Source organism: Streptomyces sp. CBMA29 (assembly GCF_014596445.1).
Classification (GTDB): Bacteria; Actinomycetota; Actinomycetes; order Streptomycetales; family Streptomycetaceae; genus Actinacidiphila.
In genome coordinates, this window is the sequence record NZ_MECL01000115.1 from 1 (window position 1) to 57,671 (window position 57,671).

47 protein-coding genes, 1 tRNA gene and 2 pseudogenes (1 of these 50 running past the window's edge) are annotated in these 57,671 nt (G+C 71.5%); 23 read left to right on the forward strand and 27 right to left on the reverse strand.

Annotated elements, in window-relative coordinates; translation table 11 throughout:
* From BGM09_RS16520 to BGM09_RS16535, 4 genes and pseudogenes are all read left to right on the forward strand, one after another.
* Positions 1-720, forward strand: a pseudogene (locus tag BGM09_RS16520) (glycosyltransferase); the annotation flags it as partial.
* A 43-nt stretch (positions 721-763) separates the two neighbouring features.
* The gene (locus BGM09_RS16525; protein ID WP_188282361.1) at positions 764-1,630 is read left to right on the forward strand and encodes a DsbA family protein; all 867 of its coding nucleotides are present in this window, start codon (positions 764-766) and stop codon (positions 1,628-1,630) included.
* Positions 1,631-1,810: 180 nt separating this feature from the next.
* Positions 1,811-3,097, forward strand: a complete 1,287-nt coding sequence (locus BGM09_RS16530) for a peptidoglycan-binding protein (protein WP_188282362.1) — start codon at positions 1,811-1,813, stop codon at positions 3,095-3,097.
* On the forward strand, positions 3,094-4,398 hold the full coding sequence (locus BGM09_RS16535) for an SUKH-4 family immunity protein (protein WP_411158318.1): 1,305 nt from the start codon (positions 3,094-3,096) through the stop codon (positions 4,396-4,398). The genes BGM09_RS16530 and BGM09_RS16535 overlap by 4 nt, the downstream gene beginning before the upstream one ends.
* Before the next feature lie 111 nt (positions 4,399-4,509).
* Here BGM09_RS16535 and BGM09_RS16540 read toward each other — a convergent pair whose 3' ends face one another.
* Positions 4,510-5,421 (reverse strand): LysR family transcriptional regulator, encoded by a 912-nt coding sequence (locus BGM09_RS16540; protein WP_188282363.1) that lies wholly within the window; start codon positions 5,419-5,421, stop codon positions 4,510-4,512.
* A gap of 116 nt (positions 5,422-5,537) precedes the next feature.
* On the opposite strand from BGM09_RS16540, the gene BGM09_RS16545 reads away from it, so the two are divergent.
* From BGM09_RS16545 to BGM09_RS16555, 3 genes are all read left to right on the forward strand, one after another.
* Positions 5,538-6,350 (forward strand): inositol monophosphatase family protein, encoded by an 813-nt coding sequence (locus tag BGM09_RS16545; RefSeq protein ID WP_188282364.1) that lies wholly within the window; start codon positions 5,538-5,540, stop codon positions 6,348-6,350.
* Between the two features lie 47 nt (positions 6,351-6,397).
* Complete coding sequence (locus BGM09_RS16550; RefSeq protein WP_188282365.1) at positions 6,398-7,033, forward strand: NADPH-dependent F420 reductase; 636 nt, start codon at positions 6,398-6,400, stop codon at positions 7,031-7,033.
* A gap of 190 nt (positions 7,034-7,223) precedes the next feature.
* Entirely contained in the window at positions 7,224-8,177 is a 954-nt protein-coding gene (locus BGM09_RS16555; RefSeq protein ID WP_188282366.1) for a DivIVA domain-containing protein, read from the forward strand.
* Between the two features lie 117 nt (positions 8,178-8,294).
* On the opposite strand, the gene BGM09_RS16560 is transcribed toward BGM09_RS16555, so the two are convergent.
* Entirely contained in the window at positions 8,295-9,638 is a 1,344-nt protein-coding gene (locus tag BGM09_RS16560; RefSeq protein ID WP_188282367.1) for a sensor histidine kinase, read from the reverse strand.
* Positions 9,639-9,894: 256 nt separating this feature from the next.
* Here BGM09_RS16560 and ppc point away from each other — a divergent pair, with 256 nt between their 5' ends.
* Positions 9,895-12,630, forward strand: a complete 2,736-nt coding sequence (gene ppc, locus BGM09_RS16565; protein ID WP_188282368.1) for a phosphoenolpyruvate carboxylase — start codon at positions 9,895-9,897, stop codon at positions 12,628-12,630.
* 106 nt (positions 12,631-12,736) lie between these two features.
* On the opposite strand, the gene BGM09_RS16570 is transcribed toward ppc, so the two are convergent.
* Together BGM09_RS16570 and BGM09_RS16575 are read right to left on the reverse strand one after the other, a co-directional pair.
* Positions 12,737-13,339 carry a TetR/AcrR family transcriptional regulator gene (locus tag BGM09_RS16570; protein ID WP_188282429.1) on the reverse strand — a complete coding sequence of 201 codons (603 nt, stop codon included), beginning with the start codon at positions 13,337-13,339 and terminating at the stop codon, positions 12,737-12,739.
* Positions 13,340-13,487: 148 nt separating this feature from the next.
* Complete coding sequence (locus BGM09_RS16575) at positions 13,488-14,480, reverse strand: acyl-CoA desaturase (RefSeq protein WP_188282369.1); 993 nt, start codon at positions 14,478-14,480, stop codon at positions 13,488-13,490.
* 222 nt (positions 14,481-14,702) lie between these two features.
* Between BGM09_RS16575 and BGM09_RS16580 the strand changes: the two genes are divergently transcribed.
* The 6 genes from BGM09_RS16580 to BGM09_RS16605 all read left to right on the forward strand — a co-directional run bounded on the left by BGM09_RS16580 (position 14,703) and on the right by BGM09_RS16605 (position 19,663).
* Positions 14,703-14,774: transfer RNA gene (locus BGM09_RS16580), tRNA-Gln, on the forward strand.
* 108 nt (positions 14,775-14,882) lie between these two features.
* Entirely contained in the window at positions 14,883-16,340 is a 1,458-nt protein-coding gene (gene glmU, locus BGM09_RS16585; protein ID WP_188282370.1) for a bifunctional UDP-N-acetylglucosamine diphosphorylase/glucosamine-1-phosphate N-acetyltransferase GlmU, read from the forward strand.
* A 143-nt stretch (positions 16,341-16,483) separates the two neighbouring features.
* Positions 16,484-17,464 carry a ribose-phosphate diphosphokinase gene (locus tag BGM09_RS16590; RefSeq protein ID WP_188282371.1) on the forward strand — a complete coding sequence of 327 codons (981 nt, stop codon included), beginning with the start codon at positions 16,484-16,486 and terminating at the stop codon, positions 17,462-17,464.
* Between the two features lie 220 nt (positions 17,465-17,684).
* Positions 17,685-18,290: a 50S ribosomal protein L25/general stress protein Ctc gene (locus tag BGM09_RS16595; RefSeq protein ID WP_188282372.1), complete on the forward strand. Its 606-nt coding sequence runs from the start codon at positions 17,685-17,687 to the stop codon at positions 18,288-18,290.
* A 179-nt stretch (positions 18,291-18,469) separates the two neighbouring features.
* Entirely contained in the window at positions 18,470-19,063 is a 594-nt protein-coding gene (gene pth, locus BGM09_RS16600; protein WP_188282373.1) for an aminoacyl-tRNA hydrolase, read from the forward strand.
* Between the two features lie 105 nt (positions 19,064-19,168).
* On the forward strand, positions 19,169-19,663 hold the full coding sequence (locus BGM09_RS16605) for a hypothetical protein (RefSeq protein ID WP_411158319.1): 495 nt from the start codon (positions 19,169-19,171) through the stop codon (positions 19,661-19,663).
* 66 nt (positions 19,664-19,729) lie between these two features.
* Here the strand turns inward: BGM09_RS16605 and BGM09_RS16610 are convergent, their stop codons facing one another.
* Both BGM09_RS16610 and BGM09_RS16615 read right to left on the reverse strand, forming a co-directional pair.
* The gene (locus tag BGM09_RS16610) at positions 19,730-20,158 is read right to left on the reverse strand and encodes a glyoxalase (RefSeq protein ID WP_188282374.1); all 429 of its coding nucleotides are present in this window, start codon (positions 20,156-20,158) and stop codon (positions 19,730-19,732) included.
* A complete protein-coding gene (locus BGM09_RS16615; RefSeq protein WP_188282375.1) occupies positions 20,155-20,985 on the reverse strand; it encodes a trans-aconitate 2-methyltransferase in 831 nt (276 codons plus the stop codon). Before BGM09_RS16615 ends, BGM09_RS16610 begins: the two co-directional genes overlap by 4 nt.
* A 166-nt stretch (positions 20,986-21,151) precedes the next feature.
* Here BGM09_RS16615 and BGM09_RS16620 point away from each other — a divergent pair, with 166 nt between their 5' ends.
* Positions 21,152-21,649 carry a MarR family winged helix-turn-helix transcriptional regulator gene (locus BGM09_RS16620; RefSeq protein WP_188282376.1) on the forward strand — a complete coding sequence of 166 codons (498 nt, stop codon included), beginning with the start codon at positions 21,152-21,154 and terminating at the stop codon, positions 21,647-21,649.
* Here the strand turns inward: BGM09_RS16620 and BGM09_RS16625 are convergent.
* The 13 genes from BGM09_RS16625 to rsmI all read right to left on the reverse strand — a co-directional run bounded on the left by BGM09_RS16625 (position 21,608) and on the right by rsmI (position 36,871).
* A complete protein-coding gene (locus tag BGM09_RS16625) occupies positions 21,608-22,390 on the reverse strand; it encodes a LuxR C-terminal-related transcriptional regulator (RefSeq protein WP_188282377.1) in 783 nt (260 codons plus the stop codon). The genes BGM09_RS16620 and BGM09_RS16625 overlap by 42 nt on opposite strands.
* A gap of 306 nt (positions 22,391-22,696) precedes the next feature.
* Complete coding sequence (galK, locus tag BGM09_RS16630; protein WP_188282378.1) at positions 22,697-23,857, reverse strand: galactokinase; 1,161 nt, start codon at positions 23,855-23,857, stop codon at positions 22,697-22,699.
* Complete coding sequence (gene galE, locus BGM09_RS16635; RefSeq protein WP_223187132.1) at positions 23,854-24,834, reverse strand: UDP-glucose 4-epimerase GalE; 981 nt, start codon at positions 24,832-24,834, stop codon at positions 23,854-23,856. Before galE ends, galK begins: the two co-directional genes overlap by 4 nt.
* 86 nt (positions 24,835-24,920) lie before the next feature.
* A complete protein-coding gene (galT, locus tag BGM09_RS16640; protein WP_188282380.1) occupies positions 24,921-25,967 on the reverse strand; it encodes a galactose-1-phosphate uridylyltransferase in 1,047 nt (348 codons plus the stop codon).
* A 225-nt stretch (positions 25,968-26,192) separates the two neighbouring features.
* On the reverse strand, positions 26,193-26,948 hold the full coding sequence (locus tag BGM09_RS16645) for a helix-turn-helix transcriptional regulator (RefSeq protein ID WP_188282381.1): 756 nt from the start codon (positions 26,946-26,948) through the stop codon (positions 26,193-26,195).
* Positions 26,949-27,222: 274 nt separating this feature from the next.
* Complete coding sequence (locus BGM09_RS16650; RefSeq protein ID WP_188282382.1) at positions 27,223-28,947, reverse strand: PQQ-binding-like beta-propeller repeat protein; 1,725 nt, start codon at positions 28,945-28,947, stop codon at positions 27,223-27,225.
* A gap of 180 nt (positions 28,948-29,127) precedes the next feature.
* Positions 29,128-30,918, reverse strand: a complete 1,791-nt coding sequence (locus BGM09_RS16655; RefSeq protein ID WP_188282383.1) for an ABC-F family ATP-binding cassette domain-containing protein — start codon at positions 30,916-30,918, stop codon at positions 29,128-29,130.
* 86 nt (positions 30,919-31,004) lie between these two features.
* On the reverse strand, positions 31,005-31,937 hold the full coding sequence (locus BGM09_RS16660; RefSeq protein WP_188282384.1) for a 4-(cytidine 5'-diphospho)-2-C-methyl-D-erythritol kinase: 933 nt from the start codon (positions 31,935-31,937) through the stop codon (positions 31,005-31,007).
* Positions 31,938-32,065: 128 nt separating this feature from the next.
* Positions 32,066-32,929 (reverse strand): 16S rRNA (adenine(1518)-N(6)/adenine(1519)-N(6))-dimethyltransferase RsmA, encoded by an 864-nt coding sequence (rsmA, locus tag BGM09_RS16665; protein ID WP_188282385.1) that lies wholly within the window; start codon positions 32,927-32,929, stop codon positions 32,066-32,068.
* A 58-nt stretch (positions 32,930-32,987) separates the two neighbouring features.
* A complete protein-coding gene (locus BGM09_RS16670) occupies positions 32,988-34,133 on the reverse strand; it encodes a ubiquitin-like domain-containing protein (protein WP_317452729.1) in 1,146 nt (381 codons plus the stop codon).
* A 146-nt stretch (positions 34,134-34,279) separates the two neighbouring features.
* Positions 34,280-35,167 (reverse strand): TatD family hydrolase, encoded by an 888-nt coding sequence (locus BGM09_RS16675; protein ID WP_188282386.1) that lies wholly within the window; start codon positions 35,165-35,167, stop codon positions 34,280-34,282.
* A 35-nt stretch (positions 35,168-35,202) separates the two neighbouring features.
* Entirely contained in the window at positions 35,203-35,772 is a 570-nt protein-coding gene (locus BGM09_RS37750) for a hypothetical protein (protein WP_223187126.1), read from the reverse strand.
* Between the two features lie 223 nt (positions 35,773-35,995).
* Positions 35,996-36,871 (reverse strand): 16S rRNA (cytidine(1402)-2'-O)-methyltransferase, encoded by an 876-nt coding sequence (gene rsmI / locus BGM09_RS16685; protein ID WP_188282387.1) that lies wholly within the window; start codon positions 36,869-36,871, stop codon positions 35,996-35,998.
* 349 nt (positions 36,872-37,220) lie between these two features.
* Between rsmI and BGM09_RS16690 the strand changes: the two genes are divergently transcribed.
* The 3 genes from BGM09_RS16690 to BGM09_RS16700 all read left to right on the forward strand — a co-directional run bounded on the left by BGM09_RS16690 (position 37,221) and on the right by BGM09_RS16700 (position 41,685).
* On the forward strand, positions 37,221-38,945 hold the full coding sequence (locus BGM09_RS16690) for a phospholipid carrier-dependent glycosyltransferase (protein ID WP_188282388.1): 1,725 nt from the start codon (positions 37,221-37,223) through the stop codon (positions 38,943-38,945).
* A gap of 157 nt (positions 38,946-39,102) precedes the next feature.
* Positions 39,103-40,737: a penicillin-binding transpeptidase domain-containing protein gene (locus BGM09_RS16695; protein WP_188282389.1), complete on the forward strand. Its 1,635-nt coding sequence runs from the start codon at positions 39,103-39,105 to the stop codon at positions 40,735-40,737.
* 102 nt (positions 40,738-40,839) lie between these two features.
* Positions 40,840-41,685: a DMT family transporter gene (locus tag BGM09_RS16700; protein WP_188282390.1), complete on the forward strand. Its 846-nt coding sequence runs from the start codon at positions 40,840-40,842 to the stop codon at positions 41,683-41,685.
* A gap of 3 nt (positions 41,686-41,688) precedes the next feature.
* On the opposite strand, the gene BGM09_RS16705 is transcribed toward BGM09_RS16700, so the two are convergent.
* From BGM09_RS16705 to BGM09_RS16725, 5 genes and pseudogenes are all read right to left on the reverse strand, one after another.
* Entirely contained in the window at positions 41,689-42,000 is a 312-nt protein-coding gene (locus BGM09_RS16705; RefSeq protein WP_188282391.1) for a hypothetical protein, read from the reverse strand.
* Positions 42,001-42,109: 109 nt separating this feature from the next.
* Positions 42,110-42,964: pseudogene (locus BGM09_RS16710) on the reverse strand (SDR family NAD(P)-dependent oxidoreductase); the annotation flags it as partial.
* 4 nt (positions 42,965-42,968) lie between these two features.
* Entirely contained in the window at positions 42,969-44,174 is a 1,206-nt protein-coding gene (locus BGM09_RS16715) for a serine hydrolase domain-containing protein (RefSeq protein ID WP_188282393.1), read from the reverse strand.
* A gap of 264 nt (positions 44,175-44,438) precedes the next feature.
* Positions 44,439-46,235: a glycoside hydrolase family 6 protein gene (locus BGM09_RS16720; RefSeq protein ID WP_188282394.1), complete on the reverse strand. Its 1,797-nt coding sequence runs from the start codon at positions 46,233-46,235 to the stop codon at positions 44,439-44,441.
* 297 nt (positions 46,236-46,532) lie between these two features.
* Entirely contained in the window at positions 46,533-48,224 is a 1,692-nt protein-coding gene (locus tag BGM09_RS16725) for an FAD-binding dehydrogenase (protein ID WP_188282395.1), read from the reverse strand.
* A gap of 135 nt (positions 48,225-48,359) precedes the next feature.
* Between BGM09_RS16725 and gltX the strand changes: the two genes are divergently transcribed.
* Positions 48,360-49,793 (forward strand): glutamate--tRNA ligase, encoded by a 1,434-nt coding sequence (gltX, locus tag BGM09_RS16730; RefSeq protein WP_188282396.1) that lies wholly within the window; start codon positions 48,360-48,362, stop codon positions 49,791-49,793.
* Positions 49,794-49,907: 114 nt separating this feature from the next.
* Positions 49,908-50,576 (forward strand): hypothetical protein, encoded by a 669-nt coding sequence (locus BGM09_RS16735; RefSeq protein ID WP_188282397.1) that lies wholly within the window; start codon positions 49,908-49,910, stop codon positions 50,574-50,576.
* Positions 50,577-50,600: 24 nt separating this feature from the next.
* Here the strand turns inward: BGM09_RS16735 and BGM09_RS16740 are convergent, their stop codons facing one another.
* Both BGM09_RS16740 and BGM09_RS16745 read right to left on the reverse strand, forming a co-directional pair.
* The gene (locus tag BGM09_RS16740) at positions 50,601-51,062 is read right to left on the reverse strand and encodes an ATP-binding protein (RefSeq protein ID WP_188282398.1); all 462 of its coding nucleotides are present in this window, start codon (positions 51,060-51,062) and stop codon (positions 50,601-50,603) included.
* 166 nt (positions 51,063-51,228) lie between these two features.
* Entirely contained in the window at positions 51,229-51,954 is a 726-nt protein-coding gene (locus BGM09_RS16745; protein WP_188282399.1) for a GntR family transcriptional regulator, read from the reverse strand.
* 57 nt (positions 51,955-52,011) lie between these two features.
* Here BGM09_RS16745 and BGM09_RS16750 point away from each other — a divergent pair, with 57 nt between their 5' ends.
* Together BGM09_RS16750 and BGM09_RS16755 are read left to right on the forward strand one after the other, a co-directional pair.
* Positions 52,012-52,827 (forward strand): class I SAM-dependent methyltransferase, encoded by an 816-nt coding sequence (locus tag BGM09_RS16750; protein WP_188282400.1) that lies wholly within the window; start codon positions 52,012-52,014, stop codon positions 52,825-52,827.
* A gap of 180 nt (positions 52,828-53,007) precedes the next feature.
* Positions 53,008-56,721, forward strand: a complete 3,714-nt coding sequence (locus BGM09_RS16755; RefSeq protein WP_317452730.1) for a S41 family peptidase — start codon at positions 53,008-53,010, stop codon at positions 56,719-56,721.
* A 46-nt stretch (positions 56,722-56,767) separates the two neighbouring features.
* Here BGM09_RS16755 and BGM09_RS16760 read toward each other — a convergent pair whose 3' ends face one another.
* The gene (locus BGM09_RS16760) at positions 56,768-57,313 is read right to left on the reverse strand and encodes a hypothetical protein (protein ID WP_188282402.1); all 546 of its coding nucleotides are present in this window, start codon (positions 57,311-57,313) and stop codon (positions 56,768-56,770) included.
* 35 nt (positions 57,314-57,348) lie between these two features.
* Here BGM09_RS16760 and BGM09_RS16765 point away from each other — a divergent pair, with 35 nt between their 5' ends.
* On the forward strand, positions 57,349-57,671 hold the 5' end (the start) of the coding sequence (locus tag BGM09_RS16765) for an FG-GAP repeat domain-containing protein (RefSeq protein ID WP_188282403.1). It continues 526 nt past the right edge of the window; the window shows 323 of its 849 coding nt (coding positions 1-323); its start codon is at positions 57,349-57,351; its stop codon lies off the right edge, out of view.

Here is a 57,671-nt window from a genome sequence, read left to right on the forward strand (position 1 = left end):
GCCGGGGCGCTGCTGGCCGCGGGCGCCGCCTGGGCGCTGCGCCGCCGCCCGGTCCCCGCCGACCTGTGGGTGTGGCTGGCCGCCTCAGGGGCCGCCGTGGTCTCCGGCTTCCAGTTCTACGGCCACTACTTCCTCCAGGCGGTGCCCCCGCTGGTGCTGATCGGTGTGGCCGCCGTCCGCGCGCTGCCCCGGCTGCGCGCCGCCGTCGCCTGCTGGACCGTACTGGCCTGCGCCGGATTCCTGGTCTGGGACCTGGCCGCGCCGAGCCGCGAGCTGGACCACGCGGTCACCGTCGCGGCCGCGGTCCGCGCGCACACCGCGCCCGACGACCGCGTCCTGGTGTGGGGCATACACCCCGAGACGTACTGGTTCGCCGACCGGCGGCCCGCCAGCCGCTATCTGACCGCGGGCTTCCTCACCAACTTCAGCGGCGGGCGCGGCGGGGTCCGGGTGGGGGAGCGGTACGCGGTCCCGGGCGCCTGGCGTGCCTTCGGCGCGGAATTCTCCGCGCACCCGCCCGCGCTGGTGGTCGACGACTCCCGCGGCGCCCCGTACGCGGTCGCCCGCACGCCGACCCTGCGTGACCTGCTGGATTCCGGCTACCGGCGGGTGGCGACGGTCGATGGGGCGGTCGTCTGGGCGCGCGAGGCCGCAGGACCGGCCGGGCGCGGCGGCGCTCATGGGGGACCGGCTGGACGTGGCGCATGGGGACGATGGTAAAAAGGCGCGAGAGCTGGTGCGGCAATATCGAGGTGGCGTTGTCATGACGGAGTCCAAGGGACCCGGGAACCAGGACCGTGCGAAGGACGGGGGGAGCAAGCCCAAGCGCAGGTCCCTCCTGGACCGGGTACGGCCCTACGCGGTCGGCACGACCGCGATCGTGGTGATCTTCGGCGGGTCCGCGCTGATCGGCGAGCACGTACGCAGCACCAAGGACGACAAGGTGCGCGAGCCCTCGGGCGTCATCGCCGCGCCCATCGTGCCCACGGGCCCGGTGGACACCGCGTCGCCCAGCCCCAGCGCCACCCCCACGGGCCCCAAGCTCGGCCTGCCGGTGCGGCCGTCCGTGCCGGTCACGGTCACGATCTTCGTGGACCTGCGCAGCCCCGACTCCAAGGCGTTCGCCGATGAGTACCAGGCCACGCTGACGCAGTTGCTGACGACCGGCCAGGCGGAGCTCCAGTACCGCCTGGTGACCGCCTCCGACCAGCAGTACGGCGGCGAGGGCTCCAAGATCGTCGCCAACGCGGCGGCGTGCGCGCAGGACCAGAGCCGCTTCACGCAGTTCATGAAGGAAGTCTGGAAGCACCAGCCGGACCCGAAGAGCGACACGCTGACCCACCTGAACTTCCTGAAGGAACTGGCCGTCAAGGCCGGGAAGATCAAGCTCAGCAACTTCGAGCCGTGCCTGGAGCAGGGCGACCACAACGGCTGGGTGCAGCAGTCGCAGAACGACTTCGCGAAGTCCGGCCTCGGCTCGATCCCGGTGGTGGAGATCAACGGCACACCGGTCAAGGACGTGCACTCCACGCTGACCCCGCAGAAGCTGCGCAAGATGGTGCTCGCCGAGGCCAAGCGCGTGATCGCGGTGCAGGCCACACCGTCGGACACGCCCACGCTGCTGGGCTGACGGACTGTCGGATTTCTCCGGCCGCTCCGTCTTCCCCACCGCTGTATCGCCGCTGTATCGCCGCTCCCCGCGGTCGGGTGTTTCGTGCCCTTGAATCATCGGTATGTCAGATTTCGTCAACTTTTAGGCGAAATCGGGTACTGAAGGCATGTGACACCCGATCACGGAGGAGTGGTGCGCATGTCCATACCGGTGTTCGATGACGTCGAACCGCTGCCCGCCTGCGGTTGTGAGGAGTGCGCCCGACGGCGCCTCGCCGACTCGATGGCGCGCGACACCGGTGGACCGGCCACCGGCGCGACGACCCGTGTGGTGGTCGTGGCCGCCGCCGCGGGCACCGCGCTGGGCGGCGCCGCGGGAGCGGTCGCCGCCGTGCCGCTGCCGTCGCAGGCCACCGCCTTCACCACGGGCCGCGCCGCGCTCGCCGCGGCCCCTGCCACAGCCACTGCCGCGGTCCCGGCCACAGCCCCGGCCGCCGCACCCCTGCGGCTCACCCGCGACCAGATCATCCAGCGCGCCCGCACCTGGGCGGACGCCAAGGTGCCGTACAGCATGACCGCGTACTGGAAGGACGGGTACCGGCAGGACTGCTCCGGCTTCGTCTCCATGGCCTGGGGTCTGGGCAGCAGCGCCTGGACCGGCAATCTGGCCAGTTACGGCGTCCGGATCACCAAGGACGAGCTGATGCCCGGTGACATCCTGCTCTTCCACAACGCCGCCGACCCCGAACACGGCTCGCACACGATCATCTTCGACGGCTGGGTGGACGACGCGCACACCGCGTACACCGGCTACGAGCAGACGGTCCCGGCCACCCGGGTCCAGACCACGCCGTACGCATACTGGTCCAATTCCGGGAAATACATTCCCTACCGGTACAAGTATCTGGCGGGTGGCAGCAGTTCGGGATCGGGGTCCGGTGGGTCGTCGGGTTCCACGGCCTTCCCCGGCACGTCCGCCTTCGGCCCTGGCGCCGACAACGCCAGCGTCACCCGGCTCGGCACCATGCTGGTCGGCCGCGGCGCCAGCTCGTACTACAAGGTCGGTCCCGGACCGAAGTGGAGCGAGTCCGACCGCGGTGCGACCAGTGCCTTCCAGCGCGCCCAGGGCTGGTCGGGCGGTGACGCGGACGGGCTGCCAGGACCCACGACCTGGTCGTATCTCGTCCAGGACAAGGGCCGCGACATCTCCGGCGCCCCGCGGGCCTCCGGCGGCACCCCCGCCAAGGTCCCGGCCTACCCCGGCGCGGGCGCCTTCCGGCCCGGCCAGACCAACGACTCGGTACTCGCCCTCGGCAAACGGCTCGTCGCCAAGGGCTTCGGCAAGAACTACACGGTGGGCCCCAGCCGTACATGGGGCGAGGCAGACCGGCGCAATGTCGAGGCGTTCCAGCGGTCCCTTGGCTGGACCGGGCGCGACGCGGACGGCTACCCCGGCCCCGAGACCTGGAGACGACTGTTCACGTGACGACATCTTCCACCGCCGCAGGGACGGGTCTGCCGGAGCAGACCCGCCCGGCCGCCCACAGCGGCAGCACCGAAGGCCACTCCGCTCCCGCCCCCGCCGCCCCGCCGGAGCTCGTCGAACGGCCGGGGCCCTGCCTGCCCGGCTGGACCGCGACCGTCGTCGTGCTCGCCGCGACCGCCGGCCTCTGCTGGCTGCTGTGGCGGGCCGGCGTCCTGCCCGCCGACATCGCCGGCCGCCCCCTGCTGCCGCCCCCGCCCGGCGGCGGCATGGCCCCGCCCCCGCCTCCCGGCTACGGCTACCCGCAGCCGGCGGCGGTGCCGACGGTCGGCCCCGGCTACATGGCGGTGCTCCGCTACCGCGGCCAGGACGGCAGTGAACAGCAGCTCATCCGGCGTTCGGCGCCCGGCACTCCGCACCCGGAGTGGCAGATCCTGCACGAGCTGCGCTCGATGGGCGTGCGGCCCGAGCAGGTGCTCGAACTGCACACCGAACTGGAGTCGTGCGACCTGCCCGGCGGTTACTGCACGCGGATGATCCGCGAGACCTGGCCGCAGGTGCGGATCAGCCACACCGCGCCGTACGGCAGGGACCACGCCAGCCGCCAGCAGGGCGTCCAGCATCTGCTGACGCACCAGGGCGAGCTGCACCAGGTGGCGGGCGCGCCCGCGCGCCCGCAGCCGCAGCGGGTGCCGATGCCCGACCCGCACAGTGTGCTGCGGGTGCCGCCGGTGCCGCTCGACGTGATCGGGCAGGAGCTGGCGGCGGCCTTCGGGCCGCAGGGCCTGTTCCGCTTCGACCAGCGGGCGGTGTCCCGGCAGGGCGTGCCCGACATCGTGGCGCAGACCCTGGTGTGGTCCGGGCTGCCGGTGGACTTCGGCCCGTTCTTCTGGGCGCAGGCCCAGCCGGGCCAGCCGGTGCCGACGCTGGCGGAGCTGGCCCAGCAGCGCGGCGTGCGGGCGGCGTCGGACGCGGGCTCGTATCTGGTGATGGGCAATGACTTCGGCCGTCAGCTCTGTGTGCAGTACGGCACCGCGCACATCGTGGCGGTGCCGTTGGAGGCCGGTCCCGGCGGACAGCCCGCGCCGCCGCAGTTCGTCAATTCGAGCCTGCCGGAATTCGCCCGCTGCCTGGCGCTGCTGGGCCGGATGTGGCGGCTGCGGATCGGGCTGACGCCCGATCAGGCGGGCCGCTGGACGGTGGACTTCCAGGCGCAGCTCGCCGCGCAGGACCCGGCGGCCATCGCCTCGCCCGACCACTGGTGGTCGGTCCTCATCGAGCAGATGTGGGACGGACTGCTGTAACTGCCCCGGGAGGGCCCGGCCGACGGATGTACCGCCGCGCCGGGTCGCGGGAAAGGCGTCACCGGCCCCGCTGCGGCGGGGCCGGTCGCTGTGCCGGGTCGGACGGGCCGGTCAGGCGCTCGGCGGTGAGAACAGCGCCCGGACGGTCTCGGTGGCCAGGTCGCGCAGCCAGATGTGGGCGCGGTCCTCGTCGTACCGCTGGTGCCACAGCAGGTACAAGGGGACGTCGGGCAACGGGAGCGGCGTCGGCAGGGTGAGCAGGCCGAGGTGGTCCCGGGCCTCGCGGGTGACCGCGTCGGGCACGGTGACCACGAGGTCGGTGTCGAGGACCAGCCGCAGCGCGAAGGCGGCGGTGGGCCCGGCGGCGACGACGCGCCGTTCGAGGCCGCGCGCGGCCAGGGCGTCGTCGACCGAGTCGCGCAGACTTCCGCGCCGGGAAACGGTGAGGTGTTCCGCCGCCGCGTAACGCTCGGGGCTCACCGGGCCCTCGGCGAGCGGGTGGCCGGGCCGGACGGCGACGACCAGCCGGTCCCGGCCGACGAGGCGGTGGCGGACGTCGGGAAGCGCCGACCGGCCGGAGCTGGATTCGAGGTCGGCCTCGCCCCGGTGCGACTCGGGCGTGTCCGTGCCGGGTTCGGCGGACAGCCGCAGCCGGGCGCCGGGCGCCTGCTCGCGGACGGCCCTGGTCAGGGCGGTGCCGCAGGCCGCGGTCAGCGCGTCGTGCCAGCGCACGGTGAAGACCCGGTCCAGAGCCGCCAGGTCGAGGCTCTGCCGCGCGGACAGCAGGCGGTGGGCCTGCTGCACGAGAGCGTGGACCTCGGCGCGCATCGCGAGCGCACGCGGGGTGGGGAGCATGCCGCGCCCGGCGCGGACCAGGATCTGGTCACCGGTGACCTTGCGGATACGGCCCAGGGATCGGCTCATCGCGGGCGCGGTCACATGGAGGCGGGCCGCGGCGCCGGTGACGCTCCCCTCCTCCAGCAGGGCGTCAAGGGCCGTGAGCAGGTTCAGATCCAGTTGCATGACAGTAAATCTACAAGTGAAAAGCATGCACTTGTCGTTAATCCACGGGCGGCCTACCGTCGAAGTGCGGGCGCGAGAGGAACCGCCCCGCATCCATCGGCACCAGGGAGCCCCCCATGAGCACAGCCATGCCTTTCGCCGTCGGCACGACCCTCCTGGCCGACGTGACGGCCGCGGTCCGGACCGCCGGTCGTACGTTGCGCGACCGCTACACCACGCACGCCCGGGGCGTGAGCCTGGACGAGGTCGTCGCGGAGATCCACGCCAACGACGACGCGGTGCTGAGCGTGCTGCGCGAACCGCTGCTGCGGGCCCGGCCGGGATCGCGGTGGACCGAGGACGAGTTGGCGGGCGGCGCGCTCCCGCCCGGGGAGTGGTGGGTGGTCGACCCCGCCGAGGGCAACATCAACCACGTGCACGGCATGGAGGACTGGGCCGTCACCGCCACCCTGGTCCGCGACAACCAGCCGGTGCTCACCGTCGTCCACCTGCCGCTGACCGGCGACACGTACACCGCGGTCGCCGGCGGCGGCGCCCGCCTCAACGACCGGCCCCTGACGGTGTCCGCCAAGACCGACCTGGCCGCCGCGCTCATCGGCACCGGTCAGGCCAGGCCCGGCGAGGACGAGCGCACTTTCCGGCGGATCGGTGACTCCGTCACCGCCATGCTCGTCAACGGCCTGGTCGTACGCGTGTCCGTGCCCGCCACGATGCAGCTCATCCACGTCGCCGCCGGACGCATGGACGCCTTCTGGCAGTTCTCCGACGTCCGCTCAGGACTGGTCGCCGGCGCCCTGCTGGTCTCCGAGGCCGGAGGGACCGTCACCGACCTGGCGGGCGAGCCCTGGAACACCGGAAGCCGCGACTTCCTGGCCGCCGCCCCCGGCGTCCACGCCGCCGCCCGCGCTGTCCTGTCGCCGATCGCCTGACCGGACGCCCCGCACTTCCCGCCCGACACCGCAAGGAGCATCACCTCATGACCACCATCGGCATCCTGGGCGCGGGCCGCGTCGGGACCGGCCTCGCCAACAAGCTCTCCGCCGCGGGACACCAGGTCACCCTCGGCGGCCGGACCCCGGCAGACACCGCCGCCCGCGCCGCCCCTACGGTCGTCCTCGCCGACCAGCCCACGGCCGCCCGCGGCGCGGACATCGTGATCAACGCGACGCCCGGCGACAGTTCGCTGGAACGCCTCACCGGCCTGCGCGCCGAGCTCTCCGGGAAGATCCTCGTCGATGTCTCCAACGCCACCCGCGACGCCGAGGACGGCCTGCCCGGCGACCTGTGCTACCCCGGCAGCAGTCTCGCCGAACACCTTCAGGCCGCGCTCCCCGACACCCGTGTGGTCAAGACCCTCAACACCATGCTGTTCATGGTCATGACCGCTCCCGGAATCCTGGCCACCCCGCCGACCGCCTTTGTCTCGGGGGACGACGAGAACGCGAAGAAGACCGTCACCGGTCTGCTCGCCGACCTCGGCTGGCAGCCCGCCTGGATCGAGGATCTCGGCGGCATCGGCACCGCCCGCGCCACCGAGGCGATGATCCTGGCCGTGCCCCACGTCCTGCGCCGGAACGGCTTCACGCCGTTCGCCGTCTCCCTCTCGCGCTGACCCCCACCCCGCACACGGCGAAGAGCCGGGTGACGAAGGGCACTTCCCTTCTTCACCCGGCCCGTCTGTGTTCGGGGCCATCGGGAAGGGAGTGGATGGGTAGGAGACAGGTCGGAGTGTCGCACCCCGTACAATTCGGACATAAGCCAAAAATAGGCAGGACGGAACGGCCGACGGCGAGGGGCAGGGCATGAGCAGCAACACCGCATCGTCAGCCCGCAACATCGACACCGCGCGCGGACGCGGCTATCGGCCGGAACAGGTCGACCGTTTCCTCGACGAGTTGTCGGAGGACCGGGACGCCGCCTGGGAGCGGGCCGCACGGCTGACGGTGCTCGCCAACGAGATGGACGCCGAGTGCGCCTCGCTGCGGCACCAGGTCGAAGCGCTCGGCGCCACCTCGTTCGACGCGCTCGGCGACGGCGCCCAGGAGCTGTTGCGGCTGGTCGAGGAGGAGGCCGCGGCCGTACGCGACCGCGCCGAGGCCGAGGCGCAGCACGCGCGCGACACCGCGGAGACCGCCCGCCGCACCCTCCAGGACGAGACCCGCGCCGCCGCCTCCGCCCGGCTCGCCGCCGCCGAGGAGCAGGCGGAACGGCTCCTGGACGAGGCGTGCGGACGCGCCTCCGAGATCCTCGGCCAGGCCCGCGCGGAAGCCGAGGCCGTACGCGGCGAGGCGGGCCGTGCCCTCGACGCCATGCGGCAGGACGTCGGCCGGACCCTGGCCGAGGTCGACAAGGAGCGCCGCGAACGGCTCGACACCCTCGAACACGAGCTAGCCGAGCGCGAGGCCGGAGTCGACAGCAGGCTCGCCGACCTCCTCGGCGACGCCGAACGGCGCCTCCACGAGGCGCACCAGGAGCGTGCCGACGCCGAAGAGGCCCTGCGGGTGCAGCAGCGGGAGGCCGAGGAGCGGGCGTCGGAGCTGCTTGCCCAGGCGCGGACGCACGAGGAGCGCACCCGTCGCGAGAGCGAGCGCTCGCTGCGCGAGCACGAGCAGCACCGCGACGAGATTCGGGCGCACCTCGCGCACGTACGGGCCACCCTCGCCTCGCTGACCGGCCGCCACCTCCCGCCCTCCGGGCCGGACCACCCCGAAACCCCGGATGCCCCCGGCCTCCCCGAGCAAGCCGACCCCACCTGACCACGAAAGTGCGCTGCCCCCAGCGCCCCTCAGTGCACGGCGTGCCTCCCAGCGCAAAGAAACCGCCCCGGGGCCCCGGCCTCGAAGAGCGGCTGACCGTCCAGCGGCAGGCGGGTCTCAGACCGGGCGGGCTGCCAGGGGCAACAGGGCGGAGACGCGGAAGCCGCCGTCGGGGGTGGGGCCTGCGGCGAAACCGCCGCCGTGGGTGGTGACACGTTCCTTCATGCCGACAAGCCCGTGCCCCCCGCTGGGAAGCGGAGTGGCGGGGGTGCCGTCGGAGGGCCCGTTGAGGACGAGGACGGCGACCTCGAGCTCGCGGTAGGCGAGCCGGACATGGGCCTTGGCCCCTGCGGCGTGCTTGTGGACGTTGGTGAGCGCTTCCTGCACCACGCGGTAGACGGTCTGTTCGACGCGGGCGCCGCAGGGCCGCTCCTCGCCCTCGACGGTGAACTCGACGGTCATCCCGGCGGCCTGGGACTGCTCGACGAGTTCGCCGAGCTGATCGATGCAGGGCCCCTCGGGCTCCGGCTCGGGCTCGGGCTCGGGCTCCGACTCAGCCTCGGGCGCGAGAACCGGTGGCGCGGGAAGCCGCGGCGCGGGCGCGGGCGCGCGCTCCGGTTCCGCCGTGCGCAGCACACCGAGCATCTGGCGCAGTTCGGTCAGCGCCTCGCGCCCCATGTCGCCGAGCAGTTCCGCGGTGCTGGACGCCTTGGCGGGGTCCTTGAGGGCGACGGCCTTGAGGGCCGCCGCGTGGACGACCATCAGGCTCACCCGGTGGGCCACCACGTCGTGCATGTCGCGGGCGATCCGGGTCCGTTCCTCGGCGCGGGCCCGCTCGGCGCGCTCGGCCGCCTTCTCCGCGAGGAGTTCCAGCTCGCGTTCCAGGCCGTCGGCCCGCTCCCGCAGGCTCTCCACCAGCCGGCGCCTGGCCCGTACGTACAGACCGAGCAGGACCGGCGGGGCGGTGAGGCCGAGGGCGAGCAGGAGTGAGGTGCTCAGGACGATCGGCAGGGACATCGAGCGGTTGTCGTCCGCATTGCGCAGGCTGTCGTGGAGGCGGATGAAGGAGACCAGGAAGGTGCCGAGACCGTTCATGGAGGCGAGCGCGGCGGTGATCCGGCGCGGCACCTCGGAGACGGTCAGGGAGTAGAGGCCGACCACCGACAGCAGGAAGCCCAGCTCGGCCGGGCTCAGGGCGATGCCCACCAGGACCACGGCGATCGGCCAGCGGCGGCGCAGCAGCAGGGTGCTGCCCGCGAGCAGCCCGATCAGCGCCGCCACCGCGGGTGTCACCCCGGTCTTGTGGGCGAAGGTCACGCCCTCGAAGGCGCACTCCACGGCCGAGGCCACGGCCAGCGCCAGGTCCAGGAGGAAGCCGCGCCGCCGCGTCCACCACCACCAGCCGGACCCGGGCCGTCCGCCGGCCCCGTCGTCCGGTACGTGCGCCCCCGTCGTACTCATGGCGTCCAGACTAGGCGGTGCCCGAGGCCGCGTGGCGGCCGTGTCAGCCCCGTATCGGCGCCGTATCGGCCGACGGGACCGGTAAGGGTCTCAGGGGGCGAGCGCGACCGGGTGCCGTGTCCGCCAGGTGGGCGGGCCGTCTCGCCGCGGAGGCGGCCGCCTATCCTGGAGCGGTCGGACAGCGCGGTCCGCAGCCACGTCTTCCCCTATGCCTTGTATGCCGTCGTCCACTTCCACTGCACAAGGAGCCGCACCTGTGAGCAGCGCCGACACCGCCCCGGAGAGCAGTACCGCCCTGCGAGCCGACATCCGCCGCCTGGGAGAACTGCTCGGCGGCACGCTGGTGAGACAGGAAGGCCAGGAACTCCTCGATCTCGTCGAGCGGGTACGTGCCCTGACCCGCACCGACGGCGAGGCAGCCGCCACGCTTCTCGGCGACACCGACCTGGAGACCGCCGCCAAGCTGGTCCGCGCCTTCTCCACCTACTTCCATCTGGCCAACGTCACCGAGCAGGTGCACCGCGGCCGGGACCTGCGCGAGCGCCGCGCGCAGGAGGGCGGCCTGCTCGCCCAGACCGCCGACCTGCTGAAGGACGGCGACCCCGAGCACGTACGCGAGACCGTACGGAATCTGAACGTGCGGCCGGTCTTCACCGCGCACCCCACCGAGGCCGCGCGACGCAGTGTGCTGAACAAGCTGCGCAGGATCGCGGAGCTGCTGGACGACACCACCGGGCAGGGCACCGGCGACCGGCGCCGAGCGGACCTGCGGCTGGCGGAGAACATCGACCTGCTGTGGCAGACCGACGAGCTGCGGGTGGTGCGCCCGGAACCCGCCGACGAGGCGCGCAACGCCATCTACTACCTGGACGAGCTGCACGCGGGCGCGGTCGGCGACGTCCTGGAGGACCTGGCGGCGGAGCTGGACCGGGTCGGGCTGCCGCTGCCCGCGGGGACCCGCCCGCTGACCTTCGGCACCTGGATCGGCGGCGACCGCGACGGCAACCCCAACGTGACCCCGCAGGTCACCTGGGACGTGCTGATCCTCCAGCACGAGCACGGCATCACCGACGCGCTCGACCTGGTGGACCTGCTGCGCGGCTCGCTTTCCAACTCGATCCGCAACTGCGGCGCGAGCACCGACCTGCTGGACTCGCTCGCCACGGACCTGGTGGCGCTGCCCGAGATCAGCCCGCGCTACAAGCGGCTGAACGCCGAGGAGCCGTACCGGCTGAAGGCGACCTGTATCCGGCAGAAGCTCGTCAACACCCGCGAGCGGCTGGCCGGCGGCACCCCGCACGTCCCCGGCCGCGACTACCTGGGCACCGGCGGTCTGCTGCACGACCTCCAGCTCATCCAGGACTCGCTGCGCGTCCACCGCGGCGGCCTGATCGCCGACGGCCGCCTGGACCGTACGATCAGGACCCTGGCCGCCTTCGGCCTCCAGCTCGCGACCATGGACGTACGCGAGCACGCCGAGGCGCACCACCACGCGCTGGGGCAGCTCTTCGACCGGCTCGGCGAGGAGTCCTGGCGGTACGCGGACATGCCGCGCGACTACCGGCGCAAGCTGCTGGCCAAGGAGCTGCGCTCGCGCCGCCCGCTGGCGCCGACCCCGGCGCCGCTGGACGCGGCGGGCGCCAAGACGCTCGGGGTGTTCCACACCATCCGGGAGTCCTTCGAGCGGTTCGGTCCCGAGGTGGTGGAGTCGTACATCATCTCGATGTGCCTGGGCTCCGACGACGTCTTCGCGACGGCGGTGCTGGCGCGCGAGGCCGGGCTGGTCGACCTGCACGCCGGGATCGCCAAGATCGGCATCGTGCCGCTGCTGGAGACCACCGACGAGCTGAAGATCGCCGACCAGCTCCTGGACGAGATGCTGTCCGACCCGTCCTACCGGCGGCTGGTGTCGCTCCGCGGTGACGTGCAGGAGGTCATGCTCGGCTACAGCGACTCGTCGAAGTTCGGCGGCATCACCACCTCGCAGTGGGAGATCCACCGGGCGCAGCGGCGGCTGCGTGACGTCGCGCACCGGCACGGGGTGCGGCTGCGGCTGTTCCACGGCCGCGGCGGCACCGTCGGCCGCGGCGGCGGCCCCTCGCACACCGCGATCCTCGCCCAGCCCTGGGGCACCCTGGAGGGCGAGATCAAGGTGACCGAGCAGGGCGAGGTGATCTCGGACAAGTACCTGATCCCTTCGCTCGCCCGGGAGAACCTGGAGCTGACGGTCGCCGCCACGCTCCAGGCGTCCGCGCTGCACACCGCGCCCCGGCAGTCCGACGAGGCGCTGTCGCGCTGGGACGCGGCGATGGACATCGTCTCCGAGGCGGCCCACAACTCGTACCGCAAGCTGGTCGAGGACCCGGACCTGCCGCCGTACTTCTTCGCCTCCACGCCCGTCGACCAGCTCGGCGAGCTGCACCTGGGGTCGCGTCCCTCGCGCCGCCCGGACTCCGGCGCGGGACTGGACGGTCTGCGGGCCATCCCGTGGGTGTTCGGCTGGACGCAGTCCCGGCAGATCGTCCCCGGCTGGTACGGGGTCGGCGCCGGTCTGAAGGCCGCCCGCGAGGCGGGGCTCGGCCCGGTGATCGACGAGGCGTTCGGACAGTGGCACTTCTTCCGCAACTTCCTGTCCAACGTCGAGATGACCCTGGCCAAGACCGATCTGCGGATCGCCCGGCACTACGTGGACACCCTGGTGCCCGACGAGCTGAAGCACGTCTTCGCCACGATCGAGGCGGAGCACGCGCTGACGGTCAGCGAGGTGCTGCGGATCACCGGGGAGTCCGAGCTGCTGGCGGGCAACCCGCTGCTGGCGCAGACCTTCCACATCCGTGACCAGTACCTGGACCCGATCTCGTACCTCCAGGTCACGCTACTGGCACGGCAGCGTGAGGCGGCGGAGCGGGGCGAGAACCCCGACCCGCTGCTGGCGCGCGCGCTGCTGCTGACGGTGAACGGTGTGGCGGCGGGGCTGCGGAACACCGGCTGACCGATCGGAAGAAGGCGCCCGGCGGACCGATGATCGGTCCGCCGGGCGCCTTCTTCTATGGGGCCCTGCGCCTAAACGTCCAAGCGCCTGTACGCCGGCCGCCGCCTCAGTTCTTGCGGTGGCCGATCAGCCGCGGCTTGGGCTCTATGCCCGCCAGGCCGTTCCAGGAGAGGTTCACCAGGTGGGCGACGACCTCGGCCTTCTTCGGCTTCTGCGCGTCCAGCCACCACTGGCCGGTGAGCGCCACCATGCCGACCAGCGCCTGCGCGTACATCGGGGCGAGTTTCGGGTCGAATCCGCGCCGCTTGAACTCGTGGCCGAGGATGTCCTCGACCTGGGTGGCGATGTCGCTGATCAGCGAGGCGAAGGTGCCGGTGGACTGGGCGACGGGTGAATCGCGCACCAGGATGCGGAAACCGTCGGTGTACTGCTCGATGTAGTCCAGCAGCGCGAAGGCGGCCTGTTCCAGCAGCTCCCTGGGGTGGCCGCCGGTGAGCGCGCCGGTCACCATGTCGAGCAACCGGCGCATCTCACGGTCGACGACGACGGCGTAGAGCCCTTCCTTGCCGCCGAAGTGCTCGTACACCACCGGCTTGGAGACGCCCGCCTTGTGGGCGATCTCCTCGACCGAGGTGCCCTCGAAGCCACGTTCCGCGAAGAGCGTGCGGCCGATGTCGAGAAGCTGCTCGCGCCGTTCCTTGCCGGTCATACGGACCCGGCGGGCGCGCCGGGCGGTGGGTCCCGCCGCGCCCGAGGCCGTGGCCGGACGTGAGCCCGACTTCGTACCCGAATCCGTACCCGAGGCTCTGCCGCTTCTGCCGTCGCCGTTCGATCCGCTGCCGTCGCTCACGCGTCAATCATGCCGCTTCACTGATGTTTTCCTTACGGCGGGCCGCGATACGGTCCGCGGTCGGCCAGCGGACGTCGGTGGCCCAGCCGAGCTGTTCGCACCAGCGGATGATCCGGGCGCTGGAGTCGACCTGGCCGCGCAGCACGCCGTGCCGGGCGGAGGTGGGGTCGGCGTGGTGCAGATTGTGCCAGGACTCGCCGCAGGACAGGACTGCCAGCCACCACACGTTGCCGGAGCGGTCACGGGACTTGAAGGGGCGCTTGCCGACCGCGTGGCAGATCGAGTTGATCGACCAGGTGACGTGGTGCAGCAACGCCACCCGAACGAGCGATCCCCAGAAGAACGCGGTGAACGCGCCGTACCACGACATGGTGACCAGGCCGCCGACCACCGGCGGGACGAGCAGCGAGATCAGCGTCCACAGCCAGAAGTCGCGCGAGACGCGGCGGATCGCCGGGTCCTTGATCAGGTCGGGCGCGTACTTCGCCTGCGAGGTCTGCTCCTCGTCGAACAGCCACCCCATGTGGGCCCACCACAGGCCCTTCATCAGCGCGGGCAGCGTCTCGCCGTACCGCCACGGGCTGTGCGGGTCGCCCTCGGCGTCGCTGAACTTGTGGTGCCTGCGGTGGTCGGCCACCCAGCGCACGATCGGGCCCTCGACGGCCATCGATCCGGCGATGGCGAGCGCGATCTTCAGCGGGCGGTTGGCCTTGAACGAACCGTGGGTGAAGTGCCGGTGGAAGCCGATGGTGATGCCGTGGCAGCCGAGGAAGTACATGCCGATCATGAGGCCGAGATCCAGCCAGCTCATGCCGCGGCCCCAGGCGAGCGGGATGGCCGCCACCAGCGCCACGAAGGGGATGCTGATGAACAGCAGCAGCGCGATCTGCTCGATCGACCGCTTGCTCTCACCACCGCGGGTGGCGCTGTTCAGCGCGTCTTCCTGTCCCGAGGGCCCGGGTTCCCGGGACTCGGGCCTCACGTCCGTCTGCGTGGTCATGTCTGTCCCTTGGGGATCTGAGGGGGCTGGTTTCAGCCGGTCAAGCCCGTAACTTACGCCGCCGTAAGTATTGCAGCGGCCGACGACGAGCGACAGAACCACTTCGTGCGGCCCGTCGGGCGATCTCTACCCCGGATCAACGTCGCGTCCACCCCGGCGCGTACGGCATGATGGTGAAGTCCAGCCCGCCCGGCTCGCCAACGGGTCGAAAACGCGGGTTGATCCGCCGTGGTGTAATTGGCAGCACTGGGGCTTTTGGTGCCTTATGTCCGGGTTCGAGTCCTGGCGGCGGAGCACCTCACCGGGGCCCCGGCCGGTCCGGCCGGGGCCGCCCGGCGTCCTTCCGGGAACCCGTCGGTATCCTGCGGATGTCCAGCACCCGAAGCCGAGGAGTCTCCTCACGTGAGCCCGAACCGTCCGGCTGCCGTCGTCGTCCTCGCCGCGGGTGAGGGCACCCGCATGAAGTCGGCCACCCCGAAGGTCCTGCACCCGATCTGCGGCCGTTCCCTGGTCGGCCATGTGGTCGCCGCCTCCCGCGAACTGGCTCCGCAGCACCTCGTGGTGGTCGTGGGCCACGCCCGCGAGCAGGTCACCGAGCATCTGAGCGTCGTCGACCCGCAGGCGCTCACCGCCGTGCAGCACGAGCGGAACGGGACCGGGCACGCGGTCAGGATCGGCCTGGACGCGCTGTCCGCGCAGGGCGTCGTCCTGGACGGCACCGTGGTGGTCACCTACGGCGACACCCCGCTGCTCACCGCCGAGACCCTGCACACCCTGGTCGGCGCGCACGAGGGCGACGGCAACGCCGTGACGGTCCTCACCGCGAAGGTGCCCGACCCCACCGGCTACGGCCGGATCCTCCGTTCCTCCGACGACCGGGTCACCGCGATCGTCGAGCAGAAGGACGCCGGCCCGGCCCAACTGGCGATCGCCGAGATCAACTCCGGGGTCTACGCCTTCGACGCCGCCCTGCTCGCCGACGCGCTCGGCAAGATCACCACGGACAACTCGCAGGGCGAGGAGTATCTGACCGACACCCTCGGCATCCTGCGCGAGGCCGGCCACCGCGTCGGCGCGTACGTCGCCCCCGACCACCGCGAGATCGCCGGGGTGAACAACCGGGTGCAGCTCGCCGAGGCCCGCCGGGTGCTCAACGACCGGCTGCTCCACCGCGCCATGCTGGACGGCGCCACGATCGTCGACCCCGCCTCCACCTGGGTCGACGTCGACGTCCGCTTCGAGCAGGACTGCCTGGTGCACCCCAACACCCAGCTCCTGGGCGCCACCAGCGTCGGCGCGGGCGCCGAGGTCGGCCCCAACTGCACGCTCACCGACACCGCGGTCGGCCCCGGCGCGCGCGTCTCCAACACCGTCGCCGACCAGGCCGAGATCGGCGAGCAGGCGACCGTCGGCCCGTACGCGTACCTGCGCCCCGGCGCCAGGCTCGGACGCAAGGCCAAGGCCGGCACGTACGTGGAGATGAAGAACGCCTCGATCGGCGAGGGCACCAAGGTGCCGCACCTCAGCTATGTGGGGGACGCCACGATCGGCGAGTACACCAACATCGGCGCCGCCAGCGTCTTCGTGAACTACGACGGCGAGGCCAAGCACCACACCACCATCGGCAGCTACTGCAAGACCGGCTCCGACAACATGTTCGTGGCGCCGATCACCGTCGGGGACGGCGCGTACACCGCCGCAGGATCGGTGATCACCAAGGACGTTCCGGCCGGATCGCTGGCCGTCGCCCGCGGTCAGCAGCGCAACATCGAGGGCTGGGTGGCGCGCAAACGTCCCGGCAGCGCCGCCGCCGAAGCCGCCGAACGCGCACAACGAGGAGACACGCCGCAGGGCGAGTGAGGGACGTCTCATCCAGGCCCCTTGAGGTGCACAGATGCGCCGGTTGGGGCGTACCGTGTGGCTTGCACACAATTCCGCCAGCACGCCTAACCGAAGGCGAAGCTGTGCCGAACACCAGTCGAAAACTCCAAGGAGACGGTGCAGTGACCGGGATCAAGACGACCGGTGAGAAGAAGCTGATGCTCTTCTCCGGCCGCGCCCACCCCGATCTGGCGGAGGCGGTGGCACACAGTCTCGGAGTCGGCCTGGTGCCGACCAAGGCTTTCGACTTCGCCAACGGCGAGATCTATGTGCGGTTCCAGGAGTCGGCCCGCGGCGCGGACTGCTTCCTCATCCAGAGCCACACCGCTCCCATCAACAAGTGGATCATGGAACAGCTCGTCATGCTCGATGCTCTCAAGCGGGCCTCCGCGCGGAGCATCACCGTGATCGTGCCCTTCTACGGCTACGCCCGGCAGGACAAGAAGCACCGCGGCCGTGAGCCGATCTCGGCCCGGCTGATGGCGGACCTGTTCAAGACCGCGGGCGCCGACCGCATCCTCACCGTCGACCTGCACACCGACCAGATCCAGGGCTTCTTCGACGGCCCGGTCGACCACCTCTTCGCCCTGCCGGTGCTCGCGGACTACGTGGGCGCCAAGGTCGACCGCTCCAAGCTCACGGTGGTCTCGCCGGACGCCGGCCGGGTACGGGTCGCCGACCGCTGGTGCGACCGGCTCGGCGCGCCGCTGGCCATCGTCCACAAGCGCCGTGACCCCGACGTCGCCAACCAGGTGAAGGTCCACGAGGTCGTCGGTGACGTCAAGGGCCGGGTCTGCGTCCTGGTGGACGACATGATCGACACCGGCGGTACGATCTGCGCCGCCGCCGACGCGCTGTTCGCCAACGGCGCGGAGGACGTCATCGTGACCGCCACCCACGGTGTGCTCTCCGGGCCCGCCGCGGACCGGCTGAAGAACTCCCGGGTGAGCGAGTTCATCCTCACCGACACCCTGCCGACCCCGCGCGAGCTGAACCTCGACAAGATCACCGTGCTGTCCATGGCGCCGACCATCGCCAACGCGGTGCGCGAGGTGTTCGAGGACGGGTCGGTCACCAGCCTGTTCGAGGACTCCGAGCACTGAGCTAGATCGATTTCTCCCGGGGCCTCCCCGCCGGTTACGCTGTCCGCGTTGCTCGGCGAGGGAGGCCCCGGTTTTTCCGGCGGACCTCCGTTATCGGCGCGCTCCTCGTAACGGTCTCCGCGCGAGCGGGGGTGAGTCGTGGAACGGCCCGTCGTGGGTCGGGCGACCGTATGACCCCCCTTTCGCGTACCGAGTTTTCCGTATCGAGGAGTTGAGCATCATGGCCGAGGTCAAGATCGCCGCAGAGCCGCGCACCGAGTTCGGCAAGGGCGCCGCCCGCCGCGTGCGCCGCGCCCACCAGGTCCCCGCCGTCATCTACGGTCACGGCGCCGACCCGCAGCACGTCACCGTCCCCGGCCACGAGCTGCTGCTCGCGCTCCGCACCGCGAACGTGCTGATCTCCCTCCAGCTCGACGGCAAGACCGCGCTGGTCATCCCCAAGGCGGTCCAGCGCAACCCGCTGCGCGGCACCATCGAGCACGTCGACCTGCTGTCCGTGAAGAGCGGCGAGAAGGTCACCGTCGAGATCCCGGTGCAGACCGAGGGCGAGCTGGCCGTCGGCGGCAACCTGCTGGAGCACGTGCTCAACACGCTGCCCGTCGAGGCCGAGGCGACCCACATCCCGACCGCGGTCACCGTCTCCATCGAGGGCCTGGAGGCCGGTGCCTCCATCCTCGCCAAGGACATCACCCTGCCCAAGGGCTCCACCCTGGCGATCGACGAGGACGCGGTCGTCATCCAGGTCGTCTCGGCCCAGGCCGAGGCCGCCGACGAGGCGGGCGACGAAGCCGCCGAGGGCACCGAGGACGCCGCCGCCGAGGCGTAGTCCCCCGCGCTCCCCTGGTCCTCGGACGCTTACGCGCTCGCGGGCTTGGGCGCTCACGTGTTCACGTGTTCACGTGCCTGAGCGCTCGCGTGTGACCCCGGCCGCCGCCGCACCCTCACGGAGTGCGGCGGCGGCCGTTTTCCCGGTACGAAGTCGGCGACACGGAGTCGGAGACGTGGATGAGTGACACCTCAGGGCCCTGGCTGGTCGCGGGCCTCGGCAATCCGGGCCCGGAGTACGCGGGGAACCGGCACAACATCGGCTTCATGGTGGCCGATCTGCTCGCCGAGCGGATCGGCGGCAGGTTCAAGCGCGCGCAGAAGGCGCAGGCCGTGGTCGTGGAGGGCCGGATCGGCCCGCCGGGACCGGCGAACCAGCGGGTGGTGCTGGCAAAGCCTCAGTCGTACATGAATCTGTCCGGCGGCCCGGTGACCGCGCTGCGCGACTTCTACAAGGTGCCGACCGAGCGGATCATCGCCGTCCACGACGAGCTGGACATCGACTTCGGCACGCTGCGGCTCAAGCTGGGCGGCGGCGACAACGGCCACAACGGCCTCAAGTCGATGACCAAGTCGATGGGCCCCGACTATCTGCGGGTGCGCGCGGGGATCGGCCGTCCGCCGGGCCGGATGGACGTGGCGGCCTTTGTGCTCAAGGACTTCTCGTCCACCGAGCGCAAGGAGCTGGACTGGTTCGTGGACCGGGCGGCGGACGCGGTCGAGGCGCTGATCACCGAGGGCCTGGAGCGCGCGCAGAGCACGTACAACACCTGAGGGGACGCGCGACCGGTCAACCGCCGGACACGGCGCTCACCCTTGTCGAGGGCGGGCGCGTACCGAGGTTGACCGGACGGCATGCGATGGCCAAAGATCGCCCGCATGGTGAAACGCAGCCGTTCCCGCCGGATGGCCGAGGGCACCTGGGGGCTGGTCCTGCTGGCCCGGGTGGTGGGCGGGTGGGCGCTGGTACTGCTGCTCCTGGCGTCCGGTGCCTGGGACTCATGGAAGACCGCGCAATATGTGGTGCTCACCAAGGGGCACGAGCACGGCACGATGACGCTGACGAACTGCGGCGACTCCACCTGCACCGGGCCCTTCGCGCCGAAGGGGTCGGCCGTCGCCCGGCCGAAGGTCACCATCAGCCTGCCGGTCGAACGCCATGTCGGCGACCGTGTGCCGGTCGTGGTGAAGCCCGATACGAACACGGTCATACGGTCGGACTGGGGCGGTCTGTTCTTCTCCTGGGTGCCGCTGGCCGGAGCCCTGCTGCTGGCCGCGGTCGTGGCCGGCGGGGCACTGCGGATGCGGCGGACGGCGTGGACGCTGGCGGGGTTCGGGGCCGCACTTATTGGTGCGGCTTTCCTGTTGCTGTGACGCGCCGTCATACGCGTACGGGGGCGCCGGGCGGTGCGGCCCGACGCCCCCCACGCACGCGGGCCGTCAGACCTCGGTCGCCGTCCGCTCCAGGAATTCCAGCCGGTTGCCGACCGGGTCCTCGGAGTAGAAGCGGGAGTGACCCGGCAGGTCGTAGTCCCAGACCACCTTGGCGCCGCGCGCCTGGAGGTCCTTGCCGAAGGCGTAGATCCCGGTGACGCGGATGCCCGGATGTGCCTTGCGCGCGGGCCTGAAGTCCTCCTCGATCCCTAAGTGCAGCACCGCGTCCCCCGCCGCGAACCAGCAGCCGCCGCGCGCCGCGAGCACCGGCGGCTTGGTCAACCCGGCCATCCCCAGCACCCCGACGTAGTACGCGCGCAGCGACTCCTCGCTGCCGGGCGGCGCGGCGAGCTGTACGTGGTCGACCCCGGAGATCCCGAAGTCACCGGCGCCCCCCGCCCCGTCCCCCGCGCCCCCACCGGCTCGCTCCGTCATGCGACGACCTCCTGGTGCTGTTTGCGCGCGACGGTGAAGATCCGCCGGAAGGGGAAGACCGTGCCGTGCGGGCCCGGCGGGTACGCCTTGCGCAGCAGGTCGCGGTACTGGCCGACGAATTCCGTCACCGCCCCGCGATCGCCGTCCAGCGCGGTCAGCACCGGCCGCAGCGCGGTGCCCTTGGTCCATTCCAGCACCGGGTCCTCGCCCTGGAGCAACTGCACATACGTCGACTCCCACACGTCGGCCGCGCAGCCCAGTTCGGTGAGCCGCTCCAGATAGCCGGCCGGGCTGAGGATGTGGACGTAGCGGCGGCCGTGTCCGTCGAGCCGGTCGCGCCACTGCGGGGTGTCGCACAGCTCGCCCAGCAGCGCATGGCTGGGCGCGGTGAAGTTGCCCGGCACCTGGAAGGCCAGGGTGCCGCCGGGCGTGATGTGGTCGAGCCAGCCGGGGAAGCTGTCGACGTGGCCGGGCACCCACTGGAGGGCGGCGTTGGAGACGATCAGGTCGAAGGACTCCTCGGGCGCCCAGCGCGCCGCGTCGGCCTGCCGGAAGTCCAGCTCGCCGCCGCCCGCCGTGGGTCCCGCGTACCGCGCCGCCGCGTCCAGCATCTCGCGTGAGCTGTCGAAGCCGGTGATCCGGGCGCCGGGCCAGCGGTCGGCGAGCAGTGCGGTGACATTGCCGGGACCGCACCCGATGTCGGCGATCCGGGGCGCGTCGCCGCCCGGCAGATCCCGGATACGGGTGAGGAGGTCGAGGAAGGGGCGGGTGCGGTGGGTGGAGTGCCGGAGATACTGTTGCGGGTCCCACGTTGGCGCTGCTTGCATCGTCGTACTCCCTGGCTTTTCACAGCCGGCTGTGCACAGCCGCTACCGAAACGGAGGGCGAGGTTCTGCCCTCTGGTCGGTGTCCAGGCTCCTCCGATATGTCTCTTGAAGTCAAGAGGCTTCATATCAAGAGACTTCATATCGACAGACCTACTACACTGAGCGCATGGAGGACGAGGTCGACCGGCTGGTCGCTGCATGGCGCCGAGAGCGCCCCGACCTCGACGTGGAACCACTGGAGGTGCTCAGCCGGGTCAGCAGGCTCGCCCGGCACCTCGACCGGGCGCGGCGGCTGGCCTTCGCCGAGCACAGCCTCGAACCGTGGGAATTCGACGTGCTCACCTCGCTGCGCCGCGCGGGGCCGCCGTACCAGCTCTCGCCGGGCCAGCTCCTGACCCAGACACTGGTCACCTCCGGCACGATGACCAACCGGATCGACCGGCTCGCCCAGCGCGGGCTCGTCGAGCGGCTGCCCGACCCCAGCGACCGGCGCGGCGTGCTCGTCCGGCTCACCGTGGAGGGCCAGGAGCGCGCGGACCAGTCACTGGCCGGACTGCTCGCGCAGGAACGTTCGATCCTGGGCGAGCTGTCCGCCCGGCAGCGCGGTGAACTGGCCGGGCTGCTACGACAGTTGACCGCGCCTTTCGACAACGTCCCCGGCTGACGGCACCAGCTCCACCGGCCCCACACCCGCCCTGCGGGCCAGCGCGACCGCCGCGAGCGTCGAGTGCACGCCGAGCTTGCCCAGCACATTCTGCATATGGGTGCGGACGGTGTGCGGCGACAGGAACAGCCGCTCGGCGACGGCTTTGCGGCCCAGGCCCGCGACCATGCAGCGCAGCACCTCCTGCTCGCGCGGCGTCAGCGACTCCACCAGCCGTTCGCTCTCGGTGCGGTGCCTGCGGGCGGCCGTCAGCTCGCGCAGCACCCCGGTCAGCAGCGCGGGCGGCAGATGCGTCTCGTCGCGCAGCACGCCGCGTACGACCGCGAGCAGCCGGGACAGCGAGCAGTCCTTCGCGACCCACCCCGACGCCCCGGCCTGGAGCGCGCGGGCCGCCCTGCGGGCGTCGTCCCGCTCGGCCAGCACGACGGTACGGGTCCCCGGATACTCGGCCCTGACCCGTTCCACCAGCGCCAGGCCGTCCAGGACCGGTTCCTGCTCGACCGGGATGCGCGGCACCGCCGCGAGCGTCACCGGCGGTCGCGGACCGTCCCCCAGATCGGCGTCCACCAGCAGGACGTCGTAGCGCCGGTTGTCGGCCGCCGCGCGGTCCAGGCAGCGCTGCGCGGCCGGGCCGCTCCCCGCGGCCGAGACGTCGACGTCGGGCTCCGCCGCGAGCGCGGCGGCAAGCGACTCGGCGAAGATGCGATGATCATCGACGACGAGAACGCGGATTCGTCCCACGGGTACCACTCCCGGTGTTGGGCACTCCCCCAGTGGCGGGGCGGCATTCGCGCGGGATCCGGCACCCGGATCGGGACCGCCGCCCCTCCCCGGGTGCCGAACCCCTTGCGTCTCGCCCCCTGATGCACGCCGGCCCCCACCGGCGCTGTCCCAAAAGCGTAGGGCGTCGCGCCCCCGTTAACACCGTCTTGACGGAAGTTCTCCGTCGCGGAATTCCGGATTCCCTCACTATGTGGTACGGGAGTGACCACGGTGACGCAAGCGGCCCCGCACACGCCGGGCGGGGCCGGGGAACGGCGCGCCCCGCTAAACCAGCCGGTGCGCTCCGGGACCCGGCGTCGTCGAGAAGAGCCGGGCCGCCGGAAGGGCGGCCTGGATCGTCGCGGACAGCTCCGGAATGCCGGTGGCCTCCGCCAGGACGATGGCGGAGCCGCCGAAGCCGCCGCCGGTCATACGGGCGCCCAGGGCGCCGTTGGCGAGCGCGGTGTCCACCACGAGGTCGAGTTCCGCGCAGGAGATCCGGAAGTCGTCGCGGAGCGAGACGTGTCCCGCGGTCAGGACGGGCCCGATCTCGCGGGTGCGCCCGGCGTCCAGAAGCGCGATGACCTCCTCGACGCGCCGGTTCTCGGTCACCACGTGCCGGGTGAGCCGCCGCAGCCGCTCGTCGGGGAGGGCGGCCAGCGCGGCGTCGAGCCCGTCGTAGGGGACGTCGCGCAGCGCCGGGACGCCGAGGGCCGCGGCGGCGGCCTCGCAGCCCGCGCGCAGTTCGCCGTACGCCCCGTCGGCGTGCGCGTGCTTGACGCGGGTGTCGACCACCAGCAGTTGCAGCCCCTGCGCGGCCAGGTCGAACGGCACCTGGCGCTGCGTGAGCCCGCGCACGTCGAGGTGGAGCGCGTGCCCCCGCGTACAGCAGGCGGACGCGGTCTGGTCCATGACGCCGACGGGCGCGCCGACGTAGGTGTTCTCCGAGGACTGGCAGAGCAGGGCCAGCTCCTGGCGGGGCAGGTCGAGGCCGTGCAGTTCGGTGAGGGCCAGGGCGGTGACGACCTGGAGCGCGGCGGAGGACGAGAGGCCGCCGCCGACCGGCACATTGCTGTCGTAGTGGATGTCGGCGCCGCCGATGGCGTGGCCCGCCTGCCGCAGCGTCCACAGGACGGCCGCGGGGTAGACCGCCCAGCCGCCGGTCGTACCGGGAGCCAGTTCGTCGACGCGCAGTTCGACGATGCCGCCGTCCATGTCGGCGGAGTGCACGCGCAGCAGCCCGTCGTCGCGGCGGGCGACGGCCGCCCGGGTGCGGTGCGGGAGCGCGAACGGCATGACGTAGCCGTCGTTGTAGTCGGTGTGCTCGCCGATCAGATTGACCCGGCCGGGCGCCGCCCATATGCCCTCGGGCGCGCGCCCGAAGATGTTCTTGAACGCGATCTCGAACGCGGCTTCCGTCGTTGCTCCCGTCGTGGCTTCCGTCATCGTCCGTCCTCCCCCTGCGTCGGCGAGTGGTCCTGCGACAGCGACCGGGTGAAATTCCATGCGTCGCGGATGATCTCCGCGAGGTCGGTGCGGCTGGGCTGCCAGCCGAGCCGCTGCCTGGCGCGTTCGGCGGAGGCGACCAGTACGGCGGGGTCGCCCGCGCGGCGCGCCTCGTCGTTGGCCGGGATGGGGTGGCCGGTGACCTGGCGGGCGGTCTCGATGACCTCGCGGACCGAGAAGCCGTTGCCGTTGCCGAGGTTGCAGATCAGATGCTCGCCCGCGGGCGCCTTGTCGAGCGCCAGCAGATGGGCCTGCGCCAGGTCCGCGACGTGGATGTAGTCGCGCAGGCAGGTGCCGTCCGGCGTCGGGTAGTCGTCGCCGAAGACCGAGACCGCGGGGCGGCGGCCCTGCGCGACCTGGAGGACCAGCGGGATCAGGTGCGACTCGGGGTCGTGCCGCTCGCCGTGGCCGCCGTACGCGCCCGCGACGTTGAAGTACCGCAGGGAGACGGCGGACAGGCCGTGCGCCGCGCACTCGCTGCTGATCATGTGGTCGACGGCGAGCTTCGTCGCGCCGTAGGGGTTGGTGGGCGCGGTCGCCGCGTCCTCGGTGATGGGGATGGCGGTGGGCTCGCCGTAGGTGGCGGCGGTGGAGGAGAAGACGAGGGTGCGTACGCCGGAGTCGCGCATGGCGGCGAGCAGTTCGAGGGTGCCGCCGACGTTGTTGCGCCAGTACTTCTCGGGTACGGCGACGGACTCGCCGACCTGCGAGGAGGCGGCGAAGTGCAGCACCGCGTCATAGGTGCTGTCGAGCACCTTGTCGGCGTCCTGGACGCGGCCCTCGACGAAGTCGGCGCCCTTGGGCACGCCCGCGAGGAAGCCGGTCGACAGGTCGTCCAGCACCGTCACCCGGTGCCCGGCCTCCAGCAGATGGGCGGCGACGACCCCGCCGACGTAACCGGCGCCGCCGGTGACCAGGACCTTCTTGGGCCGGGCGGCCGTCTCCCGCTGGGCGGCAGTCTCCCGCTTGGCGGTCGTCGGCTCGGTGCCCGCTCGCTCGGTGCTCACTGACTCGCTACCTCTCGCAGTCGCAACGCCGCGGACTCCGGCGGCACATCATTGATGAAGGCGCCCATTCCGGACTCGGAGCCCGCGAGGAACTTCAGCTTGCCCGATGTGCGCCGGATAGTGAAAAGCTCCAGATGGAGCGCGAAATCGCGGCGGTCCGGCGCGTTGAACGGCGCCTGGTGCCAGCCGGAGATGTACGGGGTACGCGGCTGGCCCTCGCCGAAGATCCGGTCGAAGCGGCGCAGCAGCTCCAGATAGACCTGCGGGAACTCGGCGCGCGCCTCCTCGTCGAGGCCGAGCAGGTCGGGCACCCGGCGGTGGGGATACAGGTGCACTTCGTACGGCCAGTGCGCGGCGTACGGCACGAAGGCGGTCCAGTGTTCACCCGTGAGGACGATTCGGCGGCCGTCCGCGCGCTCGTCGGCGAGGACGTCGTCGAAGAGGTTGCGTCCGCCGGTGCGCTCGCGGTGCCCGGCGAGCGAGCGCAGCATCAGGGCGGTGCGCGGTGTGACGAACGGATAGGCGTAGATCTGGCCGTGCGGGTGGCCGAGGGTGACGCCGATCTCCGCGCCGCGGTTCTCGAACGGGAAGACCTGCTCGACGCCGGGCTGCTGGCTCAGGTCGCGGGTGCGGTCGGTCCAGGCGTCCAGCACCAGGCGGGCGGAGGCGGGGCTCAGGTCGGCGAAGGACGCGTCGTGGTCGGGGGTGAAACAGACGACCTCGCAGCGGCCCGCGTCACCGGCCAGCGAGGGGAAGCGGTTCTCGAACACGACCACCTCGTAGTCGCTGTCCGGGATCTCGCTCAACCGGCCTTCGCGCGACGGGCACAGCGGGCACTCGTCCGCGGGCGGGTGGTACGTACGGCCCTGCCGGTGCGAGGCGACGGCGACGGTGTCGCCCAGCAGCCGGTCGGCGCGCAGCTCGGACTCGGTGGCGACGGGCTCCAGCGGGCGGCGGTCCACGGCGTCGCGCACGACGTCGTCCCTGGAGTCGTAATAGATCAGCTCACGGCCGTCGGCGAGCCGGGTCGTCGTCTTCTTCACCCTTGAGGCCCCTCATCACAAGCACTCAACATAATCAAACACAAGGAACCACAAAATAACAGTCCGGTCAATGGGGGCTCCGGGAAGACGCTTGAAACAGGTTGATTGTGGTGGTAAGTGTCCGCGCACGCGAGGGCGGGGCGGCACCTCGTGTCCGGAGGTGCCGCCCCGCGTGCGGAAAACGTGCGGAATAGGTGCGGAAAAAGGGGTGCTGGGCGCTGTGCCTCAGCCCGCCACGCCGGGTCCGGCCGCGGAGGACGGCGGGAACGGCGGGGAGGGCGAGGACGGCGGGGAGGCCGGGGACGTCGGGGCGCCTTCGGCCGTCGCGCGGTCCAGCAGGCCGGTACGGGCGGCCAGGGCGGCGGCCTCCAGCCGGGAGCCGACCCCCAGCTTCATCAGGACGCGCTGCACATGCGTCCGCGCGGTGCTCGGCGCGATCCGCATGCCCGCCGCGATCAGCCGGGTGTCCTCGCCCTCCGCGACCCGCACCAGGACCTCGATCTCGCGCGGGGTCAGCATCTCCAGCAGCCGCGCGCCCTCGTCGTCCGGCTGCCGCGCGGGGTTGAGCAGTTCCGCGAAGGCGCCCTGGAGGAGCGTCTGCGCCACCGCGACCTCCCCGGCCCGCGCCTTGGCCATCGCGCGCTCCACGCCCTCGATGCGCTCGTCATGGCGTACGTAACCGGAGGCGCCGGCCGCGAAGGCCGCCGCGATGCCGCGCGGGTCGGGCACCGGGCCGAGGACGACCACGGCGACCGCCGGGCGCTCCCGCTTGATCCTGGCCACCGCGTCGAAGGCGCCCGGCTCTGCCGGTGCGGCCGTGCCGTACAGGCACACCTCGGGAGACCTGCTCAGCACCAGTTCCGCCGCCGCCGCCGCGGGCGCCGCCGCCGCGAGCACCCGGTGCCCGCGCAGCTTCAGTGCCGAGGCCAACGCCTCGGCGAGCAGGCGGTGGTCGTCGACGACCACGAGCCGTACGCCCATGTCGGGTATCCCCCATCCCCCCGGGGTCCGGACCACTGCCGACCCCGACCCCTACGCATACCGCCCTAGGCGGCGAAGCTACACGCATCCACCATCGCCCGTGCCCTCTATCGAACAGAAGGTTCCGGCGAATCCGGAATTACCGTCGGTAGGGGGCACGGGCGGAGCGTTCGGTCGTCCGATGAGCAGATCGGCTGGTGAGTCGGCCGGTCAGCCGGTCCACTCGTCAGCTCGTCAGCTCGTCAGCTCGTCGGCTCGTCAGCTCGTCGGCTCGTCAGCCGAAGGTCACCAGATAGGTCTGGTTGGACGAGGACGCGTACACCGTGCGCGTCGCGATGATGAAATGACCGTCGTGCCAGACGGGGTAGCTGCGCATCGCCGACACGTCCAGCTTCTTCGAGGCGTCGGTGTCGAACTGCGCGTAGGTGGTGATCGCGCCGCTGGCCGGGTCCAGGGTCACCAGGCGGCCCTGCACGTCGTAGTCGGCGGGCTCGTACGCGAGCAGCTTGCCGTCCTCGATCGCGAGACCCTGGATGTCGTGCTTGCTGTCGGGCTTGGCGATCCACTTCTGTTTGCCGTCGCTCAGGTTGAACGCGACGATCCCGCTGAGCACCTGGCCGTTGCTGTCGTGCTTGCTCGTCAGCGACAGATAGAGGGTGTCACTACTGACGATCACATTGTGCGCGGCCTGCATCTCGGTACCGTCCGTGCTGATGTCGTACTTGTCGGTGCCGAGCGAGACCCGCGACTGGAGACGGCCGTCGACGATCGTCGCCACGTCGGTCTGCCTCTCGCCCTCGGTGCCGAGCACCACCACCACCGGGTCGGTGGAGACGACGGCCGTGACCTTGGTGCCGACCGGCGCCGTCCACGACCATTTGGCGCTGCCGTTGTTGTCCGGGTCGATGACCTGGACCTTGTACGTCTTGTAGCCGCAGTTGACGATCGCGACGAATTGCTTGCCGCCCGCGTAGCCGTCGTCCTCGCAGTCACCGTTGCCCGACCGCCACAGCACCTTCTGGGTGCTCAGCCGGTAGCCGATCGAGCCCTCCAGCCAGTCCACGCCGAGCGTGTCGCCGCTGATCGCCATCTCGCTGTAGTTGAAGTCCGGCTTCTCCGAACTGCCGACCGGCAGCTTCGCCGTCCACACCGTCCTGCCCGCCGCGAGATCGATCACCATGACCTGCTCGCAGTGGGCGCCGAACTGAACGGCCGTCATGTTGTTGTTGGAGTCGCGCGCGGCCGTGCAGTCGCCGCTCGACGGTGCCGGTACGGTCCACGCCACCGCGCCGGTGCCCAGGTCGTAGCCGACGACCTTGTCGATCTCGTTCTTCACCACGTACTTGTCGGTGAACCAGACGCCGAGGACGCTCTTCAGATTGTCCTTCGACGCCACCGGGTCCGCGGGCTTGTCCCACTTGTACGACAGTGTCGAATTGTGGGTCTTGGCGGTGTTCGTACCGCCGTTGGCGCCACCGGCGTTGGCCTGCGGCTTGGGCGCCGGGTCGTCGCCGCCGCTGCCCCTGGTCGCGAAGTACACACCGCCGCCGATCACCAGCACCGCGGCGACGACCGCCGCGACGATCACGATCAGCTTGTTGTTCGACGAACCGCCGGAGGGGGCGGGGTAGCCCGAGGGTCCTGGCCCGTACGGCGGCTGTTGTTGTTGCTGCGGATAGCCGTACGCCTGCTGCTGCGGCGGAAATTGGCCGGGCTGCGGGTAGCCGTACTGCGGGGGCGGTGTCTGCCCCTGCGGCGCCTGACCCGGCGGCGGGGGCGGCGTCTGGCCGGGTGGCGGCGGAGGTCCCTGCTGGCCGCCGTACTGCTGCTGCGGGAAGGCCGGTTGGGTGGGCGCCTGCGCGTACGGGTTCTGGCCGGGGGGCACCGGCTGCGCGTACGGGTTCTCGTTACCGGGAACCGGGCCCGCCTGGCCCGGGTATCCGTAACCACCGCCGGGCGGCGGCGGGTTTCCGGGGGGCGGCGGGGGCGGCTGCGACATCAACAGGTCCTTCGGGCACAGGTGAATCAGGGACGGATGAACGGAAATTCTTTCTATCACCCGCCCCAACCACCCCCTCGGGGAGCGGCCCGACCGTTACCTGGCCGCTACACGTCTTCACACGTCGAGGGGTTCTGCTTCACCAGTGAAGGGGTGTTACCCGCCCCATGTGAAGGGGTGTCACGCGTCCTCCGCCAACTCCAGCCAACGCATCTCCAGTTCCTCGCGCTCCTCGCGCAGCGCGCGCAATTCGGCGTCCAGGGAAGCGACTTTCTCGAAGTCGGTCGCATTGTCGGCGATGCCGGTGTGCAGTTTCGCCTCGCGCTGGCCGAGTTTGTCGAGCTGCCGCTCGATGCGCTGGAGTTCCTTCTTCGCCGCGCGGGTGTCGCCTGCGGGCTTGTCCTTGGCGGGCGCCGGGGCGGGGGCCGCGGCCTCGGCGACCCGGCGGCGGCGCTCCAGGTACTCGTCCACACCGCGCGGCAGCATGCGCAGGCTGGCGTCGCCGAGCAGCGCGAAGACGCGGTCGGTGGTGCGCTCCAGGAAGTACCGGTCGTGGCTGATCACCAGCATCGAGCCGGGCCAGCCGTCCAGCAGGTCCTCCAACTGGGTGAGCGTCTCGATGTCGAGGTCGTTGGTGGGCTCGTCCAGGAACAGCACGTTGGGCTCGTCCATCAGCAGCCGCAGGATCTGGAGCCGACGGCGCTCACCGCCGGACAGGTCGCCGACCGGCGTCCACTGCTTCTCCTTGGTGAAGCCGAACTTCTCGCAGAGCTGCCCCGCCGTCATCTCCCGGCCCTTGCCCAGGTCGACGCGCTGCCGTACCGCCTCCACGGCCTGGAGGACCCGCCAGTTCGGGTCGAGCTCGGCGACCTCCTGGGAGAGGTAAGCGAGCTTCACCGTCTTGCCGACGACCACTTTGCCGGCCGCGGGCTGCTGGTCGCCGCCGGTCGCCGCGGCCTCGGCGAGCGCCCGCAGGAGTGAGGTCTTGCCCGAGCCGTTGACGCCGACCAGGCCAACGCGGTCGCCGGGGCCGAGCTGCCACGTCAGGTGCTTCAGCAGCACCTTGGGGCCCGCTTGGACTGTGACATCCTCCAACTCGAAGACCGTCTTGCCGAGCCGGGAGTTGGCGAATTTCATCAGCTCCGCGGTGTCGCGCGGCGGCGGCACGTCGGCGATCAGCTCGTTCGCCGCCTCGATGCGGAAGCGCGGCTTGGAGGTGCGGGCCGGAGCGCCGCGGCGCAGCCAGGCCAGCTCCTTGCGCATCAGATTCTGCCGCTTGGTCTCCTCGGTGGCCGCGATCCGTTCCCGCTCGGCGCGCGCGAACACGTAGTCGCTGTAGCCGCCCTCGTACTCGTACACCGCGCCGCGCTGCACGTCCCACATGCGGGTGCAGACCTGGTCGAGGAACCAGCGGTCGTGGGTGACGCAGACGAGCGCGGAGCGGCGGGCGCTGAGGTGGCTCGCGAGCCAGGCGATGCCCTCGACGTCGAGGTGGTTGGTCGGCTCGTCGAGGACCAGCAGGTCCTGCTCCTCGATGAGCAGCTTCGCGAGCGCGATCCTGCGCCGCTCGCCGCCGGAGAGCGGGCCGATGACGGTGTCGAGGCCGAGCGGGAAGCCGGGCAGGTCGAGACCGCCGAACAGGCCGGTCAGCACGTCGCGGATCTTCGCGTCGCCCGCCCACTGGTGGTCGGCGCGGTCGCCGATCACCTCGTGGCGCACGGTCGCGGCCGGGTCGAGGCTGTCGCCCTGCGTCAACACGCCGAGTCGCAACCCACCCTGGTGGGTGACGCGGCCGGTGTCCGGCTCCTCCAGCTTGGCGAGCAGCCGGATGAGGGTGGTCTTGCCGTCGCCGTTGCGGCCCACGACGCCGGTGCGGTCGCCTTCGGAGACGCCGAGGGACACGGATTCGAGCAGCGCTCGCGTGCCGTATGTCTTGCCGACGGCTTCGACGTTGACCAGGTTGACGGCCACTCTCGTACGCTCCAGGGGTTCGCGGGGGTTCTGCTTCAGCGTAGTGCGGCGCGGTGAGGTGCCGGTTCCGGGTGGTGCCCCGGCGGTCAGGGGGCGGGGACGACGGTCGCGCCGGGGGCCGGGGAGGCGGCCGGGCGGGCGGTGCGGCAGGTGCCGGAGGCGGTGAGGGTGACCGCGATCTTGGCGGCGGTGTCGGCGTCCGGCGCGAGGAAGGCGCAGGTGGGTCCCGAGCCGGAGACCAGCGCGGCGAGCGCGCCCGCGTCCGTGCCGGTGGCCAGGGTGTCGGCCAGCGCGGGCCGCAGCGACAGGGCGGCGGCCTGGAGGTCGTTGACCAGGACGGCGGCGAGCGCGTACGGGTCGCCGGTGCGCAGCGCGTCGATCAGCGCGGGGTCGGCGACGGGCGACGGTACGTCGTCGGTGGTGTCGCCCGCGCCGGACTCCCGGCGCAGGCGGTCGCACTCGCGGTAGACGGCCGGGGTGGACAGGCCGCCGTCGGCGACGGCGAAGACCCAGTGGAAGGGGCCCGCCACGTCCAGCGGCGTCAGGATCTCGCCCCGGCCCTCCCCCAGCGCCGCCCCGCCGACCAGGCTGAACGGCACGTCGCTGCCCAGCTCCGCGCAGATCGCGAGCAGGTCGGCGCGCGGGGTGTTCAGGCCCCACAGAGTGTCGCAGGCGAGCAGCGCCGCCGCCGCGTCCGCGCTGCCGCCCGCCATGCCGCCCGCCACAGGGATGTCCTTGGTGATGTGCAATCCCACAACGGGATCGACGCCATGGTGCGCGGCGAGCGCGATCGCCGCTTTCGCCGCCAGATTGGTGGCGTCCAGCGGGATGTTGTCGGTGCCGGGGCCGGACGCGGTGATCGTCAACGTGTCGGCGGGCACTGCTGTCACATGGTCGTACAGGTCGACCGCCAGAAAGACGTTCGCCAGGTCGTGGAAACCGTCGGGGCGGCGACCGCCGACCGCGAGCTGGACGTTGACCTTTGCGGGCACGCGGACGGTGACGGGTGCGGCGGTCACTGCTGGCTCCCTTGCGAGGGTGGTGCGTACGGAGCGTGGTCCACCGGGCGCGGCGGATTCACGGGGTGCTGAGGGATTCTCGGAATGCTGAGGATCACGGGCGGCGGCGGGTTTACGGTGCGGCGGCGTCAGACCGCGGGCTTGTGCTCGGCGACGGCGGCGAATTCCTCCACCGTCAGTTCCTCGCCCCTGGCCTGCGGGGAGACCCCGGCGGCCACCAGCGCGGCCTCGGCGGCCGGGGCCGAGCCCGCCCAGCCGGACAGCGCGGCGCGCAGCGTCTTGCGGCGCTGAGCGAAGGCCGCGTCCACGGCGGCGAAGACCTCTTCGCGGGTGGCGGTGGTCTTCGGCGGGTCACGCCGGGTCAGCGAGACGAGACCGGAGTCGACGTTGGGCGCGGGCCAGAACACATTGCGGCCGATGGAACCGGCGCGCTTGACCTCCGCGTACCAGTTGGCCTTCACCGACGGCACTCCGTACACCTTGTTGCCCGGCCCGGCGGCCAGCCGGTCGGCGACCTCGGCCTGGACCATCACCAAGGTGCGCTCGATGCTCGGGAAGGCGGCGAGCATGTGCAGCAGGACGGGCACCGCCACGTTGTACGGCAGATTCGCCACCAGGGCGGTGGGCGGCGGCCCCGGCAGTTCCGTCACCCGCATCGCGTCACTGTGCACCAGAGCGAAACGGTCCGCCCGGTCCGGCATGCGCGCGGCGACCGTCGCGGGCAGGGCCGCGGCCAGCACGTCGTCGATCTCGATCGCGGTGACCCGGTCGGCGGCCTCCAGCAGCGCGAGGGTGAGCGAGCCGAGTCCGGGACCGACCTCGACGACCGCGTCCTCGGGCCGCACCCCGGCGGTCCTGACGATCCGCCGCACCGTGTTCGCGTCGATGACGAAATTCTGCCCGCGCTGCTTGGTGGGGCGCACCCCCAGCGCCGCGGCCAGTTCACGGATGTCGGCCGGTCCGAGGAGGGCGTCGGGATCTGTCGTACTCACACCCGCAAGAGTACGGGGCGGCCGGAGCCGCCCTCGCGGGCCGCACGCCGGGCACGCCCTAGCCGCCCAGGTGCCGCCCGCAGACCGGCCAGGGGGCGGCGCCGCGCTGGACGTACAGCTTCTTGGCCCGGTAGGTCTGCTCGGCGGCGGGGGCGTCCTGGGGGCGGCCCTGGCCGCCGATGCTGTGCCAGGTGTGGACGTCGAACTGGTAGAGCCCGCCATAGGTGCCGGTCGCGTCCACCGCGTCGGGTCTGCCGCCCGCCTCGCACTGCGCGAGGCCGCCCCAATTGAGGCCGTCGGCGCCCGCGACAGTGGTGGGCATCGGTTTGGTGCCGACGCGTACGACCTCGGTGACCGGTTCGCGCGCGGTCACCGACTCCACGACGCGCGGGCGCTCCCGGACGCCGTTGACGGTGCGGTAGGCGTACGTGACGCGGCGGACGCCGTCGCGGCCCGGTCGGTCCACGGCCTCGGTGCCTTGCGCGAGCGTCGCGTCGGTGTGCCTGCGGGTGCGGAAGGGGATCGGTTCTTCGCGGGCCTCCCGGTGACCGGAGATCCGCAGCACCGAGACGGTCTGGCCGTCGCGGGGGAAGCTGTCGGCGTCCACGGAGGTGGCGTCCTGGCCGCCGAGGGTGACGCCCGCGTCCGCGACGGCCTGCCGGACGGTGGCGGCGTTGGTGCGCACGGTGTGCTCGCGGCCGTCGGCCAGGACGGTGACCGTACGTTCCGTGCGCACGTCGAGGAAGAGGCCGTGGCGCCCGATGGACGCGTCGCGGGAGGCGTTGAGATACGCGCCCTCGGCCCGTACGCCGAGCTGCCGCAGCGCTTCCGCGACGGTCTTGCCGGTCGTCCACACCCGCTGGTGACGGCCGTCCACGGTGAGCGTCAGCGGACGGCCGTAGCGGACCACCACGTCGTCGCCGTCGTGCAGCGCCTCGCCCGGCGCCGGGGCCACGATGTCGTGGTCGCCCACCGCGACGCCCTGCTCGTGCAGCACGTCGGCCACGTCGTCGGCGAAGGTGTGCAGCGTGCGCGGCTGGCCGTCCACGGTCAGCCGTACCGCCTTGTCGGCCAGCACATACGCGCCGGTGCCGCCCGCCAGGACCGCCATCACCAGCGCCCGCGGCACGATCGCGCGGCCGGTCTGCCGGACGGTGGCCGCCGGACGGGCGGCGGCTCGGTGTGTGCCCTGCGTATTGCTCACGACGGCTCGCTCCACGACTGCGGGGTTCCGGTGCGGGGAACCGGGAACGTAGCCGACTTACCGCCGCCGGCCAAGCGCTCGCCGTCGCGTGGCGTCGTCACATCCGGTCGCGCGAAGTCACCTGTCCGGGTGAGCGCGTGGAAACGTCAGTAGGCGAACGCCCTGGCGGTGTTGGCCGCGACGGCCGTCGCGAGGGTGTCCTCGTCGATCCCGCGGGCCGCCGCCATCGCGCGCAGCGTGACCGGAATGAGGTATGGCGCATTCGACCGTCCTCGGTACGGCACCGGGGTGAGGAAGGGCGCGTCGGTCTCCACCAGGAGCCGGTCGAGCGGGGCGACGGCCACCGCGTCGCGCAGATTCTGCGCCGACTTGTAGGTAACGGTGCCGGCGAAGGAGAGGTAAAACCCTTGCGCCGCGCAGACTTCAGCCATCTCGGCGTCGCCGGAGTAGCAATGGAAGACGACGGTGTCGGGAGCGCCCTCCTCATCGAGGATGCGCAGGACGTCGGCGTGCGCCTCGCGGTCGTGGATGACCAGCGCCTTGCCGTGCCGCTTGGCGATGTCGATATGGCGACGGAACGAGTGCTGTTGGGCGGCGACGCCGTCGGGCCCGGTGCGGAAGTAGTCCAGGCCGGTCTCGCCGACACCGCGCACCTGAGGAAGGGCGGCGAGCGCGTCGATCTCGTCGATCTCCCGGTCGAGCCCTTCGATGCCGCGCGGCGCCTGCGCGCCCCCGTAGGAGCCCTCGGGCGCTCCGTGGACGATGCGGGGCGCCTCGTTCGGGTGCAGGGCCACGGTGGCCCAGATCGCGTCGTGGGCGGCGGCCGTCTTCGCCGCCCAGCGGGAACCCGCGAGATCGCACCCCACCTGGATGAGGGTGTCGACGCCGACCGCGGCGGCCTGGGCGAGGGCCTGGGGAACCGTGCCCGGCTGCATGTCGAGGTGGGTGTGGGAATCGGCGACCGCCACCCGCAGCGGCTCGGGCGCCGGCGGGGCGGACTTCTTGTCGTCGGCCGTGGCCTTCTTGTCGGGCATGGCCCCGATCCTAGGGACGCGGGGCCGTCGTCCTGTCAGGCGGTGTCGGCTCCCCCGGACCGCTCATCGGACTGGAGGCCGGGCTGCCCGCCGCGCCGCCCGCCATGCTTACCGCGCTCCCCGTGCTGCTTGCGGTGCAGGAAGTGCAGGACCGACCAGTGGTGCTCGCGGCGCACACCGCGGTCGCCCCGCGGGTGTGCCCATACGGAGGCGACGCCGGAGACCTGTCCCGAGCGCATGATGCGTACGTGCGTACCGCCGCAGTTCAGGCACGCCGGGCGGGTGAGCGGGGACGGCACCCTCGCGCCGTCCGCGAGGTAGACGACGAAGGCGTGGCCGGACACGTCCACATGGTGCTCGATCTCGTACGCCTGCTCCCAGCCGTGGCCGCAGTTCAGGCAGGCGAAGGCGTACGCCTCCGCCGCGTTCTGGCCTGACCCCTCGCGCCCGGCGGCCGGGCGGTCGGGCGCGGGGGCGGTGACGGTCGCTGTGACGGGCACGGGTACGGGTACGGGTACGGGTACGGGTACGGGTACGGGTACGGCGGGCGTAGCCGGTGCGGCGGCGGCGACGGGACGGGGATCGCTTCCGATGGTCTCGCTCATGGCAGCTCCTGCGTGCCCTCCGGACAAGGTGTCCGGAGCGGGACTTTGCACCTACCAGCGAACGCCCGTTTTGCCCGCTCCGCAGGAGATGCGCCGGACTCTTGAGCCAGATTTGGGCCCGTATGTGGCAGATGACGGATATTGCTTTGCCATGCATACGGTTTAGGTTCATACGGTGTCAAAAGGGCGGCCTATCGGGATTGCGTGCCCAGCCGTCAGGGCATCAGGCGCCCGGGGGCAGTTCACCGGTCCGCTTGGCGGCGACGACGGCGTCGAAGACCTCCCGCTTGGGCAGGCCCGCCTCCGCGGCGACCGCCGCGATGGCCTCCTTGCGCCGCTCGCCCGCCTCTTCCCTGGCCGCCACCCGGCGGACGAGTTCGGCCGGGTCGAGGTCGGCGGGGCCGGGCTCGGGCGCGCCTTCCACCACGACGGTGATCTCGCCGCGCACCCCCTCCGCCGCCCACAGCGCGAGCGCCTTCAGCGGCCCGCGCTTGACCTCCTCGTACGTCTTGGTCAGCTCCCGGCAGACCGCGGCCCTGCGCTCCTCGCCGAACGCCTGCGCCATCGCCGCCAAGGTGTCGTCGATCCGGTGCGGCGCCTCGAAATACACCAGGGTGCGGCGATCGGCGGCGACCTCGCGCAGCCGCGACAGCCGTTCGCCCGCCTTGCGCGGCAGGAAGCCCTCGAAACAGAAACGGTCCACCGGCAGCCCGGAGACCGCCAGCGCGGTCAGTACGGCCGACGGACCCGGCACCGCGGTCACCTTGATGTCGCGCTCGACGGCCGCCGCCACCAGCCGGTAGCCGGGGTCGGACACCGACGGCATCCCCGCGTCCGTCACCAGCACGACCCGCGCGCCGCCCTCCAGCGCCTCGACCAGTTCCGGGGTGCGCCCGCTCTCGTTGCCCTCGAAGTACGAGACGACCCTGGCCGTCGGGTGCACGTCCAGCGCGTGCGTCAGACGGCGGAAGCGGCGGGTGTCCTCCGCGGCGATCACATCGGCGGCGAGCAGTTCCGCGCTGAGGCGGGGCGGGGCGTCGGCGGGGTCGCCGATGGGGGTTCCGGCCAGAACGAGGACGCCGACGGCTGAGGTGGTCACGCCCCCAGCCTCCCACCTGCCCGCCGTATCCCCTCAATCGCGCCCAGCGCCCCGCGCCCCGTGCCCCGCTTCCCCGCCCCCCGCCCCCCGCTCCCCGCTCCCCGGCGCCGGCCGTACGGCGCGTGACCAGGATCACGCCGGAGCCCTTCGCCTGCCCTGCGGCCCCGCACGAACGGGCGCGGCCCCGGTCCCGCCCGCCCCACCGCCCGCCCCACCGCCCGCCCCACGGCTCGGAAACCGCCCGGATACGGTCCGCGCACCCCCTGGTTACCGGCCGGGATTGCGGACAAACCCGGGCGGTGAGCCCGGACCTCATCGCTTTCTCAGGGGGTTTCCCTACGATGGGCCGGTGACAAGTGAGACCGCGACGCAGGACCGGGCCGACGAGGGCTTTCGGGTGGAGGCGGAGTCGAGCGCGTGGGCGCGACGACTGCGCCGGTTCGGCTATGCGGAACGGACTCGGACCGACACCCGCGACCGCCTCGTACCGCCGTTCCCCGAACCGGGCACCCGGATGTGGGAGGCGCTCGGCCTCGGCCCCGTCGCGGCGCACCGGGTGGCGAAGTGGAGCGGCTGGCTCGGCCCGCTGCTGGTCGCCGTCTTCGCCGGGGCGATCCGCTTCTGGCACCTGGGCAACCCGCGTGACGTCGTCTTCGACGAGACGTACTACGCCAAGGACGCCTGGTCGCTGCTGAAGTTCGGCTACGAGGGCACCTGGACCGACGGCAAGGTCTCCAACCCGCAGATCCTGGCCCACCCCCAGGTGATCCCGCTCTCCGACGCGCCCGGCTATGTCGTGCACCCGCCGATGGGCAAGTGGGTGATCGCGGTCGGCGAGTGGATGTTCGGGCTCAACCCCTTCGGCTGGCGCTTCATGATGGCGCTGATCGGCACCCTGTCCGTCCTGATGCTGTGCCGGATAGGGCGACGCCTGTTCCGCTCCACGGCGCTCGGCTGCGTGGCGGGCACCCTGCTCGCGGTCGACGGACTGCACTTCGTGATGAGCCGGATCGCGCTGCTCGACCTCGTCATCTCCTTCTTCGCGCTCGCCGCGTTCGGCTGTCTGCTGATCGACCGCGACTGGTCGCGGGCCCGCCTCGCGCGCGCCCTGCCCGTCGACGAGAACGGTTACGCGGGACCCGACCGGCAGGTCGGCGACCGGGCGGGCATGGGCTGGCGGCCCTGGCGGATCGCCGCCGCCGTCTGCCTCGGCCTGGCCTGCGCCAGCAAGTGGAACGGCCTGTATTTCCTGGCCGTATTCGGCATCATGACCGTCGTCTGGGACATCGGCTCACGCCGCCTGGCGGGCGCCCGCCGCCCGTACCTCGCCGTCCTGCGCAAGGACCTGGGCTGGGCCGCGCTGACGATCCTGCCGGTCGCCCTGGTGACGTATCTGCTCTCCTGGTCCGGCTGGTTCCTGTCCGACAACGCCTACGGACGGCACTGGGCGGACGCCCGCGGCGGCACCTGGTCGTGGATCCCGGCCCCCCTTCGCAGCCTGTGGCACTACGAGGTGCAGGTCTACGACTTCAACGTCAATCTCCAGACCCCGCACCCCTACCAGTCCAACCCCTGGAGCTGGCTCGTACTCGGCCGCCCGGTCTCGTACTTCTTCCAATCCCCCAAGAACGGCGAGGACGGCTGTCACGCCGCCGCCGGCTGCTCCCGCGAGATCATCGCACTGGGCACGCCCCTGCTGTGGTGGTCCGCCTGCTTCGCCCTCATCTACCTCGTCTACCGCTGGGCGATGCGCCGCGACTGGCGCGCGGGCGCCATTTTGTGCGCGGCGGGCGCCGGTTACCTCCCCTGGTTCCTCTACCAGGACCGTACGATCTTCTTCTTCTACGCCGTCGCCTTCGTGCCCTACCTCTGCCTCGCGGTCGCCATGATGATCGGCGCCTTCCTCGGCCCACCGAGCGCGAGTGAGGGCAGACGTATGTGGGGCGCGGTCGGCGCGGGCACCCTTGTCCTACTGATCATCTGGAATTTCATCTACTTCTTCCCGATCTATACCGGTATGACGATTCCGTACAGCAGTTGGCAGGCCAGGATGTGGTTCGACTCCTGGGTCTGACCGGGGCGTCGGCGCGGCGACGCGGCGACGCGGAGCCCGAGGCTTTCCGTACGAACCCGTGCCCGGACTGAGACCTTCCTCCGCGCGGGGGTCCCGTAGGGTGCTACAGCGCGTGTTCATTGAACGCGTTCAAAGGGGAGGGGGAGGTCTCGTGCCCATGTCACGGGGTGTCAAGTCGGGGATCATCGGCACGGTGGTCGTCGGAATGTTCGCGGTCGCCGGGTACGGCGCCTACAACATCTACGACTCACTGGACGGCAGCGGCGGCGGTGGCGGCAAGTCCGCACAGACCAAGCCGACGGCGGTCGACACCGCGCCGCCGAGCGCCGCCGAAGTCACCAGCACCGGGGACGACTTCCTGACCGCGTGGTCGTCGGGTGACATCACGCGGGCGGCGAGCCTGACCGACTCCGTGCGCACGACGACGGCCGCGCTCACCGCGTACAAGACGCAGGCGCGTGTGACGTCCGTGCAGCTCACCCCCGGCACACCGGCGGCGACGACCACCACGACCATGCCGTTCACGGTGACGGCGCAGGTCACGTATGACGGCGTCACCACACCCTGGAGCTACCGCTCGTCGCTGACCGTCGTACGCGGCGCGAGCGGGAAGCCGGTCGTCCAGTGGAAGCCGTCCGTGATCAGCCCGGAACTCGGCGACGGCGACCAGCTCGTCACCGGTCGGGCCAAGGTGCCCGAGGTGGATGTCGTGGACCGCAAGGGGCGGGTGATGGACCCGGCCGACTATCCGTCGCTGAGCCGCATCATCCCCGACCTGCGCACGCGGTACGCGGAGAAGCTGGGCGACGGCACCCCCGGCATCGAGACGTACGTCCAGAAGGCGGACGCCTCGGCCGGCAAGACGTTGAACGTGCTCAAGAAGGGCAAGCCCGTACGGCTGGACACCACGCTCGACGCCACGATCCAGAAGGCGGCCGAGAAGGCGGTAGCGGGCAAGGACAAGTCCGGGGTGACCGCCGTCGACACCACGAACGGCGCCATCCTGGCAGTCGCCTACGGCCCGGCGTCCGGCACCGACTACGCGTTGCAGGACAAGGCCGCGCCCGGCTCGACGTTCAAGATCGTCACGGCGGCGGCACTGCTCCAGCGCGGTCTGACGCCGTCCTCGCCCGCGAAGTGCGTCAACGGCGCGAACTACGGCTACGGCAAGGCGTACAAGAACGACGGCGGCATGAACAACCCCGGCGCCTCACTGCAATGGGACTTCATGAAGTCCTGCAACACCGGCTTCATCCTCCAGGCGAAGACGCTCGGCGCGACCGGACTCGTGGACACGGCCAAGCAGTTCGGTCTGACACAGGGGTGGAACATCGGCACCGTGTCCCAGGACCCGGTGGTGCCGGGCGGTACGGGGGACGAGCTGACCTCGGAGATGATCGGACAGGGCACTCTTCAGATGAGCCCGCTCATCATGGCGTCCGTCGCCGCGACCGCCAGCACCGGTGACTTCCACCAACCGCGGATCGTCGCCAAGAGCCTCATCAAGGGCCCCATCGCCACCGCCTCCGGCATCCCGTCGAAGACGACGCAGTATCTGCGGCAGATGATGCGCGCGACCATCACCAGTGGTACGGCCAGCGGTGTGATGAGCGGATTCGGCCCCAACTCCGGTGCCAAGACCGGCTCCGCCGAGACCGACACCTCCGCGGAGGCCAACGGCTGGTTCACCGCGTACGCGGGCCATGTCGCCGCCGCCGCCGTCGTCCACAGCGGCGGTCACGGCAACCAGTCCGCCGGCCCCATCGTGGCGGCCGTGCTGCGCGCCTCCTGACCCGCCGATGCCCGCGCCCATACCCCCGTCGAGCCGCCCGAACCGCCCGAACCATCTGAGCAGTCCGCACCATACGAGCAGCCCCGGCCGCCCGAGCCGCGGATGACGCCGCTGGTCGTCGCCGTCGTCCTCGTCGCCGCGATCACGCACGCCGCGTGGAACGCCATCGCGCACGGCATCAAGGACCAGGTCCTCGCCTTCACCCTCGTGGGTGGCGGCGGGGCCCTGTGCGCCCTGGCCCTGCTGCCCTTCGCGGCGGTACCGCACGCGGGCGCCTGGCCGTATCTGATCGCGTCGGTGGTCATCCACCTCGCCTACCAGTACCTGTTGATGCGGTCCTTCCAGCTCGGCGAGTTCGGACAGGTCTATCCGATAGCCCGTGGTATCGCGCCGCTCGCCGTGACCGTGCTGGCGGCCGTCTTCGTCGCCGAGCGGCCGGGGCCCTGGCAGACCGCGGGCGTCATCACCTCCTGCGCCGGTCTCGGCGGCGTCGCCCTGTGGGGCCTGCGCGGCAAGCGCCCCAACTGGCCCGCGCTGACGGCGGCCGCCGGTACGGGACTGACCATCGCCGGGTACACGGTCGTGGACGGCGTCGGCGTCCGCGCCTCCGGCAGCTCGCTCGGCTACATCGCCTGGCTGCTGCTGTTCCAGGGCATGGTGATCCCGGCCGTCGCATTCTCTGCGCGCCGCAGAGAATTGGCCGCGCAGCTAAGACCCGTCGCCCTGCGCGGCCTCCTCGGCGGTGCCCTGTCCATCACCGCCTACGGCCTCGTCCTGTGGGCCCAGACCCGCGCGCCGCTGGCCCCGGTCGCCGCCCTGCGCGAGTCCTCGATCATCGCGGGCGCCGCCATAGGCGCGCTGTTCTTCAAGGAGCACTTCGGCCGGCCCCGATTGGTCGCCGCCCTGGTGGTCGTGACCGGCATAGGTCTGATGCTGCACGCGAGTTGACGCTCACCCGGACAGGCCGCGCGGCTTGTCGGGGTTGACCTGGAAGCGCAGCTCGTGGACGCGGCCGTCGGCGGCGACGTGCCGCTCCAGGTGCGGGTCGTCGCCGTGCGGCCCGAAGGGTGTGCCCGCCTGGTCATGGACTTGCCGGACAGCGCGGTCGCCGCGGATGTCGTTGGCCGCGCCCCTGCCGAGCTGTACCACCTGGTGCCGGGCGGCTGTCAACTCCTTCGCGGCGGAATGTCCCCTGACGCCGCTGCCGCCCGCCAGCAGCGTCCATGCCGTCCGTCCCTCGTCCCGTACCGGGGCCGGACACACACAAGCAGGCCGCCTCGTGGATGCCCATGGGGCAAACGGCCCGGCGCCTGCGTGACAGCAGCAGAGAGGACCTGCGTCACTCTTCCCCGGCGGCGCCTACCGCGGCTCCCGCTACGGCTCCCAGGGCGGCCTCGTCGTCGGCGATCCCGGCCGACAGCGCGTTGGTGAACCCCGGATTCGCGGAGAGGATGCCGCCCTCGACCGGCAGCGTGACACCGGTGATCCAGGACGCGTCGGCGGAGGCCAGGAAGGTGACGGCGGCGGCGATGTCGGCGGGTTCGCCGACGCGGCCGAGCGGGTAGAGCCCCGCGGCGGTCTCCAGGGTGGCCTCGCGGCCCGCCCACGCGGGCGTGCGGATGGTGCCGGGCGCGACGAGATTGACGCGGACGCCGCTGGCCGCAGCGTGCACGGCGAGCGTGCGGGTCAGGGAGATCAGCCCCGCCTTGGCCGCGCTGTAGGAGTGGTTGCCGAAGTACGACAGTCCGTTGACCGAACCGATGTTGACGATCGCGCCGCGCCCGCCGGTCGCGGCGGCCAGGTGCGGCAGCGCGGCGCGGGAACAGCGCATGGCGCCGGTCAGGGTGACGTCGAGGTCGCGCAGCCAGTTCTCGTCCGGCTCCTCGGTGAGGTCGTCGTAGTGATCGCTGCACGAATAGGCGTTGTTGACGAGGACGTCGAGGCCGCCGAAGGCCGCCACCGCGTGCGCGACCGCCGCGTCCACGGCCGTACGGTCGGCGACGTCGCACACGACCGCCCCCGCCCGCCCGCCGTCCTCGCGGATCGAGGCGGCGGTGCGCTCGGCCGCTTCACCGTTGAGGTCCGCGAGGAGTACGGCGGCGCCTTCCGCGGCGAATCTGCGGGCCGTCGCCTCGCCGATACCCCGGGCGCCGCCGGTCACCATGACGGTGTAGGTCGCGAATCGTTCCCCTGAATACGCCGCCGTCGCTGTCCCGTTACGCACCATCGGGTCAGCGTAGGCACTCCCGTACCGCCCTGACCAGGGCTTGGGCACGGGGATCCGCGGTGACGTTCTTCTGCATGCCGTTGGTGACGTAGCCGAAGCCGATTCCGCTCGCGGGGTCCGCGAAACCGAGGCAGCCGCCCCGGCCGGGATGCCCGAAGGAACCGGGTGCCAGCAGCGGGGACGCCGGGCCGTGCAGCATGTATCCCAGGCCGAATCGAGTGTTGACGATCAATACTCGATCCGGTCCCTCGGACTCGACGGTCCGGGCGGCGGTGAGCGTGGCGGGCACGAAAAGCCGCGGCCCGTCGGTCAGTTCCCCGATCAGCGCCGCGTAGAAACGGGCCAGCGAGCGCGCGTCGGTGATGCCGTTGGCCGCGGGCAACTCGCCCGCGCGATAGGCGGGGTCGTTCTCGTCGGGCCGCGGCGAGATCGCCCCGAAGGCGCGCATGGTCAGCGACCCGGGGTCGGCGTACGCGTCCTGCACGGACCGCTTGGGCCGGGCCCGCAGCGCGCCCGAGACGGCCGGTTCCGGCGTGACGGTCTCGGCGGTCCCGCCCACCCGGTGCGCCTGCCCCGGCGGCAGCCCCACCCAGAGGTCGAGGCCGAGCGGCCGGGCGATCTCCTCCGCGACGAAGCGGCCGACCGACCGCCCCGACGCGCGCAGCACCAGTTCCGCGACCAGCCAGCCGTAGGTGTGCGCGTGGTATCCGTGCGCCGCGCCCGGCGGGAACTGCGGCTTCTGCGCGGCCACCGCGCGCGGCCCGGACGTACCGTCGAGCGCCTGTTCCGGCGTCAACGGCGTGTCCAGCGCGGGCACTCCGGCCCGGTGCGCCAGCACGTCCCTGACGGTCACCCGCTCCTTGCCGTGCGCCTTGAACTCCGACCAGTACGCGCCCACCGGCGCGTCCAGGTCCAACTGGCCGCGCTGGTGGAGCAGCAGCAGACAGGCCGCCGCCACGCCCTTGGTGGCCGACCGGACGATCTGCACGGTGTCCTCGGCCCAGGGCACGGTGTCCCCGGCCAAGGGCTCCCCCGAAGGCTGCCCGGCCGCCGCGACGCCGCCCCACAGGTCGACCACCTTGCGACCGTGCCTATAGAGCGCGAAAGCGGCGCCGACATCCCCCCGGCGGGTGAAATTCTGCGCGAAAGCGGTACGTACCGGCTCCCAGCCGTCCTCCGCCGTGCCGTGGACGTCCGTGAACGCGTCCATGAATGCCGCCTCCGCCTGCCGCTCCGCCGGTCCACCCGCTGCACCGAACTCTGCGGCACCCATGGTGCACGACGAAGATGCGCGTTCTGTAAACAGGCGGTAGGGCGGGCCGTATACGCGGCCGAGCGCGGTCGGCGGCGGGGCGGCACTTATTCCCCGCGGCCGGGGCCGGAAAACCACCCGGGCCCGCGGCGGGCCCGCGACCCCGGCCGGAAAGTGTCCGGCAGGAGCGCGGGACCCGTCACGGGCCCGGTGGGGGGTCCGCTACGGGAGCGGCGGGTACGCGTTCTGCACGAGCTGGTGGAACTGCGCCGAGAACCAGGCACCCGCGAGCGGGGCGTTGGCCAGGGCGCCGGACGGGTTGTTGCCGTTGCGGGCGTTACCGGTGTAGGTCGGGTCGCACATCCGGTCGAAGCCCTTGCCCTCGTCGTTCGGGATCTGGGTGCTCGAACCGTCCGACTCACCCGGAGGCTTCACCCACACGTAGGCGTCGATACCGGCGGCGGGCGCCGCGGTCGGGCGCTGACCGATACCGGCCCCGGACTGGTTGCACCAGTTGCCGGCGTGGATGCGGCGGTCGATACGGCCACCGTCGACGTAGGTGTCAACGGTCGTGGTCGCCCCGGGACCGGTGGGACGCGAGGTGCCGCCCCAGCCGTTGCGGGAGGTGTCGATCAGCATGCCGATGTCGGAGTTGAAGCCGTCCGACACCAGGAGGTTGCGCAGGGCCTGCGCGTAACTCTGCTCATCGACGTACTGGTTCCAGTCGATCCACTTGGACTGCCGCACGGTGGTGCCGTTCACGCTGTCCGTGATCTTGACGTTCGGCTCCACGGTGGCGCTGTAGTTGGCCGTGTTGACGATGAAGCCCTGGACGTCGTTGACGGTGGCGCCACCGGTCTTCGCGGCCTTCAGGAACTCCTGCGCGGCGGGCGCCAGGTTGGTGTCCCAGCCCAGCCAGGCGTGGTGCCCGGCGTCGATGTAGTTGTACGTGTTGCCGATCGCGCCGAGCTTGGCGAGCGCGTAACCGACGCCGTTCTCGTAGTTGCCGTTGGCCTTCATCGTGGCGCAGGCATCCGTCGAACCGGCGGTGCCGCCCGCGTTGGTGACCAGGTTGGGCAGCGAGTCGGGCTCGATGACGTTGACGATCCGCAGGCCCGCGTACTTCGGGTCGGACATGATCGCGGCGATCGGGTCGATGTACTCGGTCTTGTAGCGGCCGAGCTCCGTCGCGCCCAGTTCGCCGTTGGAGGCGAGCGCGGAGCAGTCACGGCCCGGCAGGTCGTAGATGACCAGTTCGATGGTGAGCGGCTGACCGGCGGCCTGCTGCACGGCCGCGTCCAGGTGGGCCTTGAGCCCCATGGCGCCGTTGGCGCCCGCGATCGCCGCGATCCGGTCCAGCCACACCGCGGTGGACTGGTTGGCGATCTTCGATCCTCCGTCGGCCGAGGCCTTCGCGGACCAGTCCGGGTTCACGTAACCCTTGGCGCCCGCGTACGGGTTGTCGACCCTGGTGCCGGTCGGCGGCGAGGTGGGCGGGGTGGTCGGCGGCGTCGTGGGAGGCGTCGTCGGAGGCGTCGTCGGCGGAGTGGTGGGGGGTGTGGTCGGCGGAGTGGTCGGCGGGGTCGTACCGGTGCCGCCACCGCACACGACGCCGTTCAGGGAGAACGACGACGGCTTGGTGTTGGTGCCGCTGTACGAGCCGTTGAAGCCGAAGGTCGCCGTACCGCCGGTCGCCACCGCGCCGTTGTACGACAGGCTCGCCGCGGTCACGGCCGCGCCCGTCTGGCTCACGGTGGCGTTCCAGCCCTGGGTGACCTTCTGATTGCCGGGGAAGTTCCAGCCGAGTTGCCAACTCGTGATGGCCGGGCCGGTGTTGGTGATCGTCACCTGCGCGGTGAAGCCGGAATCCCACTGGCTCACGTCGTAGGCGACCGAGCAACCGGCGGTGGCCGCCGAGGCGGACGTCGTACTCATCGCGGCGACCACGCCGCCTGAGGCGACGACCATCAGGCCGGCCGCGAGCGCGGCGGTTCTGCGTCGGACTGTCGGGACTGCCATGTGCGAACAACCTCCATAGGGGGGATGGACCCCTCGAAACGACTTCGCGGGGTCATGGGAGGTGGTGCGGTGAAGCATGGTTCGGTTACACGCTCTTAACGTGGGAGCGCTCCCATAGTGGGCAGGCGGTCCGCTCCTGTCAATGCTTGGCGCTACGTCCCTGGAGTTGGTCCCGGACGGGGGCCGGACGCCAACACCTCTGAAACGCATGACGGTTGGCGGACCCGCCCGGACGGACGGGCGGGCGCGGGCACGGAGCGGGCGCCGGGGGCGGAACCCCCGGCGCCCTCTCGTGCGTTAAGCCGTCGCGACCGCGGCGGCCCGCCCCGCCGCGCGCCCGGAGAAGATGCAGCCGCCGAGGAACGTCCCCTCCAGCGACCGGTATCCGTGCATCCCGCCGCCGCCGAATCCCGCGGCCTCGCCTGCCGCGTAGAGCCCGCTGAGCACCTCGCCGCGACCGGCCGCGCCACCGTCCTCCGCGCCTTCCGACCCGCCGCGCAGGACACGCCCTTCGAGGTCGGTCTCCAGGCCGCCGAGCGACTTCCGGGTCAGGATGTTGAGCCGCACGGCGATCAGCGGCCCCGCCTTCGGGTCGAGCAGCCGGTGCGGCGACGCGGTGCGAATGAGCTTGTCGCCGAGGTAGTTGCGGGCCCCGCGGATGGCGGTGACCTGCAAGTCCTTGGTGTACGTGTTCGCGATCTCGCGGTCACGCGCCTCGACTTCGCGCCGTACGACCGCCTCGTCGACCAGCCCCTGACCCGTCACGGCGTTCATCCCCCGCACCAAGGCGCCGAGTTCCTTCTCCACCACGAAGTCGACACCGTGCTGCTTGAACGCCTCGACCGGCCCCGGCGCCCCCGGCAGCGCGCGCTTGAGCACGTCGCGCACGCTCTTCCCGGTCAGGTCCGGATTCTGCTCGGAGCCCGACAGTGCGAATTCCTTCTCGATGATCTTCTGCGTGAGGACGAACCAGGTGTATTCGTGGCCCGTCCCCATGATGTGCTCCAGGGTGCCGAGCGTGTCGAAACCGGGGAAGTACGGGACCGGCAGCCGCTTGCCGGTGGCGTCCAGCCACAGCGAGGAGGGGCCGGGCAGGATACGGATGCCGTGGCGGGCCCAGATCGGGTTCCAGTTCTCGATGCCCTCGGTGTAGTGCCACATCCGGTCACCATTGATCAACCTTCCGCCCGCCGCCTCTGTGATGCCGAGCATCAGGCCGTCCACGTGCGCGGGAACGCCGGAGAGCAGTTTGCCGGGCGGGGTGCCGAGCCGCTTGGGCCAGGCGGCCCGTACGAGATCGTGGTTGCCGCCGATGCCTCCGCTTGTGACGACCACGGCCTGCGCGCGGAGTTCGAACGCGCCCGCCGTCTCCCGCGAACTGGCCTCGCCGCGCGCCACGTCACTGGCCGCCAGGACCTCACCCGTCACACCGTCCACGGCGTCGCCGGTACGGGTCAGGCCGGTCACCCGGTGCCGGAAGCGCAGTTCGACCCGCCCGCGCGCGACCTCGTCGCGTACCCGCTGCGCGAAGGGCGCGACGACACCGGGCCCGGTGCCCCAGGTGATGTGGAAGCGCGGCACGGAGTTGCCGGGTCCTGTGGCCAGGAAGCCGCCGCGCTCGGCCCAGCCGACCACCGGGAAGAAGCGCATGCCGCGCTGGTGCAGCCAGGCCCGCTTCTCGCCCGCGGCGAAGTGCACGTACGCCTCGGCCCAGCGGCGCGGCCAGTAGTCCTCGGGCCGGTCGAAGCCGGCCGTGCCGAGCCAGTCCTGGAGCGCGAGGTCGGGCGTGTCCTTGATCCGCATCCGGCGCTGCTCCGGCGAGTCGACGAAGAAGAGCCCGCCGAAGGACCAGAACGCCTGACCTCCGAGGGACGCCTCGGGCTCCTGGTCGACCAGGATCACCTTCCGTCCGGCCTCCGCCAGTTCGACCGTGGCCACCAGACCGGCCAGTCCCGCGCCCACCACCACGACGTCCGCGTCCAGCGCCATCCGACCGCTCCTTACTCGCCAGTAATCAATGTAGTGACGAGCACGTTACGCGAGCGGCGGGCGCGGGTCAGCGGCATCGGGACCCCGCAATATGCGGGGCGCGGGGCGCGGACCCGGCTCGGTAGGATTCACGCCATGTCTGATGCCCCGCTCCGCGTCCGTTTCGCCCCCTCCCCGACCGGTATCTTCCACGTCGGCGGCGCCCGTTCCGCCCTCTACAACTGGGCGGTCGCCCGACAGTCGGGCGGCACCTTCGTCCTGCGCATCGAGGACACCGACGCGGCGCGCAACAAGCCCGAATGGATCGACGGCATCATCAGCGCGCTGGCCGCCATCGGCATCAGCGGCGCCGACCCCGCCTTCGAGGGCCCGTACTTCCAGTCGCAGAACGCCGACCGGCACCGCGAGGCCGCGTCCCGGCTCCAGATCGAGGGGCGCGCGTACTACTGCGACTGCACGCGCGACATGCTCAAGGAGCGCACCGGCTCCGAACACCTCGGTTACGACGGCTTCTGCCGCGAGCGCGGGCTGGCGTACGAGCCGGGGCGCGCGATGCGGTTCCGCACGCCGGACGAGGGCGAGACGGTGGTGGTCGACCTGATCCGCGGCGAACCGGCCTTCCCCAACAGCTCCATCGAGGACTTCGTCATCGCCCGCGGCGACGGCTCCCCGGTCTTCCTGCTCGCCAACGTCGTGGACGACCTCGACGAGCGCGTCACGCAGGTCATCCGCGGCGAGGAGCACCTGTCCAACACGCCCAAGCAGCAACTCCTCTGGGAGGCGCTGGGCGCCACCCCGCCCACCTGGGCGCACCTACCGGTGATCGTCAACGAGAAGCGGCAGAAGCTCTCCAAGCGCCGCGACAAGGTCGCCCTCGAGGACTACCTCGCCGAGGGCTACCTGCCCGAGGCCATGGTCAACTACCTGATGCTGCTCGGCTGGGGCCCCGGTGACGACCGCGAGATCCTGCCCTACGAGGAGCTGGAGCAGCTCTTCCGCATCGAGGACGTCATCGGCTCCTCCGCCTTCTTCGACGTCAAGAAGCTCACCGCCTTCAACGGCGAGTACATCCGCGCCCTGTCCCCTGCCGCCTTCGTCAGCGCCTGCGCGCCCTGGCTGACCGCCCCGCACGCCACCTGGGACCCGCGGTCGTACGACGAGGCCGTCTTCGAGACCGTCGCCCCGCTCGCCCAGACCCGGATCACCCTGCTGTCCGAGATCACGTCCTATGTCGACTTCCTCTTCCTCGACGAGCCGGTACGCGACGACGCGTCCTGGTCCAAGGCGATGAAGGCGGGCGCGGCGGATCTTCTGCGCGACGCAGCCAATGAGCTGGGCGCGCTTTCCGACTGGTCGGCGGAGCCGCTGAAGGCGGCCCTGGAGTCCGTCGCCGCCGCCCACGGTCTCAAGCTCGGCAAGGCCCAGGCGCCCATCCGGGTCGCCGTCATGGGCCGCACGGTCGGGCTGCCGCTCTTCGAGTCGCTCGAGACGCTGGGGCGTGAGCGAGCGCTGGCCCGCCTGGAGGCCGCCCGCACCCGCCTGGAGTCCGAGACGCCCGCCGGGTCGTAAGACCCGCCACCCTGGCGCGGCGGGTCTTACACACCGCCGCGCCGGACCCGGACCCGGGACTCGGACCCGGACCCGGCATCGGCACCCGCCGTCGGACGGCGTACGGTCGCCGCCGTGACCGTTTACGACACCGCCCGGCGGCTCCCCGCCATCCCCGTACTCCGTGACCACTGCCGCGCGCTGGCCATGCTGGAGGCGATACTCAGCCCGTCGTGGGAGAGCCGCTTCTACTCCTTCGACGCGCACTGGTCGGACGTCGAGGAGATGGCCTCCATGAGCAACGGCTCGGGCGACGAGTACTCCATCGTCTTCTCCCCCCTCGGCGCCTATGTCCGCGGCTTCGCGCACGAGTCCCGGATGAGCCCCTACGTCGAGGACGGCCCCTGGCCCGGTGTTCTCGACGACGTCCCCGCCGTCTTCCGCCCCTGCGTCGAGGAGCCCGCCTTCAGCGACGAGGACGGCATGCCCGTGGTCACCGCCTGCCTGTGGCGACAGCCCGCCGACACCGCGTGGCGGACCGGCGACGCCATCGAATTCCCCGACGCGCCCGACGGCGACCCCGACGGCGCCGGACTCCTCTTCCCGCTGCTCACCGACCGCGACGCCGACGCCTACCGCGCCTTCGCCGAGGACTACTACGAGGTCCCGGTCGCCCCCGCTCCCGTCCACCACGTCCTCGCCCTGCGCCCGCTGACCCCCGAGGTCGTCACCACGCTCAACCCCGGCCTCACGCTCCCCGAACTGGCCGCCGACATCACGTCCATCGGCTACCCCCGCCCGTAACCCCGACGCCGGGCCTCTCCCGCACTACCCCTCCCCGCCCGCGCGCCCGGAGGCCACACCCTTGAACCGCGCCCACACCACCTTCCCGAAAGGCTCCCGCCCCTCGACCCCCCACGCGTCCGCGACCGCCGCGACAATCAGCAACCCCCGCCCCCGTACATCCGCCGCACCCGGCTCGCACACCCGCGGCCTCCGTTCCCCCTCCTCGTCACGACTGTCATGCACCTCCAGCCGTACGCATCCGTCCTCCACCACCACCCGCACCAAAAACCCGTGCCCCCGCCGCGTCCCGTGCGCCAACGCGTTCGACGTCAACTCCGATACGCACAACCGCACGTCGTCAACAACAGGCGACAGCCCCCACTCCCTCAGGACCCCCACGGCGAATTCGCGGGCCAGCCCGACCGATTCGCGTTTCGCGTCGAAGAATCGCGATACGGCCGCGGGTAAGACTCCGGCCTTGAGCGCAGCGCTCTCATCAGTCACGAACTGTTCCCTTCTTGTGGCACAGCGAAGTCACTCGAAGGCGTGCCGGATCGCGGAATTTCCCGGCTCGGACCCCGTGCGGCACGCCAATGACGAACAAGGGGTGCGATGACATCGCACCCTTTGAGACTGGACCGGTTGACCGGTCCAGTCAAGCGATTGTCAACTATCCGTGACTCATCCGGTAGTTGTCCGTCAGCTCCCACAGGTCGGAAGGAGTGACGCCTTCTTCTGCGACGAGAACCCGTCCGTCCTTGTCGTGCGCGACATGGAGCACGACCGCGACCGCGAGCGGTAGCTCACGTCCCAACTGCCCTGCCTCCGCCGACATCGCCAGGCGCACTTTCGTGAGGTCGGTCCCCCGCGCCGGTGAACGCCCGGTCTGCCGCGCCACGTAGTGGGTCGTCCCCTCGGCGATCGGACCCGCCTGAGTCAGTTTCGGACAGGCCTCCGCGATGTCCGCCGGAAACCACGCCGTGACCAGCGACAGCGGAGCACCGTCGTCCAGCAGCACCAAGCGGTCACGCCGCAGAGCGGATACGCCCGCCGCAAGGTCCAAAATCCTTGCGACTCGGTCGGGCGGCACTTCGTGAACCGGCTTGCCCAACCGCCGGAAGGGGTGACCGCCAGTCACGCGCGCGGCGTCTGCCCGGCGCCGGCCGGCGGGACGCGCCAACGGCGTTTCGCGTACGTGGAATCCCTGGCCCTGACGAGCCGCCACGAGGCCGTCCCCCCTCAGCACATCCATCGCCTTGATGACCGTCGCCCGCGACACGGACCATTGCTCGCACAAATCCCGCCCGGACGGCAGGACGTCGCCCGGACCGAACTCACCGTCGGCGATCCGGGTCCGCAACGAATCCGCGATCTCTTCGTACTTGAGCCTGGGCATGGCGAGGCACTCCCGTTCGGTGGACAGGTTGACCGGTCAGGGTAGACCATCGCACTCATGGCGACCGCACCCCACGTAGCGTCCGAGATCCTGGACTTCTACGGCTCGGTATTCGACGAGTCGACGCGTTTGACCTCCTCTGCCGACGGCGCGCTGGAGCTGGCGAGGACCCGGGAGATCCTGCGGCGTCACCTGCCGCCCGCGCCCGCGGCTGTGCTGGATGTCGGCGGCGGGGCCGGGGTGCATGCGAAGTGGCTGGTCGAGGACGGCTATCGGGTGCACTTGGTGGATCCGGTGGAGCGGCATGTGGAGCACGCGAAGTCGGCCGGCTGCACCACGGAGCTGGGCGACGCGCGGGCGCTGAGCGCGGAGGCCGGGACGTACGACGCCGTCCTGCTGCTCGGGCCGCTCTACCACCTGCTGGAACGTGCCGAACGCGATCAGGCGCTCGCGGAAGCCCGGCGGGTGGTACGGCCAGGTGGCATGGTCGCGGCCGCCGCGATCGGACGGTACGCCTCGCTCTTCGAGCACACCGCGACGACGCTGCTGACGAAGGACCGCGTCCGGGACGCCGTCGGCGACATCCTGGCGACGGGCCGCCACGACCCCGGACGCAAGGGCTTCACGGCCGCGTATTTCCATACGGCGGCGGAGCTGGCGGATGAGCTGACCGGCGCGGGCCTCACCGACGTCACCGTCCTCGGTGTCGAGGGCCCGGCCTGGGCACTGCTGAAGGCCGCCGAACAGCACACGGGCGGGTCTCTGACCGACTCACCGATGTTCGCCGCGGCCCTGACCGCCGCCCGGCTGGCGGAGCCGTATCCGGAGCTGCTGTCCGCCGCGTCGCACCTGCTGGCGGTGGGCACCGCCTGACGTCGGCCGCCCGGCCAGGGCCTGAGGGCCGGGGTCTGGAGACAGGGCCTGAGGAACGGGGTCCCGCGGGCGGGCGCACCGCGCGCGGGGCGGGGCGCATGGGCGGCGGACGGGGGCGAGGCGGGGGCGCAAGATGGCGAAAAGTTGCCGGGGGTTTCCGGGGGCCGAACCATGGGAGGGGTGAGCGACGGCGCGTACCTCCGATTCCCGCATCTCCATGGCGACCTGCTCAGCTTCGCCGCCGAGGACGACATCTGGGTGGCCCCGCTGGGGGCGGCCGGGGGGTCGGCCGGGCGGGCGTGGCGGGTGACGGCGGACCGGACGCGGGTGGGGCCGCCGCGGCTGTCGCCCGACGGTTCGACCATCGCGTTCACGACGTGGCGGAGCCTGGACCCCGAGGTGTATCTGGTCCCGACGGACGGCGGGGAATCGCGGCGGCTGACGTATTGGGGCAGCTCCGACACACGGGTGTGCTCGTGGACGCCGGACGGCCAGGTGCTGGCGGTGTCGTCGCACGGGCAGCCGTTCGCCTACCACACGTGGGCGCACAGCGTGCCGGTGGACGGCGGGACCGGCGGGCCGCTGCCGTGGGGGCCGGTGTCGGACATCGCGGTGTGCGACGAGAACGGGGAGCCGGGTGAGCGCCGCACACTGCTGTTGACGGGGACGCCGCCGCACGAGCCGCACGCGTGGAAGCGGTACCGCGGCGGCGCGACGGGGCGGCTGTGGCTGCACGGCGAGCGGCTGGTTCCGGACATCGACGGTCACCTGGCGTCGCCGATGTTCGTGTCGGGCCGGATCGCCTTCCTCTCCGACCACGAGGGCATCGGCAATCTGTACTCGTGCCACCCGGACGGTACGGATCTGCGGCGGCATACCGACCACGCCGAGTTCTACGCCCGCAGCGCCGCCACCGACGGCCGGCGGGTGGTGTACCAGTGCGCGGGCGAGCTGTGGCTGGTGGAGGACCTGGCGGCGCCCGACGCCCGGCCGCGCCGCCTGGACATCCGGCTGGGCGGCGCGAGGAGCGGGCAGCGCCCGTACCAGGTGCCCGCGGCCTCGAACCTGGACAGCCTGGCCATGGACGGTACGGGCCGGGCCAGCGCCGTCTGCGTACGCGGCAGCCTCTACTGGCTCACGCACCGCGACGGCCCCGCCCGGACGATCGCCGACGAGCCCGGCGCGCGGGTCCGGCTGCCGGAGATGCTCGGCGACACCGGTCTGGTCGCCTTCGTCACGGACGCGGAGGGCGAGGACGGGATCGAACTGGCGCATCTGCCGGGGCGGGCGTCGCGGACGGCGATCCGCGGCGGCGCGCGGGATTCCGCGGCGGCGGACGCGAAGGCGCAGGTGACGGAGGCGGCGGACGTCACCGAGGTGACGGAGGAGCTGACCGACGCGGTGCCGGTCGCGGAGGCGGGCGGCGCCTCCGGCAAGGGCGGGCCGGGTGTCGACCGTTCGAGCACCGTGTACACGGAGGCCGCAGACGGTCACGGCAAGGGCGACGGCGGCACCCGTACCCCCGCCTCCGGCGGCCAATCACCCGACACCGACGCGTACACGAACGACGTCTTCGGCGGCGACGGCGTTGACGAGCCGGACCGTCCCACCCGCCTCGCCGTCGGCAAACTCGGCCGCGTCCTGGAACTGGTCTCCTCCCCCGACGGCGGCACCCTGGCCGTCGCCACCAACGACGGCCGCCTGCTGCTGGTCACGACCGGCGAGGCGGAGGACGACTCGGACGGTGACGAGGGCGGTGACCCGTACGGCCTAGGGGACGACGTACGGGCTGACGTACGCGACGAACCCGGCGGCGCGGGTGACGGCACGCGGGACGGCATACGCCGCGTACCGCTGGACGATCGCACAACCGACGGCCGCACCATGGCGGGCGCCGTCAACGAACTGATCCGTTCCACCAACGGCCCCGTCCGTGACCTGGCCTTCTCCCCCGACTCGGCGTGGCTGACCTGGTCGCACCCCGGTATCGGCCGCAGTCTGCGCTCGGTGAAGATCGCCCGCTTGTCCGACCATTCGATCATCGACGTCACCAACGGCCGTTTCGAGGACGAGCAACCCGTCTTCACCCGCGACGGCCGCTACCTCGCCTTCCTCTCCTGGCGCGGCTTCGACCCGGTGTACGACGTTCATACCGGTGACCTGTCGTTCCCGCTCGGCTGCCGCCCGTATCTGGTGCCGCTGAATTCGGCGACACCGTCACCCTTCGCGCTGCCGGTTGACGGCCGTCCCATCGGCGGCGGTCTCGACCCGGGCGAGAGCGGCGGCGGTGACGGGCCGGTGGTCGTCGAGGTGGAGGGCCTGGCGAACCGGGTGACGCCCTTCCCCGTCCCCGCGTCGAAGTACTCGGCACTGGAGCCCGTGCACAACGGCCTGGTCTGGCTGCGCTGGCCGATCTCCGGCGCGCTCGGCGAGACCTTCGCCAACCCCACCGACCCCTCCGCCCGCCCGACGCTGGAGTACTACAACCTGACCAAGTCCAAGCGGACCGAACTGGTCCACCACATGGACTGGTACGCCGTCAGCGGCGACGGCCAGCGCCTGGCGGTCTTCGACGAGGGCGAGCTGGCCGTCCTGCCCGCCACCGAACGCGGCGACGACGACTCGACGGTCTATGTCGACATGCGCCGCATCCTGCACGAGGTGGACCCGACAGCCGAGTGGCGGCAGTCGTACGCCGAGGCCGGGAGGCTGATCCGCGACTACTTCTGGGCGCCCGACATGTGCGGCGTCGACTGGCCCGCGATCCTCGACCAGTACCGCCCGCTGGTCGAACGCGTCGCCACGCCCGACGAGTTCGCCGACCTGCTGCGCGAAGTCCTCGGCGAACTGGGCACGTCGCACGCGTACGTCGCCCCCGCCCGCCGCAACGAGGGCCCGCCGCACTACCAGCGCCCCATCGGCCTGCTCGGCGCCGACTTCCAGCACGGCAAGGACGGTACGTGGTCGGTCCTACGCATCCTGCCGGGCGAGTCGTCGGACTCCAAGGCCCGTTCGCCGCTGGCCGGTACGGGCATCCGCGAGGGCGCGGTGCTCACCCACATCGACGGGCGGCCGGTCGATCCGGACGCGGGACCGTATCCGCTGCTGGCCGGCGCGGGCGGCACCACCGTCGAGCTGACCTTCGTCGGACCGGGCCGCCGCGGCGCGCCCCGCCGCGTCGCCGTCGTCCCGCTGATCGACGAACGTCCGCTGCGCTATCAGCACTGGGTGGCCAAACGCCGTTCGGTCGTACGGCAGTTGAGCGGCGGCCGGTGCGGTTATCTGCACATCCCCGACATGGGCGGCTCCGGCTGGGCGCAGTTCAACCGCGACCTGCGGATGGAAGTCGCCTACGACGCCCTGCTCGTGGACGTCCGCGGCAACGCGGGCGGTCATATCAGCGAACTGGTCATCGAGAAGCTGACCCGCACCATCCTCGGCTGGGACCTCACCCGCAACGCGCAGCCGGTCTCCTACACCGGCAACGCCCCGCGCGGCCCGGTCGTCGCCATCGCCGACGAAGCGACGTCGTCCGACGGCGACATGATCACCGCCGCCTTCAAACTCCTCGGCATAGGGCCGGTCGTCGGCTCCCGCACCTGGGGCGGCGTCGTCGGCATGACCGGCCGCCACCGCCTCGGCGACGGCACCGTCATCACCGTGCCGATGAACGCCGCCTGGTTCGACGCGTACGGCTGGTCCGTCGAGAACCACGGCGTCGACCCCGACATCGACGCCCTGCGCACCCCCCTGGACTGGGCCGAGGGCCGCCACGGCCAGATGGACGTCGCCGTCCGCACCGCCCTCGCCCTCCTGGCCGAACACCCCGCCGCCACCCCGCCCGACCTCACCACCCGCCCCAACCGCCAACGCCCCCCACTCCCCCCGCGCTGAAGTTCTCGATCACGCCATACCGATGCGAGGAAATCCTCGACCCACATCAACGCAACGCCTGCGCCGCCCGCCGATAACCCAGCGCGTCGGCCCCGGCCGCTTCCCGAAGCGCCCTGACACCCTCGGCAGCGAGAACGTCCTCCGCTCTTCCCTGACAAGCGATCTCAAACTCGAGCAACGAACTCTGCGCCTGCCCGTCAATTACTGAAGGCCAACCACCTGCCGCCTCCAGAGCTTTCCCCTTGATCCTCTGCAGCGATTCACCGGGATGAACTTCACTAATGAACTCGAGAACCATCCGAGTCATCTCGACACCAGCAACGAAGAATGCCGAAGCGTCCATCGACTGCAAGTACCTAGAACTCAGCGAATTACAATCTTCAATAGCACCACGAACGATGCCCTGATTCAATTCTCGACGCCCGGATGCCGCAACCATTCCGGACTGGATTCCAGCATCTACGCCATAGTAATCCTCATCCAGTCCACTCGCCTCAGACAGAATATACAGCGCACCCCCAACTCTGACAGCAGTCGCGCAGGCCAGCGCCTTTTCTGCCGAATAATGAAATTGACTTTGAGAATCAGACACAAAATCTCCCCTCAACAATCACTCTACGGCTACAAGTGAACCTACTTCCATATCGCAGACCTATCGGACGTCAATGTCGCCCCCCTCCGGGTCAAGAAAGCTTCACACATCGTCGAATACCCCGGAGCAGCGCCGACCGCGACGTCGGCGCAGTTCGCCGGCTCCGTCGGGCTCGGTTACCTGACCAGCCCGCCACGACCGACACGGGAGGTGACCTCAACGGGGACGGCATTCCTGACCTCCTCGCGATCGACAACACGAGCCACCTGCGTTTCTACCCGGGCACCAGCTCCGGCAAGTCGAGCAACGGGCCCACCATCGGCGGTGGTTGGGCGGGGGCGGACATCAGTCACCGCGG

Excerpts from the sequence above, each read along its gene's own strand:
- BGM09_RS16525 (WP_188282361.1), top strand. The coding sequence starts at position 764 with ATGACGGAGTCCAAGGGACCCGGGAACCAGGACCGTGCGAAGGACGGG.
- BGM09_RS16530 (WP_188282362.1), top strand. The coding sequence starts at position 1,811 with ATGTCCATACCGGTGTTCGATGACGTCGAACCGCTGCCCGCCTGCGGT.
- BGM09_RS16540 (WP_188282363.1), bottom strand. The coding sequence starts at position 5,421 with ATGCAACTGGATCTGAACCTGCTCACGGCCCTTGACGCCCTGCTGGAG.
- BGM09_RS16545 (WP_188282364.1), top strand. The coding sequence starts at position 5,538 with ATGAGCACAGCCATGCCTTTCGCCGTCGGCACGACCCTCCTGGCCGAC.
- BGM09_RS16550 (WP_188282365.1), top strand. The coding sequence starts at position 6,398 with ATGACCACCATCGGCATCCTGGGCGCGGGCCGCGTCGGGACCGGCCTC.
- BGM09_RS16555 (WP_188282366.1), top strand. The coding sequence starts at position 7,224 with ATGAGCAGCAACACCGCATCGTCAGCCCGCAACATCGACACCGCGCGC.
- BGM09_RS16560 (WP_188282367.1), bottom strand. The coding sequence starts at position 9,638 with ATGAGTACGACGGGGGCGCACGTACCGGACGACGGGGCCGGCGGACGG.
- BGM09_RS16570 (WP_188282429.1), bottom strand. The coding sequence starts at position 13,339 with ATGACCGGCAAGGAACGGCGCGAGCAGCTTCTCGACATCGGCCGCACG.
- BGM09_RS16575 (WP_188282369.1), bottom strand. The coding sequence starts at position 14,480 with ATGACCACGCAGACGGACGTGAGGCCCGAGTCCCGGGAACCCGGGCCC.
- BGM09_RS16595 (WP_188282372.1), top strand. The coding sequence starts at position 17,685 with ATGGCCGAGGTCAAGATCGCCGCAGAGCCGCGCACCGAGTTCGGCAAG.
- pth (WP_188282373.1), top strand. The coding sequence starts at position 18,470 with ATGAGTGACACCTCAGGGCCCTGGCTGGTCGCGGGCCTCGGCAATCCG.
- BGM09_RS16605 (WP_411158319.1), top strand. The coding sequence starts at position 19,169 with ATGGTGAAACGCAGCCGTTCCCGCCGGATGGCCGAGGGCACCTGGGGG.
- BGM09_RS16610 (WP_188282374.1), bottom strand. The coding sequence starts at position 20,158 with ATGACGGAGCGAGCCGGTGGGGGCGCGGGGGACGGGGCGGGGGGCGCC.
- BGM09_RS16615 (WP_188282375.1), bottom strand. The coding sequence starts at position 20,985 with ATGCAAGCAGCGCCAACGTGGGACCCGCAACAGTATCTCCGGCACTCC.
- BGM09_RS16620 (WP_188282376.1), top strand. The coding sequence starts at position 21,152 with ATGGAGGACGAGGTCGACCGGCTGGTCGCTGCATGGCGCCGAGAGCGC.
- galK (WP_188282378.1), bottom strand. The coding sequence starts at position 23,857 with ATGACGGAAGCCACGACGGGAGCAACGACGGAAGCCGCGTTCGAGATC.
- BGM09_RS16645 (WP_188282381.1), bottom strand. The coding sequence starts at position 26,948 with ATGGGCGTACGGCTCGTGGTCGTCGACGACCACCGCCTGCTCGCCGAG.
- BGM09_RS16650 (WP_188282382.1), bottom strand. The coding sequence starts at position 28,947 with ATGTCGCAGCCGCCCCCGCCGCCCCCCGGAAACCCGCCGCCGCCCGGC.
- BGM09_RS16675 (WP_188282386.1), bottom strand. The coding sequence starts at position 35,167 with ATGCCCGACAAGAAGGCCACGGCCGACGACAAGAAGTCCGCCCCGCCG.
- BGM09_RS37750 (WP_223187126.1), bottom strand. The coding sequence starts at position 35,772 with ATGAGCGAGACCATCGGAAGCGATCCCCGTCCCGTCGCCGCCGCCGCA.
- BGM09_RS16695 (WP_188282389.1), top strand. The coding sequence starts at position 39,103 with ATGTCACGGGGTGTCAAGTCGGGGATCATCGGCACGGTGGTCGTCGGA.
- BGM09_RS16700 (WP_188282390.1), top strand. The coding sequence starts at position 40,840 with ATGACGCCGCTGGTCGTCGCCGTCGTCCTCGTCGCCGCGATCACGCAC.
- BGM09_RS16715 (WP_188282393.1), bottom strand. The coding sequence starts at position 44,174 with ATGGACGCGTTCACGGACGTCCACGGCACGGCGGAGGACGGCTGGGAG.
- BGM09_RS16720 (WP_188282394.1), bottom strand. The coding sequence starts at position 46,235 with ATGGCAGTCCCGACAGTCCGACGCAGAACCGCCGCGCTCGCGGCCGGC.
- BGM09_RS16725 (WP_188282395.1), bottom strand. The coding sequence starts at position 48,224 with ATGGCGCTGGACGCGGACGTCGTGGTGGTGGGCGCGGGACTGGCCGGT.
- gltX (WP_188282396.1), top strand. The coding sequence starts at position 48,360 with ATGTCTGATGCCCCGCTCCGCGTCCGTTTCGCCCCCTCCCCGACCGGT.
- BGM09_RS16745 (WP_188282399.1), bottom strand. The coding sequence starts at position 51,954 with ATGCCCAGGCTCAAGTACGAAGAGATCGCGGATTCGTTGCGGACCCGG.
- BGM09_RS16750 (WP_188282400.1), top strand. The coding sequence starts at position 52,012 with ATGGCGACCGCACCCCACGTAGCGTCCGAGATCCTGGACTTCTACGGC.